The organism is Halovulum marinum, assembly GCF_009697225.1.
GTDB lineage: Bacteria > Pseudomonadota > Alphaproteobacteria > Rhodobacterales > Rhodobacteraceae > Halovulum > Halovulum marinum.
This window is the reverse complement of sequence record NZ_WIND01000010.1, coordinates 57019-113773: the sequence shown is the minus strand read 5'-3', so window position 1 is coordinate 113773 and position 56755 is coordinate 57019. Positions and strand designations below refer to the sequence as shown.

52 protein-coding genes, 1 tRNA gene and 2 pseudogenes (1 of these 55 cut by a window edge) are annotated in these 56755 nt (G+C 69.0%); 37 read left to right on the top strand and 18 right to left on the bottom strand.

What is annotated here, in order from left to right; translation table 11 throughout:
• Positions 1-5: 5 nt before the first annotated feature.
• Positions 6-1052 (bottom strand): hypothetical protein, encoded by a 1047-nt coding sequence (locus GE300_RS13460; protein ID WP_154447086.1) that lies wholly within the window; start codon positions 1050-1052, stop codon positions 6-8.
• 318 nt (positions 1053-1370) lie between these two features.
• Here GE300_RS13460 and GE300_RS13455 point away from each other — a divergent pair, with 318 nt between their 5' ends.
• The 3 genes from GE300_RS13455 to GE300_RS23895 all read left to right on the top strand — a co-directional run bounded on the left by GE300_RS13455 (position 1371) and on the right by GE300_RS23895 (position 4305).
• On the top strand, positions 1371-1772 hold the full coding sequence (locus GE300_RS13455) for a hypothetical protein (RefSeq protein WP_154447085.1): 402 nt from the start codon (positions 1371-1373) through the stop codon (positions 1770-1772).
• Complete coding sequence (locus GE300_RS13450) at positions 1769-2233, top strand: hypothetical protein (protein WP_154447084.1); 465 nt, start codon at positions 1769-1771, stop codon at positions 2231-2233. Before GE300_RS13455 ends, GE300_RS13450 begins: the two co-directional genes overlap by 4 nt.
• Positions 2234-2691: 458 nt before the next feature.
• On the top strand, positions 2692-4305 hold the full coding sequence (locus tag GE300_RS23895; protein ID WP_407647724.1) for a recombinase family protein: 1614 nt from the start codon (positions 2692-2694) through the stop codon (positions 4303-4305).
• On the opposite strand, the gene GE300_RS13430 is transcribed toward GE300_RS23895, so the two are convergent.
• A tRNA-Met gene (locus tag GE300_RS13430) sits at positions 4262-4338 on the bottom strand. The two genes, GE300_RS23895 and GE300_RS13430, sit on opposite strands and share 44 nt — an antisense overlap.
• Positions 4339-4622: 284 nt before the next feature.
• Here GE300_RS13430 and GE300_RS13425 point away from each other — a divergent pair.
• From GE300_RS13425 to GE300_RS13415, 3 genes are all read left to right on the top strand, one after another.
• Positions 4623-5342, top strand: a complete 720-nt coding sequence (locus tag GE300_RS13425; protein ID WP_325063231.1) for an ABC transporter ATP-binding protein — start codon at positions 4623-4625, stop codon at positions 5340-5342.
• Positions 5339-6130, top strand: a complete 792-nt coding sequence (locus GE300_RS13420; protein ID WP_325063230.1) for an ABC transporter permease — start codon at positions 5339-5341, stop codon at positions 6128-6130. The genes GE300_RS13425 and GE300_RS13420 overlap by 4 nt, the downstream gene beginning before the upstream one ends.
• A gap of 252 nt (positions 6131-6382) precedes the next feature.
• Entirely contained in the window at positions 6383-7132 is a 750-nt protein-coding gene (locus tag GE300_RS13415; RefSeq protein WP_325063232.1) for an aspartate/glutamate racemase family protein, read from the top strand.
• On the opposite strand, the gene GE300_RS23890 is transcribed toward GE300_RS13415, so the two are convergent.
• Complete coding sequence (locus tag GE300_RS23890; RefSeq protein WP_407647723.1) at positions 7045-7521, bottom strand: SDR family NAD(P)-dependent oxidoreductase; 477 nt, start codon at positions 7519-7521, stop codon at positions 7045-7047. The genes GE300_RS13415 and GE300_RS23890 overlap by 88 nt on opposite strands.
• Before the next feature lie 37 nt (positions 7522-7558).
• Between GE300_RS23890 and GE300_RS23020 the strand changes: the two are divergent.
• Positions 7559-7729, top strand: a pseudogene (locus tag GE300_RS23020) (transcriptional regulator); the annotation flags it as partial.
• Positions 7730-7783: 54 nt separating this feature from the next.
• Here the strand turns inward: GE300_RS23020 and GE300_RS13405 are convergent.
• On the bottom strand, positions 7784-8398 hold the full coding sequence (locus tag GE300_RS13405) for a response regulator transcription factor (protein WP_154447081.1): 615 nt from the start codon (positions 8396-8398) through the stop codon (positions 7784-7786).
• A 236-nt stretch (positions 8399-8634) separates the two neighbouring features.
• Between GE300_RS13405 and GE300_RS13400 the strand changes: the two genes are divergently transcribed.
• The 3 genes from GE300_RS13400 (at position 8635) to GE300_RS13390 (ending at position 12804) form a co-directional block, all read left to right on the top strand.
• A complete protein-coding gene (locus tag GE300_RS13400) occupies positions 8635-9156 on the top strand; it encodes an oxidoreductase (RefSeq protein WP_154447080.1) in 522 nt (173 codons plus the stop codon).
• A gap of 48 nt (positions 9157-9204) precedes the next feature.
• Complete coding sequence (locus GE300_RS13395; RefSeq protein ID WP_154447079.1) at positions 9205-11766, top strand: PAS domain-containing hybrid sensor histidine kinase/response regulator; 2562 nt, start codon at positions 9205-9207, stop codon at positions 11764-11766.
• A gap of 213 nt (positions 11767-11979) precedes the next feature.
• A complete protein-coding gene (locus GE300_RS13390) occupies positions 11980-12804 on the top strand; it encodes a metallophosphoesterase family protein (RefSeq protein ID WP_154447078.1) in 825 nt (274 codons plus the stop codon).
• Between the two features lie 29 nt (positions 12805-12833).
• Here GE300_RS13390 and GE300_RS13385 read toward each other — a convergent pair whose 3' ends face one another.
• The 6 genes and pseudogenes from GE300_RS13385 to gcvT form a co-directional block, all read right to left on the bottom strand.
• Positions 12834-13739, bottom strand: coding sequence for an EamA family transporter (locus GE300_RS13385; protein ID WP_154447077.1), 906 nt, complete (start codon positions 13737-13739; stop codon positions 12834-12836).
• Between the two features lie 171 nt (positions 13740-13910).
• A pseudogene (locus GE300_RS13380) lies at positions 13911-14799 on the bottom strand (LysR substrate-binding domain-containing protein).
• Positions 14800-14967: 168 nt separating this feature from the next.
• Positions 14968-15909, bottom strand: a complete 942-nt coding sequence (locus tag GE300_RS13375; protein ID WP_154447075.1) for a carbohydrate kinase family protein — start codon at positions 15907-15909, stop codon at positions 14968-14970.
• 795 nt (positions 15910-16704) lie between these two features.
• Complete coding sequence (gene gcvP / locus GE300_RS13370) at positions 16705-19557, bottom strand: aminomethyl-transferring glycine dehydrogenase (protein ID WP_154447074.1); 2853 nt, start codon at positions 19555-19557, stop codon at positions 16705-16707.
• A gap of 8 nt (positions 19558-19565) precedes the next feature.
• Positions 19566-19931: a glycine cleavage system protein GcvH gene (gene gcvH / locus GE300_RS13365; RefSeq protein ID WP_154447073.1), complete on the bottom strand. Its 366-nt coding sequence runs from the start codon at positions 19929-19931 to the stop codon at positions 19566-19568.
• Between the two features lie 16 nt (positions 19932-19947).
• Positions 19948-21039 (bottom strand): glycine cleavage system aminomethyltransferase GcvT, encoded by a 1092-nt coding sequence (gene gcvT, locus GE300_RS13360; protein ID WP_154447072.1) that lies wholly within the window; start codon positions 21037-21039, stop codon positions 19948-19950.
• Here gcvT and GE300_RS13355 point away from each other — a divergent pair.
• The 4 genes from GE300_RS13355 to dctP all read left to right on the top strand — a co-directional run bounded on the left by GE300_RS13355 (position 21007) and on the right by dctP (position 25322).
• Positions 21007-21996, top strand: a complete 990-nt coding sequence (locus GE300_RS13355) for a DeoR/GlpR family DNA-binding transcription regulator (protein ID WP_325063229.1) — start codon at positions 21007-21009, stop codon at positions 21994-21996. The two genes, gcvT and GE300_RS13355, sit on opposite strands and share 33 nt — an antisense overlap.
• A gap of 84 nt (positions 21997-22080) precedes the next feature.
• Positions 22081-22734 carry a TRAP transporter small permease gene (locus tag GE300_RS13350; RefSeq protein WP_233416996.1) on the top strand — a complete coding sequence of 218 codons (654 nt, stop codon included), beginning with the start codon at positions 22081-22083 and terminating at the stop codon, positions 22732-22734.
• A complete protein-coding gene (locus GE300_RS13345) occupies positions 22734-24218 on the top strand; it encodes a TRAP transporter large permease (protein WP_154447070.1) in 1485 nt (494 codons plus the stop codon). The genes GE300_RS13350 and GE300_RS13345 overlap by 1 nt, the downstream gene beginning before the upstream one ends.
• Before the next feature lie 42 nt (positions 24219-24260).
• Positions 24261-25322 (top strand): TRAP transporter substrate-binding protein DctP, encoded by a 1062-nt coding sequence (gene dctP / locus GE300_RS13340; RefSeq protein ID WP_154447069.1) that lies wholly within the window; start codon positions 24261-24263, stop codon positions 25320-25322.
• Between the two features lie 201 nt (positions 25323-25523).
• Here dctP and GE300_RS13335 read toward each other — a convergent pair whose 3' ends face one another.
• On the bottom strand, positions 25524-25997 hold the full coding sequence (locus GE300_RS13335; RefSeq protein ID WP_154447068.1) for a tetratricopeptide repeat protein: 474 nt from the start codon (positions 25995-25997) through the stop codon (positions 25524-25526).
• 12 nt (positions 25998-26009) lie between these two features.
• Here GE300_RS13335 and GE300_RS13330 point away from each other — a divergent pair, with 12 nt between their 5' ends.
• The 19 genes from GE300_RS13330 (at position 26010) to recN (ending at position 46269) form a co-directional block, all read left to right on the top strand.
• Positions 26010-27302, top strand: coding sequence for a cytochrome-c peroxidase (locus GE300_RS13330; protein WP_325063228.1), 1293 nt, complete (start codon positions 26010-26012; stop codon positions 27300-27302).
• Complete coding sequence (locus GE300_RS13325; RefSeq protein WP_154447067.1) at positions 27303-28181, top strand: PfkB family carbohydrate kinase; 879 nt, start codon at positions 27303-27305, stop codon at positions 28179-28181.
• A complete protein-coding gene (locus tag GE300_RS13320; RefSeq protein WP_154447066.1) occupies positions 28181-29206 on the top strand; it encodes a tagatose 1,6-diphosphate aldolase in 1026 nt (341 codons plus the stop codon). The genes GE300_RS13325 and GE300_RS13320 overlap by 1 nt, the downstream gene beginning before the upstream one ends.
• 1 nt (position 29207) lies before the next feature.
• Complete coding sequence (locus GE300_RS13315) at positions 29208-30584, top strand: L-fucose/L-arabinose isomerase family protein (protein WP_154447065.1); 1377 nt, start codon at positions 29208-29210, stop codon at positions 30582-30584.
• Positions 30581-31702 carry a Gfo/Idh/MocA family protein gene (locus tag GE300_RS13310; RefSeq protein WP_154447064.1) on the top strand — a complete coding sequence of 374 codons (1122 nt, stop codon included), beginning with the start codon at positions 30581-30583 and terminating at the stop codon, positions 31700-31702. The genes GE300_RS13315 and GE300_RS13310 overlap by 4 nt, the downstream gene beginning before the upstream one ends.
• Before the next feature lie 22 nt (positions 31703-31724).
• On the top strand, positions 31725-32354 hold the full coding sequence (locus tag GE300_RS13305; RefSeq protein WP_154447063.1) for a class I SAM-dependent methyltransferase: 630 nt from the start codon (positions 31725-31727) through the stop codon (positions 32352-32354).
• A gap of 69 nt (positions 32355-32423) precedes the next feature.
• Positions 32424-33587 (top strand): peptidoglycan glycosyltransferase FtsW, encoded by a 1164-nt coding sequence (locus GE300_RS13300; RefSeq protein WP_154447062.1) that lies wholly within the window; start codon positions 32424-32426, stop codon positions 33585-33587.
• A complete protein-coding gene (locus tag GE300_RS13295) occupies positions 33584-34675 on the top strand; it encodes a UDP-N-acetylglucosamine--N-acetylmuramyl-(pentapeptide) pyrophosphoryl-undecaprenol N-acetylglucosamine transferase (RefSeq protein WP_325063227.1) in 1092 nt (363 codons plus the stop codon). Before GE300_RS13300 ends, GE300_RS13295 begins: the two co-directional genes overlap by 4 nt.
• Before the next feature lie 14 nt (positions 34676-34689).
• Positions 34690-36099, top strand: coding sequence for a UDP-N-acetylmuramate--L-alanine ligase (gene murC, locus GE300_RS13290; RefSeq protein WP_154447061.1), 1410 nt, complete (start codon positions 34690-34692; stop codon positions 36097-36099).
• Positions 36096-36347, top strand: coding sequence for a DUF2484 family protein (locus GE300_RS13285; RefSeq protein ID WP_154447060.1), 252 nt, complete (start codon positions 36096-36098; stop codon positions 36345-36347). The genes murC and GE300_RS13285 overlap by 4 nt, the downstream gene beginning before the upstream one ends.
• The gene (locus GE300_RS13280; protein WP_154447059.1) at positions 36344-36595 is read left to right on the top strand and encodes a DUF2484 family protein; all 252 of its coding nucleotides are present in this window, start codon (positions 36344-36346) and stop codon (positions 36593-36595) included. The genes GE300_RS13285 and GE300_RS13280 overlap by 4 nt, the downstream gene beginning before the upstream one ends.
• Positions 36588-37544: a UDP-N-acetylmuramate dehydrogenase gene (gene murB / locus GE300_RS13275; protein WP_233416995.1), complete on the top strand. Its 957-nt coding sequence runs from the start codon at positions 36588-36590 to the stop codon at positions 37542-37544. The genes GE300_RS13280 and murB overlap by 8 nt, the downstream gene beginning before the upstream one ends.
• Before the next feature lie 57 nt (positions 37545-37601).
• Positions 37602-38516, top strand: coding sequence for a D-alanine--D-alanine ligase (locus GE300_RS13270; RefSeq protein ID WP_154447057.1), 915 nt, complete (start codon positions 37602-37604; stop codon positions 38514-38516).
• Entirely contained in the window at positions 38504-39379 is an 876-nt protein-coding gene (locus tag GE300_RS23695) for a cell division protein FtsQ/DivIB (protein WP_154447056.1), read from the top strand. Before GE300_RS13270 ends, GE300_RS23695 begins: the two co-directional genes overlap by 13 nt.
• Complete coding sequence (ftsA, locus tag GE300_RS13260) at positions 39376-40710, top strand: cell division protein FtsA (protein ID WP_154447055.1); 1335 nt, start codon at positions 39376-39378, stop codon at positions 40708-40710. The genes GE300_RS23695 and ftsA overlap by 4 nt, the downstream gene beginning before the upstream one ends.
• 215 nt (positions 40711-40925) lie before the next feature.
• Positions 40926-42506, top strand: a complete 1581-nt coding sequence (ftsZ, locus tag GE300_RS13255) for a cell division protein FtsZ (protein ID WP_154447054.1) — start codon at positions 40926-40928, stop codon at positions 42504-42506.
• Positions 42507-42737: 231 nt separating this feature from the next.
• Entirely contained in the window at positions 42738-43658 is a 921-nt protein-coding gene (lpxC, locus tag GE300_RS13250) for a UDP-3-O-acyl-N-acetylglucosamine deacetylase (RefSeq protein WP_325063226.1), read from the top strand.
• A 109-nt stretch (positions 43659-43767) separates the two neighbouring features.
• Positions 43768-44589 carry an outer membrane protein assembly factor BamD gene (locus GE300_RS13245; protein WP_325063225.1) on the top strand — a complete coding sequence of 274 codons (822 nt, stop codon included), beginning with the start codon at positions 43768-43770 and terminating at the stop codon, positions 44587-44589.
• Between the two features lie 21 nt (positions 44590-44610).
• Positions 44611-46269 carry a DNA repair protein RecN gene (recN, locus tag GE300_RS13240; RefSeq protein ID WP_154447053.1) on the top strand — a complete coding sequence of 553 codons (1659 nt, stop codon included), beginning with the start codon at positions 44611-44613 and terminating at the stop codon, positions 46267-46269.
• A 70-nt stretch (positions 46270-46339) separates the two neighbouring features.
• On the opposite strand, the gene GE300_RS13235 is transcribed toward recN, so the two are convergent.
• Complete coding sequence (locus GE300_RS13235; RefSeq protein WP_154447052.1) at positions 46340-46879, bottom strand: L,D-transpeptidase; 540 nt, start codon at positions 46877-46879, stop codon at positions 46340-46342.
• 98 nt (positions 46880-46977) lie between these two features.
• Positions 46978-48351 carry an FAD-binding oxidoreductase gene (locus GE300_RS13230; protein ID WP_154447051.1) on the bottom strand — a complete coding sequence of 458 codons (1374 nt, stop codon included), beginning with the start codon at positions 48349-48351 and terminating at the stop codon, positions 46978-46980.
• A gap of 68 nt (positions 48352-48419) precedes the next feature.
• Here GE300_RS13230 and GE300_RS13225 point away from each other — a divergent pair, with 68 nt between their 5' ends.
• Both GE300_RS13225 and GE300_RS13220 read left to right on the top strand, forming a co-directional pair.
• Entirely contained in the window at positions 48420-48923 is a 504-nt protein-coding gene (locus GE300_RS13225; RefSeq protein ID WP_154447050.1) for a thioesterase family protein, read from the top strand.
• A 3-nt stretch (positions 48924-48926) separates the two neighbouring features.
• Positions 48927-50603, top strand: coding sequence for a chloride channel protein (locus GE300_RS13220; RefSeq protein ID WP_154447049.1), 1677 nt, complete (start codon positions 48927-48929; stop codon positions 50601-50603).
• A 27-nt stretch (positions 50604-50630) separates the two neighbouring features.
• On the opposite strand, the gene GE300_RS13215 is transcribed toward GE300_RS13220, so the two are convergent.
• The 3 genes from GE300_RS13215 to cobT form a co-directional block, all read right to left on the bottom strand.
• Positions 50631-50975, bottom strand: coding sequence for a DUF427 domain-containing protein (locus GE300_RS13215; protein ID WP_154447048.1), 345 nt, complete (start codon positions 50973-50975; stop codon positions 50631-50633).
• A 254-nt stretch (positions 50976-51229) separates the two neighbouring features.
• Entirely contained in the window at positions 51230-53032 is a 1803-nt protein-coding gene (locus GE300_RS13210; protein WP_154447047.1) for an aminopeptidase P family protein, read from the bottom strand.
• Entirely contained in the window at positions 53032-54939 is a 1908-nt protein-coding gene (gene cobT, locus GE300_RS13205; RefSeq protein ID WP_154447046.1) for a cobaltochelatase subunit CobT, read from the bottom strand. Before cobT ends, GE300_RS13210 begins: the two co-directional genes overlap by 1 nt.
• Before the next feature lie 132 nt (positions 54940-55071).
• On the opposite strand from cobT, the gene GE300_RS13200 reads away from it, so the two are divergent.
• Together GE300_RS13200 and GE300_RS13195 are read left to right on the top strand one after the other, a co-directional pair.
• Positions 55072-55281 carry a hypothetical protein gene (locus GE300_RS13200; protein WP_154447045.1) on the top strand — a complete coding sequence of 70 codons (210 nt, stop codon included), beginning with the start codon at positions 55072-55074 and terminating at the stop codon, positions 55279-55281.
• 54 nt (positions 55282-55335) lie between these two features.
• Entirely contained in the window at positions 55336-55518 is a 183-nt protein-coding gene (locus GE300_RS13195; RefSeq protein ID WP_154447044.1) for a hypothetical protein, read from the top strand.
• 30 nt (positions 55519-55548) lie between these two features.
• Here the strand turns inward: GE300_RS13195 and GE300_RS13190 are convergent, their stop codons facing one another.
• Both GE300_RS13190 and cobS read right to left on the bottom strand, forming a co-directional pair.
• Positions 55549-55806 carry a hypothetical protein gene (locus GE300_RS13190; protein WP_154447043.1) on the bottom strand — a complete coding sequence of 86 codons (258 nt, stop codon included), beginning with the start codon at positions 55804-55806 and terminating at the stop codon, positions 55549-55551.
• Positions 55807-55811: 5 nt separating this feature from the next.
• Positions 55812-56755, bottom strand: the 3' portion of a protein-coding gene (gene cobS, locus GE300_RS13185) for a cobaltochelatase subunit CobS (RefSeq protein ID WP_154447042.1). Its footprint extends 43 nt past the window's final position; only the last 944 of its 987 coding nucleotides appear in the window; its start codon lies beyond the right edge, outside the window; its stop codon occupies positions 55812-55814.

The following is a 56755-nucleotide window of genomic DNA, read 5'->3' as shown; positions in this document are numbered from 1 at the left end:
TCATATCAGTGGCCCACAAGCTGGGACTGATTGTCTCGCCGAATGACCGTGATGCTTTGAAAATCCTGATCCGTGTGCAGCTTCGCCCGCTCCGGGTCCGCCGCCGCTTTCGGGTCATGGCGGCCTGTGTCTAAGTCGAAGCCCCGGCGCCCGGCCTCGTATTCGAGCACTGTTTGTCCCCTGACGAAATCAGAGTGGATGGCCTGGCCTTCCGCGGTGATCTCCGCCGCATCCCGGGTTGCGAGGTAGCAGCCACGTATGATTTGGTTCGTCATTCCAACCAGACGCTTCTCAATGACCTGGGGGTCGGCCCTCTTCTGGATCGCCCAGGCTCCGGGGAAATCATCCTCGTTATATTCTCGGCCCTCGGCGTCAGCCATCACTTGAGCGAGGACTTCATCGACGGGCCGGCCGGCGCGCTGTTCGGCATCGACCACGATCTTCGCTCTGCGGGCGACCTCCTCCTCGGATCGCCGAAGCCCATAGATCCGCTCCCTGAAAAGGGCGGCCTTCTTCGCGAACTTGAGCAAGCGATCGTAGGCTGGCCTGACGCGGTCCCAAAGACCGCTTTGCTTTTCAGGTGTCATTGCCGCGGGGCCGTCGCAGAGCCGGATCTGGTGGCTTTCGTCTTCGGGTTGATAATCGATCTGATGGGCGATGATAGCCTCAAGGCCCTCCGTCAGCCCCTCGGCATAGGCATCGGCCTCCGACCTAACCTGTCCAGCACGCGCAAGCTCTTCCTGGGCCGCATGCTCCTTCTTGGATGCCTCGCGCTCGACGCGCTCCGCATTCGCCATCTTGAGGTCGACTGCGACCTCGTCGAGGAACAGGTGCGCTTCCCGATTGTCCAGGTTCGCCTCCTGCGCCTTCAGGCGCAATTCCGTGGCCCGGATGGCGTGTGCCCGTGCATTCCGATACTCCCGCGGGGGGATGTGCCGAACGGCATCAGGCAGGGGGAGCTCGGATTCCTTCGCCTCGCGCACCCCCTGGGCGTGCTTTTGCCCGCGCACGAGGCCGATGGCGGAGAAGTGCGCTCCGGCCACGTTCTGCAACAGCTCGTAATCGGCCAGCAGCGGGTGCGCGGACGGTTGGATTAGTCTCTGGCCTCCCCGGCCACGGCGAGGAGCGGGCAGGCCCTCTCCCCGACCTCTCCCATTAGCGACCGCTCGGCCGTCCTGTGACCAATTCGTGTCGCCTGCGACAGAAGCGGAGAACGAGGGCGCGCCGGTTCATTCTCTGCGTCGCGTCTCTTTGGGGCGAGAGCCGCAACGCAGAGGATGAACCGAAAGGCGCGAGAGACGAAAACGACGGTGGATCGAACAACCGCTTGACCCGGCCGACGAGCCGGACACTCCGAAACGGGAGATACCATGTTCGACCACATCACGACCTTCACCGCCCCGCCGTGCGCGCTCGATGACCTGCGGGCCTACCTGAGCGACCACCGCGACGCGCTTCTCGACTCGGCCGCGTTGCTTGGCGACCAGCCTGGCGTCCGACTTGCGCAGTCCGTCCTCGACGGCTTCGACACGCCTGGCACACCAACACGGCGCACGATGCGGGCTCTCGACGATCTGCTCGATCTGTTGATGCTCGAGAACGTGCACGATCCAGATCGGATCGAAGCGGCGCGCTTCGCGATGATCGACCCGGCGAACCCCATCGTCGAGGAGGTCTGCCTGCTCGCCGACGATCTCGACGACATGTTGGAAGCCTACCGGGCAGTGAAAAACGGTGGAGCGGCCACCTTCGTGCATGAGGTGGCAGCATGAGCGGCGCGACCGGTTTCCTTCCCCGCCTCACCGATCTCGTTGCAGGGGCCGAGCTGACGCCCGCTCTTGCGAGCAGTCTGGCGGCGATCGCACTGATGCAGGCGCACATCGCGGCCGAGGCGCTCCACGAGACCATCATTCCCAGCCTCGCACCGGCCAAGCGCGGCCTCGCGACGGACATCGCCCGGCGCCTGGGAACCAAGCGGTTCTTCCGCAATGACCTCGTGCGCGACCTGGAGACGCTGATCGCCTCGCTCGGTGTCGAAATCGACAACGGCACTCATCCGTTCTGGCACGGCGACGACAATCACGTCCGGGGCGGCTATCGCTCAGTCTTCGTCGAGCCTGGCGCAACCGCGCTTGCGGAGGCCAAGGGCGATATCGTGATGCTGCGCGATACCGTGCTGGCTGCGCTGAGCGCCGCACACGCCCTGCACGATGCCGGCTTTCAGTTCGACTGAATGCCACCGGTGGCGCCTCACAGAGGGCGCCGCCACTTGAGGGCTCTGAGAGCCCCGTTCGCGGACGGATCACCGCGAACCGGCGTGTCGACCCCAATCCTCTGCTGCTGCCCTCGACACGCCAATTGACCAAATTGTTTCTACGGCCGGCGGGTCTTCGATCTGTCTTCCAAGCCGCTGAATGACGCCCAGTCTGAAATGACGGTGAAGATCACGCAACCGTGATCTCTGGTCATTAAGTCGGCTGGTCCCGACGGTCCGATGTTCCGCCTGACAAAATCACGACACGAGCCGGAACAGCGCATTGCCAAACAAGTCCATGCATATCCAGGGGAGGGTAAAACCATGACAGCCCCACTCCGCGACGGGTATGCTTCGGCCTTGGACCCCGCGCTGCTGGACCTCGTGAGGGCTCTCGCCCGGGCCGATGCCCGGCGTGACACCGCAGGAGATCAAGAATGCAACGCCGTGCCGCAATCTACGCCCGATACTCGACCGCGCTCCAATCGGACCGCTCCATTGAAGATCAGGTGGAGCTCTGTCGAAGCTACCTGAGACGCGAAGGTTACGGCGAGGTCGCGGTCTTCGAAGATCGTGCCATGACCTCCGAAACCCTCATCGGTCGTGTCGGCCTCGCCCAACTGCTCGAAGCCGCCCGTAACAGAAGCTTCGATGCCGTCTTGGTCGAATGTGTCGATCGCATCAGCCGGGATTCCGGTGATCTGCACCAGGTCTCAAAACTGCTGCGATTCAGCGAAATCGACATCATCTCGGCCAATGAAGGTGTGCAGAACGAGATACAGATCGGCGTTCGCGGCCTTATGGGCACGCTGTTCCTCAAGGATCTCCGTGAAAAGATCCATCGCGGGATGGTCGGAAACATACGCGAGGGCCTGAGTGCCGGTGGCAAGGCCTATGGCTACTCTCCGATCCTTGGGAAACCGGGCGAGCTTCAAGTTGTGGAACATGAGGCTGATGTGATCCGGAGAATTTTCCAGGAATACGCGGAAGGAAATTCGCCCCGGCTGATCGCCCACGATCTGAACGCAGAGGGCATCTTGCCGCCGCGGGGCGTGAAGTGGAACGCCTCCACGCTGAACGGTAGCGCCGATCGGGGCTACGGCATCCTTCGCAATGCAATCTACGCCGGCGTTCTTGTCTGGGACCGGGTGCGGATGGTGCTCGATCCGGCCACCGGCAAGCGCGTCAGCCGTGTGAAACCTCGCGAAGATTGGAAATACGCCGACGTGCCGCACCTGCGGATCGTCGAAGAGGACCTCTGGGACGCTGTTCAGGAGCGGCTCTCGCAGCAGTCTCATGCGAAGTCGGTAGGGAAGTCGACCCGGACGCCTGCACGGCCGTTCTCAGGCCGTCTGAAATGCGGCTGCTGCGGCGGCGGCATGGCGATCCATGACCGGAAGGGTAGTGCGATCCGGATTGCCTGCTCGACGTCTCGCGAGAGCGGGTCGTGCGGCAACTCCGGGAAGTTCCGCCTGGATCAGATTGAGGACGAGATCTTTTCGGCCCTCCACGATCATCTTCTGCATCCCGCGTATATCGAGGAATACATTTCGACCTACGAGCAGGAGCGGAAGTCGCTGGCCGACACGGGAAAGGCGGATCACGGCAAGCTCCAGCGCGCTGTTGCAGAAGCACGCAACCTGTTCGACCGTCGTCTCAAGCTCTACGAGCGCGGCGTCCTGGACGGCGATGATGGCGAGGCGAAGCTTCTCGAAGCGAAGAAAGGTCTTCGCGCAGCGGAGGCCGAGCTTGCGGCGCTGGACGAAGCCGACGAGGCCATGGTTTTCGATCCGGTCGCGCCGGCGCGCTACGCGTCCGCCCTGCGCGACCTGATGACTTCCCTTACCTCCGCCGATGGAAAGCCCGACAACAACGCACGGGATGCAGTTCGGTCCCTCGTGTCGGAAATCATCGTCTTTCCGCTCAAGGACGACGGCGTCCCTGTAGAGGTCAGGGGGCGCTTGAGCGCCCTCATCTCGAACCGTGGCTTCAAAGTGGGGGGTGCGATGGTAGCGGAGGAGGGACTTGAACCCCCGACACGCGGATTATGATTCCGCTGCTCTAACCAGCTGAGCTACTCCGCCACGGCGAAGCGGTGTTTAGGGAAACGGGCCGGGGGCGTCAAGCGGGAATAGGCACGCTGACGTCTTCGGGGGCGGGTTCCCAGCTCAGGCACGGGACCCGGCGTTTCCGCATGCGACCCACGTCATGCAAGTGCGCCCAGCCCAGGTGGATCGGACGGCCAATTGCCGCAACCAGCGGCGATCCTTCGGTCTGGCGACGGGTCCACTTGCCAACGAGCCGGGGACGTATAACCTGATGGTGCCCGGCCCGACCGGAAGACAGAGCGACTGGAAACCGTGATCGCGTGACCGGCCTATGCGTTCAGGATCTATCCTTCAGTTATGGTCCCAGGCAGGCGCTGGACGGCGTGGGCTTCTCGGCCTGCGCAGGCGATTTCTGCGCGCTTCTCGGTCCAAACGGCGCGGGCAAGACCACGCTGTTCGCGCTCATGACGCGGCTGTTCGCCACCCGCTCCGGCCGGATCGAGATCGCCGGTCACGACCTGTCGCGCGACAGACAGGGCGCGCTGGCGGCGCTGGGGGTCGTGTTCCAGCAGCCGACGCTCGACCTTGACCTGTCGGTGCGCCAGAACCTGGCCTACTTTCTGGCGCTCCACGGGGTTTCGGGACGCGTGGCCGGGCGCCGGATCGATGCCGCGCTGGAAAAACTGGGCATGGCCGACCGCGCGGCCGAGAAGGTGCGGGCGCTGAACGGCGGCCACCGGCGCCGCGCCGAGATCGCCCGCGCCCTGAGCCACGGGCCGAATGTGCTGCTGCTGGACGAGCCGACCGTGGGACTTGACGCCGCCAGCCGCGCCTCGATCACGGATGAGGTTCACGCTCTGGCGCGGGATCGGGGGGTCACGGTGCTTTGGGCCACCCACCTGACCGACGAGGTGCGCGACGAGGACCGGTTGATCGTGCTGCATCGCGGCCGCGTGCTGGCGGATACCACCGGAGCCGGTTTCCGGGGACGGCGAAGCCTGTCCGACGCCTTCCTGGACGCGACCGGAGAGCGCCCGTGACTGCCTATCTGGTGGCCCTGCGCGCCATCGTCGCACGCGAAATGCTGCGCTTCGTCCACCAGCGCGGGCGCTTCGTCTCGGCGCTGGTGCGGCCGCTGGTCTGGCTGCTGGTGTTCGCCGCCGGCTTTCGGGCGGCGCTGGGTCTGTCGATCATCCCGCCATACCAGACATACATCACCTACGAGACCTACATCGTCCCCGGCCTGTGCGGGATGATCATGCTCTTCAACGGCATGCAATCCTCGCTGAGCCTGGTCTACGACCGGGAGATGGGTTCGATGCGGCTTCTGCTGACCAGTCCGCTGCCGCGATGGTGGCTTCTGGTGTGCCGGCTGATCGGGGCCACCGCGATCTCGGTCGCGCAGGTCTACGCCTTCCTGGCCATTGCCGCACTGTTCGGAATCCGTGTGCCACCGGTCGGCTACGTCGCCGTGCTGCCTGCGCTCGTCGTCGCCGGGTTGATGCTGTCGGCGCTCGGTCTGGCGTTGTCGAGCCTGATCCGTCAGCTCGAGAATTTCGCGGGGGTGATGAACTTCGTCATCTTCCCGATGTTCTTCCTGTCGTCCGCGCTCTACCCGTTGTGGAAGATGGCGGAGTCGAGCCGCCTTCTTCACGACATCAGTGTGATCAATCCGTTCACGCACGCGGTCGAACTGATCCGCTTCGCGCTTCATGCCAGCTGGAACGGCGCGGCGTTGCTGTGGGTGCTGCTCTCCCTCGTGGCGTTCATGGCGCTGGCCCTTTGGGGATACGATCCCGGGCGCGGCATGATGTGGCGCAAGGGCTAGCCCGGCGCGGCGCGATGCATGGGATCGAGCTAAGGGCCCGGTCCTGAAGGGGCGGGGGGAACTAACTGCCGTGGGCAGAGCGGGTTGACCCGCCGGTCGCGAACAATTCGGTGGACCGGCGGAAGCCGAGGGGGCATTTCTTGCAAGGTGCGACCGGGCGCGGCAAGGCGGGCTGTGACGTCCGTTGCAGCCCGCTGTGGCGCAAAGCTGTCGCCCCCGGAAATGGCACGAGAGGGAAACGAGACGTTGTCTGTGCAGCACGGTGGAAAGGCGGTCTACGGCGCCAGTCTGGGGATCCTGATGCTCGAGGCGCGCTTTCCGCGGATCCACGGCGACATCGGCAATGCCGCCACCTGGCCGTTCCCGGTTCAGTACCGGGTGGTGCGCGGGGCCAGCCCCGACAAGGTGGTTTGTCAGGATCCGATGGAACTCGCCGACCGGTTCGGCGATGCCGCGCGGGATCTGGTCGCAGCGGGCTGCGACGGGTTGACCACCAACTGCGGATTCCTGGCGCTGCTGCAGGACAGGATCGCGCGGGAGGTGCCGGTGCCGGTGGCGACGTCGTCGCTGATGCAGATCCCGATGGTGCAGCGGATGTTGCCGCCGGGGCGGCGCGTCGGCGTTCTGACGATCTCGAAGGCGTCGCTGACGCATCGGCACCTGATCGCGGCGGGGGTCGAGGACCCCGCCGCCGTGCCCGTCGCCGGGACCGACGGCGGCCGCGAATTCTCGCGCGCCATACTGGAAGACCGCGTCGCCATCGACTTCGCCGCCTGTCGGCTGGACATGCTGGACGCGGCACGGGAGCTGGTCGAGACGCATCCCGACGTCGGCGCGATCGTGCTCGAGTGTACCAACATGACGCCGTATGCGGCAGATATCCGCAAGGCGACGGGGCGGACGGTCTATTCGATCTACAGCCTCGTGCGCTGGTTCCAGCACGCGCTCATGCCGGACCGGTTCGAGCTGACGCTTGAGGACCCGCGACACGACGCGGGGTGAACCGGGCGCCGCCTGTCCGGTTCGGGGCCGGTCAGAACAGGCGCCGGAACAGGCTGTGGGGCACAGGCTGTGGGGCACAGTGCCTCCGACGGTGAACCCCCAGGCAGACGGCGGCGGAAAGCCGGTCGAGAATTGCCCCGACCGATGGGCGACGACATGTGCCTCGGCCTCGTCCGACACATGATCTGCGGCATGGGGAAGTCGTTCTTTTCCGTCAGCCGCGTGCGGATGAAACCGGGGTTGGCGCGCTGCACGGTGACGCCGCTGCCCTTCAGGTCCTTCGCCATGTCCTCGGCGAGGTGCATCAGCCCGGCCTTGCTGGCGGCGTAGCCAATCGATCCGGGCAGTCCCGCGAAACCGGCGAGCGAGCCGAAATAGCGGGCGGGCACGGTGACCGCCTGCACCACGGCGCGTCCGCCCTCGGCCGACCGGACCGGCAATTTCGGCGTCGGCGACGTGGAGATCGCCGATTCCGAGCTGGATCCCACCCCCGTCGCCGGTTCGGCCAAGCCGTGCGTCTGCCTGGCCGCCACGGACGCGCCGCTGAGGTTTCATGGCCTGCTGCCACGCCGGCTCCAGCCGTTGTTCCGGATCTGAGATCGCTCGCCCGGAACTGTCCTTCGACGTGCGGGCCGCTTCCGCTGCCGCCGGTCAGAAAATTCCCGCGTTCTTCGCGAGCAGCGCCGCCTGGGTCCGGTTCGCCGCGCCGATCTTGCGATAGAGCGTCTTCACGTGCAGCTTCACCGTCGGCTCGGTGATCTGCAGGTCGCGGGCGATTTCCTTGTTGGACTTGCCCTGGGTCAGGCCTTCGAGCACCTGCAACTCGCGTTTCGAGAGTTTCTCGGCCAGGGCGTGCCGCGGCGCCTCGTCGGGGGCGGTCATGTACTCCAGCGGCGCGTACTGCTCGCCCATCCCCATGAAATGGACGGCGTTGTAGAGCGACTTCGCCGACAGGGTCTTGGGCAGGAATCCGGCCGCACCCGCGGCCAGGGCCTTCTCGGCGATGTCGCGGCTGGCGACGCCGGATATCAGCGCCACGCGCTGGCCGCCGGCATGGCGCATCGCCCGCTCCAGCCCCTCCAGCCCGTTCATGCCGGGCATGTTGAAATCCAGCAGGATCAGATCGAACGGCCCCGCCTCGTCGATCTGCTGCAACGCGGTGCCCAGATCCGGGACGCAGACGGTCTCGATCCCGCCCGCGCTCTCCAGGTAAAGGACGAGCGTGTCGCGCAGCAAGTCGTGGTCGTCGGCGATCAGGATCCTCATGGTCGACACTTCTGCCTGCTGAATGCTGTGCCTGCAACGGACACGGTACCGGGATCACGCGCGGCCGAACAGATTCGAACAGACGGTGCGCACGACGGCAACGTGACACCGGCGGCTCGGTGAGTGATTACTGCAACCTATCCGATTGGATAGCTTGCCTATTCCGCTGTGCAGGTAGCGGTCCGGAGACGCCATGCTAGATAGTGACGGCAAGCGCATCCAGCGACGGGGCAGCCATGACCATACGCCACATCGCGCGACTGGCAGGCGCGGCGACCTTTGCGGCGGTTCTTCCGGCGCACGCTTCCCCGGCGGACGGCCTTCCCGACCCTTCCGGAGAAATCGTCCTGACCGTTACCGGCGACCTCGCCGCGACCAACGGCGATGACGTGGCGCAATTCGACCTCGAGATGCTCCGGTCCATGGACAGTCGCAGCTTCGTGACCGAAACGATCTGGACGGACGGCGCGCAGACTTTCGAGGGCGTCGGACTGGACACGCTGCTCGAGACTCTGGGTGTGGAGGAAGGGACGCTTACGGCAACCGCCATCAACGACTACGCGGTCGTGATCCCGATCGGGGATGCGGTCGCCGATGGACCGATCATCGCCTACAGTCGCAACGGCGACCTGATGTCAGTGCGCGACAAGGGGCCGCTCTGGATCGTGTATCCCTATGACGCCAATCCCGAGTACAGGTCCGAGCGGGTCTACGCGCGCAGTATCTGGCAACTTGACCGGATTACGGTTACCGATTGACCGGTGCCCCGCATGGGGCGGATACACCCGAGGAAAGGCGGCTGACCGGTGGCGGACGCCCAATCACGCACCGTCCGGACCAGATACTGGCTGAGATCGACCGCACTCGGTGCCGCCATCGGCGTGTGCATCCTCGCCATCGGCACGCTTGGGCATGAGGTGTACGAGCAGCTCGAAAATCTGGAGACGGCGAACTCCGACAACGTGAACTGGACCCTGTCCCAGCTGGAGGTGGAATTCCTGCAGTTCGAACTTGCCGCGCATGAAGCCGGGCGCGGCGGCTCGCTGGACGATCTGCGCCGGAAGTTCGACATCTTCTACAGCCGGCTCGTCACTATCGACCAGGGCTCGGCCTATCGCGAGCTGACGCTGCATGAGGACTTCAGCGTGCCGCTGCTGCGGCTGCGCGACTTCCTCGACCGGACCGTGCCGCTGATCGACGGCCCGCCGGAGGAGCTTCAGGCCGCGCTGCCGCGGCTGCGCGCGACGGCGGACGCGGTCCATGACGACGTCCGCAAGCTGGCGCTGAGCGGCCTCGAGCAGTTCGTGGCGCGATCCGACGCGACCCGCGAAAGCATCGCGTCGACGCTTCTGGATCTGGCGCTGCTGACGACGGCGCTGGTGCTGGTGCTGATCCTGCTGCTGATCCTGTTGCTGCGGATGATTCGCATCAGCGACCGGCAGGCGCAGACACAGCGGATCACCGCCTCGCGCTTGCAGACGATCCTCGCGACGTCGCTCGACGCCGTCGTCGTGGTGGACAGCAACGGCATCGTGCGCGAATTCAACGGCGCCGCGGAACGGGTCTTCGGCTATACCCGCGACGAGGCGATGGGCCAGGCGATGTCCGAGTTGCTCATGCCCGAGACGTATCGCCGAGCGCACGAAGCCGGCATGAAGCGCCATCGCCAGACCGGCGCGCGGCGGCTGATCGGGTCGGGCCGGGTCGAACTCGAGGCGCTTCGCAAGTCCGGCGAGATCTTCCCGGTGGAACTGTCGGTCGATGTCGCGGACGATCGTGACGGCGAGATCTACGTCGCCTACATGCGCGACATTACCGACCGCCGGCGAGCCCAGGAAGAGCTTGTCGACGCACGCGACAGGGCGCTGGCGGGCGAGAAGGCCAGGGCCGATTTCCTGGCGGTGATGAGCCACGAGATGCGCACCCCGCTCAACGGTCTGCTCGGGACGCTGAACCTGTTGCGGGACACGGTGCTGACGCAGGCGCAGCGCGCCTACGTCGACATCATGGACAACTCGGGGCGGCTGCTGCTGCACCATGTCAACGACGTGCTGGACATCTCGAAGTTCGAGGCGGGCAAGGTCGAACTGACAAGCAGCGCTTTCGATCTGGACCGGCTGCTGCGAGAGATCGTGGCCATCCAGCAAAGTGTCGCGGCGACGCAGGGCAACATGCTCGGCCATCGCTGGATCGGCGATCCGCCCGGCACCGTGGTCGGCGACCCGGTGCGGCTGCGCCAGGTTCTGCTGAACCTCGTCGGGAACGCCTTGAAGTTCACGCATGGCGGCGAGGTGACGATCGAGGTTGAAGTCGATACCGCCGGAGAGCGCCCGTGCGCCGAGTTCCGGGTGATCGACACCGGGATCGGCATACCGGAAAGGGATCTCGACCGGATCTTCAAGGATTTCGAGACGGTCGATTCCACCTACGGCCGCCAGTTCGGCGGTACCGGGCTGGGGTTGGGCATTGCCCGTCGGCTGACGCTGGCGATGGGCGGCGAGATCGGCGCCGAAAGCATCGAAAATGCGGGCAGCGTGTTCTGGGTCCGGCTGCCGCTGGAGAGGCGCGCGCAGAACGGGCCCGATGGCCCCGAAAGCACGCCACGGCGTCCGGACCGGGTTCTCGACGTGCTGATCGTCGAGGACAACCGCGTCAACCGGGTCGTCCTGCGCGCGATGCTGGAGCGCGACGGACACCGGGTCACCGAAGCGGAGAGCGGCGAGCAGGGCGTGGCGCTTGCCGCCAGGACGCGGTTCGATGCCATCCTGATGGACATCAGCATGCCAGTGATGGACGGTGTCGCCGCAACCCGGGCGATCCGGGACGGAACGGGGGCCTCGAGACGCACGCCGATCCTTGCCGTTACGGCGCACGCGCTTCCCGCCGATATCGAGACGTTTCGCGCCGCCGGCATGTCGGGCCACATCACCAAGCCGATCGACCACGCGGTGCTGGCCGACCTGCTGCAGCGTCCGGCCGGGGTGGCGGCGGATCCGGCGGACGTGCCGCGAACCGCCCCGCCGGTCGGGCAGTTGGTCGATTTCGCCAAGGTCGCGGAACTTACGGAGAGCCTGGGCGCCGAACAGGTACACAGCTTGCTCGGCCGGTTCGGGACCGAAGCCGAGGCCGCGATCGCGGCGCTCAGGGCATGTGATGACGAGATGCCGGACGATACGGCGCTGGCACTGCTGCACCGTCTGGCCGGGTCGGCGGGAACATTGGGCTTTGCAGGGCTGCATGCGCAGCTCTCGCAGTTCCAGACCGATGCTCGAGAAGGTCAGCGCCGGAGCCTTGCCGGAACCGCGGACGTGCTGGAGCGGTTGTGGTCGGAGAGCCGCAAGGAGCTGGAGGATCTGGTGCCCTGCTGAACCGCGAAATTCCCGGTGTGTGAACGATCGTTCAGTTCAGGGCGAGATCGCCGGCGTGGACCGCGCCGGCCCATCGGGAACGCTCGCGCCGCCAGGTCGGCACGATACGTCACCTGCCGTCATGCTTGGCGAACCGGCCCGCGGCGCCTAGCCTGTTCGAGATCCCCTGCGCCGCGGGCTGCGGTGCCGTGCAGTGACCGCGAAAGGCCCTAGGTGTCGTCCTTCGAAATTTTCCAGATCAGCGATCCGCATCTGTCACCGGCGCGTCCGCAATTCGTGCCGAACTTCGAGATTGCGCGCGATCTGATCGACGGCTTCCGACCGGATCTGGTCGTCTGCACCGGCGATCTGACGGTCGAAGCGCCGGATCGCCCGGCCGAGCTGGAATTCGCGCGCCAGGCTCTGGACAGCCTTCGGTCCCCCCGGAAAGTGATACCGGGCAACCATGATGTCGGCGACAATCCCGATGCGGGTCATGCGCCGGAACGCCCGGTCTGTGCGGAATGGCTTGCGGCGTACGAGCGGGTGTTCGGCGACGGCCGCTGGGTGATGCGAGAAGCGGCGTGGACCCTGATCGGGCTGAACGCACAGCTGTTCAACTCGGGCCTGCCGCAGGAGGCGGCGCAGCTGGACTGGCTGGCTGACAGGCTGGACGGCGCGGCCGGTCCGGTGGCGATCTTCTGTCACAAGCCGCTTTTCTGCGAGGTGCCGGACGAGACACCGGCGCTGCGCCCGTTCTTCGTGCCCACCGCGACCCGCCCGGCGCTGGTCGGGCTGCTGCGGCGGGCCGACGTGCGGCTGTTTGCCAGCGGTCATGTTCACCAGGGGCGCGACCGGACGCAGGCGGGCGTCCGCCACGTCTGGGCGCCGCCGGTCTCGTTCGTCCTGCCCGACGCGATGCAGCCACGCTACGGCACCAAGGCCTGCGGCCTGGTCCGTTACCGTTTCACCCCCGACGCGCTCGCCGTGGAAATGCTGTACCCCGAGCAGTTGATGTCGCCGGCCGAGGATATCGTCGCGCAGGCCTACGCCGCCTAGACGGCGCGGCCGGTCCTTGCGCGCCGGTCTCATGTGCCGGCAGGTGCGGCGCCGCCGGTGCCCGGTGCGCGGGTCCGGAGCGCGGCCGGCGCATGCGCCGCCCGCTGTCCCGCCCAGACCGAGAGCAGGATCGCCGTCGCACCAGCGCCCTGTACCAGCGTCAGCGCTTCGCCCAGCAGGATCCAGCCCGGCAGCACCGCCGTGACCGGGCTCATCATGCCAGGCATCGACACCGCCGACGGCTCGATCCGGCCGATGCCGCGGAACCAAAGCCCGTAGGTCGCCGCGGCGCCGACCAGCCCCAGCCACAGCAGCCCGACCAGATTGGCCCCGGACTGTGGCGGCAGCGGCGGTTCAAGCAGCAGCGCCATCGGCAGCAGCAGCAGCCCGCCCGCAATCAGTCGCCAGGCGGTAAAGGTCAGCGGCGGCACGGACGGGCGCCATTTGCGGCTGAGCACCGTGCCCAGCGCCATGGACGCCGCGCCACCGATGCCGGCAGCCAGCCCCAGCGGGTCCAGCGCCGCCTCCGGGCCCAGCACCAGCGCCGCGACGCCGGCCATGCCGGCAAGCGCGGCCAGCACCGCCCCTGCGCGCACCGGCGCGCCCAGCAGCCCGCGCGCCAGCAGGATTACCAGCAGCGCCTGGAGCGATCCGAGGGTAGCCGCCACGCCGCCCGGCAATCTGTAGGCGGCAACGAACAGCAGGCACCAGAAAACCGGGAAGTTCAGCGCGCCGAGCAGGAACACGCGGCCCAGCCAGTCGCGCGGCGGCAGATGTCGCGTCAGCGCCAGCAGCAGCAGCCCGGCGGGCAGTGCGCGCAGCGCGGCCACGGTGACCGGGTAGCGGGGGGGCAGGAACTCGGTGGTGACGTAGTATGTGCTGCCCCAGACGGCGGGTGCCAGCGCTGTCAGCAGCAGATCGGTGGAACGGGACATCGGAGTTATGTTTCCTCAGATGCGCCCGGCCATTGCGCGGCCGGGCTGAGATCAGACGGCGGAACGGGTCGGCACAGGACTATGCCGCGCGGCGTTGCCGGTGTCCGGCAACACGGTCGCATCGGCCGCAGACCGGGCCGTGCGGGGCGTGTGCGGGGATCGCGGCGGCATTCACGCCGCCCAGCGCTCCGACGGCGCGGGCGCTGCCGCCAGCCGCGCCGCGATCTGCGCGACGTGTCGACCCTGGTAGCGGGCGCCGGAAAGCTCGGTCTCGGTCGGCTGCCGGGAGCCGTCGCCGCCCGGCAGGACCGGCACCAGCCGGCCCGCGCGTTCCTCGGGGCCCGAGATGAAATCCGGCAGCGCCCCGATCCCTTGCCCGGCGATCAGCAAGTCGCGCAGCACCAGGCTGCTGCCGACTGTCAGGCGCGGGGCGATCGGGATGTCGATCTCGCCCTCCGGGCCGATCAGCGGCCAGCCGGCGGCGCGGTCGATCAGCAGGTAGCTGACCGCCGCGTGATCCCTCAGCGCATCGGGAGATGCAGGCGTGCCGTGCGCCGCGAGGTATCCGGGCGCCGCGAACAGTCGCCGCTCCACCCGCGCGAGGCGGCGGGCGATCAGCCCCGAATCCGGCAACCCGGCGAGGATACGGATCGAGATGTCGTAACCGCCCCCGATCATGTCCACAAACGTGATCGTCCAGCGACAGCTCGATCTCGACGCGCGGGTACCGGTCCAGGAACCCGGGCAGGGCGGGACCCAGCACGATCTGCCCGAAGCTGTGCGGCGCGTTCACCCGCAACCGCCCCTGCACGCTGCCGGCGGCCAGCCGCACGCGCTCTTCGGCGGCATCGATCTCGGCCAGGATCCGGCGGGCCTCGTCGTAGTACTGCCGGCCGTGTTCGGTCAGGGCCATGCTGCGGGTGGTGCGCGACAGCAGGCTGCAGCCGAGGCTGGAGTCCAGCAGCTTGACCTCGCGGCTCAGCAGCGCCGGCGACACGCCCAGATCCTCGGCCGCGCGCACGAAGCTGCCGCGCTCGACGATGCGGCAGTACGCCTTCATGACCGACAGCCTGTCCAGCGAAGCCTCCCCGGATTGCGGTTCGACCCTAGCCGGTGCCCGGCGGCGGGGAAATGGTCTGTGGCCGGAGCGTCGCCGCTGCGGACGCGCGGCTGTCGCAGCAATGCAGGCCCGGGCATGGCGGACCGGGCCTGCACCGAAGCCGCGGGCTCAGCCCGCCTGCAGTTGGGCCAGAGTCGGAGGATTGCAGCCCGAGCGTTCGCAGTTGATCGCCGCCGCGCGCGCCGCGACCTTCAGGAATTCCGCCGCCTCGGCTGCGGACAGTCCCGTCAGCCCGCCGCGCGACAGCTTTCCGCGGCGGCGCGTTTCGGCCATCAGCGTGCCCATGAACGTGTCGCCGGCGCCGACCGTGTCCTTCAACTCGCGGACCGGGTGAACCGGCACAGTGACCTCGCCGTCGGCAGTGATCGCGAATGCGCCCTGGGCGCCCAGCGTCAGCACCACCAGCCCCGCCGACGAGCGCGCGGCGATCCTGCGCGCAGCCGCGCGCGGATCCTCTCCGGGCGCCAGCCAGGCGATGTCCTCGTCCGACAGCTTCACCAGGTCCGCGCCTGCCAGCAGGTGATCCAGCCGCTCCAGATAACGATCCCGGTCATGTATGAACGCCGCCCGGATATTGGGATCGAGCGCGGTGAAGATCCCGCGGCCGGCCAGATCGTCGTACAGCGCCGTCCACGCCCTTGCGTCCGGCCCGTCGGTGATCGCCAGCGAGCCGATGAAGAAGGCCTCGGCCGCATCCGGAACCAGCGCGGCCAGGCCCTCGTGCGTCACGTCCCGCTCGGCCGTGCCTTCGCGGTAGAACTGGTAGCGCGCCTGGCCGTCGGTCAGCGACACCACCGCCAGCGACGTCGGGCGCGGAGAGCCGGGGTGCAGCGCGGTCATGTTCGGCACCTTCACCAGGTCCGCCAGCAACTGCCGACCCAGCGGATCGGACGAGAACGGCGTGAGGTAGCCGACCGGCACCTCCTGCAACGCCGTCGCCTTGGCGACATTGAAGGGCGCGCCGCCGGGCACCGCGCGATAGGCCGGGTGTCCGCCGTCTGGTGGGTCCTGGATGAAGTCGATCAGGTTTTCTCCGCCCACAAGGATCATGCTTCTGGTGTCTCCGTTCTCGGATGGTCAGGGCCGGACCGGAACAATGGCACAGATCTGCGGTGCTTGGTAAGGGGCCGGTCCCGGCGCACAGATTTCCGCAGGCGTGGTAATCCTCACAGTCGCAGCGACGGCGGGCGGTCATTGTCGTTTCGTCCCGCCGCGCGGGAGAACGAGTCGACACGCCGAGCAACGAATGCAGAATACAGAATATCCGAAGTCGCATATGAACAATTTGTGGTTGTCGTATGCAGAATTTCCTACCCGTCATGGGAATCACCGGCGGCAATTGTCACTCAAAGGGGTCAATGACACTTGAATAAATCGACGAATTTCGGCAGAATTTTGCCACGATTTCCATGTGTAGGCTCCTGCGGTCGGCCCGGATAGACGGCTTCTGTTCGTGTCCGCCGCAGAGCGGGTAGCGAGTGTTCAGATGGTCCTTGGGGGTACGGGGCGATCGGGTGGTTGCGGGCAGGCGCAGGGGCGTCTACCGGAACCTTTCCCGCGCCGGTTGGAGCGGCGCCATTGCGTGCCGGTGATGCGGACACCGGCGGACCGGCATCTGGCGGTGTCGGTCTGCAGCAAGGGGCGCGGCTCGCCATACGGGTGATCCTGGTCCGGCGGGTACCGGAGATGGCCGGAACGCTTCGCCACGCTGCGACGTTCTAGGATACGGAAGCGCAGTTGGGGGGCGCTTCCGGCCGGCGCCTCCTTTGCAGATGGGAGCCGCGTCGGGAACACCGGGCTCGTACAGCTGTGCGGGCCCGGTGTCTTTTCGTGCGGCTGCCCTTTCTATTCGGCCGCTTCCTGATAGGTCTCCATCGGCGGGCAGGTGCAGACCAGATTCCGATCGCCGAAGGCGTTGTCGACCCGATTCACGGGCGGCCAGTACTTGTCGACGCGGAACGCGCCGGGCGGGAAGCAGGCCTGCTCGCGGCTATAGGGCCGCTCCCACGGGCCGACCAGGTCCTCGACCGTGTGCGGTGCGCGCTTGAGCGGGTTGTTCTCGGCGTCCATCTCGCCGCGCTCGATCGCCTGCGCCTCGCCGGCGATCGACAGCATCGCGTCGATGAACCGGTCAAGCTCGGCCTTCGGCTCGCTTTCGGTCGGCTCGACCATCAGCGTGCCGGGGACCGGAAAGCTCATCGTCGGGGCGTGAAAGCCGCTGTCGATCAGCCGCTTGGCGACGTCCTCGACGCTGACGCCGGCAGACTTTTCCATCGGTCGCGTGTCGAGGATGCACTCGTGCGCCACCCGGCCCGAGGGCGAGGTGTAGAGCACCTCGTACGACCCCGCCAGCCGCTTGGCGATGTAGTTGGCGCTCAGGATCGCCACCTTGGTCGCCTGCGTCAGGCCGGCGCCGCCCATCAGCAGGATATACGCCCAGGAGATCGGCAGGATCGACGGCGAGCCGTAGGGCGCGGCCGAGACCGGGCCGATCTGCCCGCCGGTGTGCGGATGGCCGGGCAGGAATGGCGCCAGGTGTTCGCGCACGCCGATCGGTCCCATGCCCGGACCGCCGCCGCCGTGCGGGATGCAGAAGGTCTTGTGCAGGTTCAGGTGGCTGACGTCGCCGCCGATCTTGCCGGGTTGAACGATCCCGACCATGGCGTTCATGTTCGCGCCGTCGATATAGACCTGCCCGCCGTGCCGGTGGGTGATCTCGCAGACCTCGCGCACGGTTTCCTCGAACACGCCATGGGTCGACGGATAGGTGATCATGCACCCGGCCAGATCGCCCGAGTACTGTTCGGCCTTGGCGCGGAAATCCGCGACGTCGATGTCGCCGTTGTCGGCGGATTTCACCGGCACGACCTTCCAGCCGACCATCTGCGCCGAGGCCGGGTTGGTGCCGTGCGCCGAGGTCGGGATCAGGCAGACGTTGCGGTGGCCCTGGCCGCGCGAGGCGTGGTAGGCGCGGATCGTCAGCAGGCCCGCGTACTCGCCCTGCGCGCCCGAGTTCGGCTGCATCGACAGCGCGTCATAGCCGGTGATCTCGCACAGGCGCCGCGACAGATCGTCGATCAGCTCCTTGTAGCCCTGAACCTGATCGTCCGGCGCGAACGGGTGGATCTCCGAGAATTCGGGCCAGGTCACCGGGATCATCTCGACCGTGGCGTTCAGCTTCATCGTGCACGAACCCAGCGGGATCATCGCCCGGTCCAGCGCCAGGTCGCGGTCGGCCAGACGCCGCATGTAGCGGGTCATCTCGGCCTCGGCCCGGTTCATGTGGAAGATCGGGTGCTCCATGTAGGGTGTGTCGCGCAGGCAGCTTTCGGGCAGGCGATACGGCCGGTCGTTGTCGCGATAGGCGATGTCGCCGCCGAAGGCGCGCCAGACCGCCTCGACGGTCTCGCCATAGGTGTTCTCGCCGCAGCTCATGCCCAGCTTCGTGGCGCCGACCCTGCGCAGGTTCACCCCGTTCGCGGCGGCGGCCTTGAGGATCACGCCCTGAAGCGCGCCGACCTCGACGGTGATCGTGTCGAAGAACTGGGCCGGCTCGACGGTGAAACCCAGCTTTTCCAGCCCGGTCGCCAGGCGGACGGTCTTTCGGTGCACGCTCTGGGCGATGGCCTTCAGCCCGTCGGGGCCGTGGAACACGGCATACATCGACGCCATCACCGCCAGCAGCGCCTGCGCGGTGCAGACGTTCGAGGTCGCCTTCTCGCGGCGGATGTGCTGCTCGCGGGTCTGCAGGCTCAGCCGGTACGCCTTGTTGCCGCGCGCATCGACCGAGACGCCGATCAGCCGGCCGGGCATCGAGCGTTTCAGCGCGTCCCTGCAGGACAGGTAGGCGGCGTGCGGCCCGCCATAGCCGATCGGCACGCCGAAGCGCTGGGTCGAGCCGACGGCGATGTCGGCGCCCATCTCTCCGGGGCTTTTCAGCAGGCACAGCGCCAGCGGGTCGGCGGCCAGCACGGCCAGCGCCCTGGCCTCGTGCAGCTGCGCGATCAGGTCCGAGAAGTCGTGAACGTGCCCGTAGGTGCCGGGGTACTGGAAGATCGCGCCGAAGACCCGGTCGGCGACGAGTTCCGAGAACGGATCGCCCACGACCACCTCGATCCCCAGCGGCTCGGCGCGGGTCCGGATCACGCCGATGGTCTGCGGGTGGCAATGATGGTCGACGAAGAAGCGTTTTTCCTTCGACTTCGAGGCGCGCTCGGTCATGGTCATCGCCTCGGCCGCGGCGGTCGCCTCGTCCAGCAGCGAGGCGTTGGCGATCTCCAGCCCCGTCAGATCCGCGATCATCGTCTGGAAGTTCAGCAGCGCCTCCAGCCGACCCTGGCTGATTTCCGGCTGATACGGCGTGTAGGCCGTGTACCAGGCGGGGTTCTCCATGATGTTGCGCAGGATGACGGGCGGCGTGACGGTGCCGTGGTAGCCCTGGCCGATCAGCGAGGCGCACACGCGGTTGCGCTTCGCCACCTCGCGCATCTTCTTCAGCATGTCGCGTTCCGACAGCGCCGGTCCCAGGTCCAGCGCCTGCGGCTGGCGGATGCCCTGCGGCACGGTCTGGTCGATCAGCGTGTCGAGGTCGGGCACCCCGAGGGTCGCCAGCATCTCCTCCATCTCGGCCGGGGTCGGACCGATGTGGCGGCGGTTGGCGAAATCATAGGGATCGTAGTCTGTCAGCGCGAATGTCATGCGGTCTCTCAGGAAATGAGCTTCTTGTAGGTGATCTCGTCCATCAGCTCTTCCAGCTGGGACTCGTCGGTCAGGCGGATCTTGTAGAACCAGGCGTCGCTTTCGGGGCTTTCGTTCACCTCGGCCGGGCTGTCGGCCAGGCTGTCGTTGGACTCGAGGATTTCGCAGCTGACGGGGGCAAAGATCTCGGACGCCGCCTTGACGCTTTCCACCACGCCGATCTCGTCGCCCTTCTCGAAGCTCTCGCCGACTTCCTTCAACTCGACGAACACCACCTCGCCCAGTTGCTCGGCGGCATGCTCGGTAATCCCGATGGTGGCCACGTCGCCATCCACGTCCAGCCACTCGTGATCCTCGGTGTAGTAGGTGGTCATCTCGCGCAATTCCTTCTCAGCGTTTGTAGTTGTGCGAAACGAAGGGCAGGGTGGTGACGCGCGCCGGGTGCGCCTTGCCCCGGATCATCAGCGCGACGTCCGTGCCTTCGGCCGCGTGCTCCGATTCGACATAGCCCATCGAGACCGGTGCCTGCACTGTGGGGCCGAATCCGCCGCTCGTCACCTGTCCGATGTCGCGACCGTCCGCGGTGGCGATGACGGTGCCGGCCCGCGCCGGGGCGCGGCCCTCGGGGCGCAGGCCCACAAGCCTGCGCGCGGGTCCGTCCGCGAGCTCCCGAAGGATGCGCTCGGCGCCCGGGAATCCGCCCTCCTCGCGGCGGCGTTTCTGGATCGCCCAGCCCAGCCCCGCCTCGACCGGCGAGGTGGTCGTGTCGATGTCGTTCCCGTACAGGCACAGCCCGGCCTCCATCCGCAGGCTGTCGCGCGCGCCCAGGCCGGCAGCCTCGACGTCCGCGTGCCCGAGCAGGCGGCGGGCCAGCGCTTCGGCGGCTTCGGCGGGCAGCGATATCTCGAAGCCGTCCTCGCCGGTATAGCCCAGGCGCGAGACGCGGACCGGCGTGCCGCCGATCTCGGCGGTCGCCGTCTCCATGAAGGCAAGATCCGCCGCTGCCGGCACGATCGGCGCCAGGACCGACTCGGCCTTCGGGCCCTGCAGCGCGATCATCGCCAGATCGGTGCGCTCGACCAGATCGACGCCGTCCGGCAGGTGCGCGCGCATGTGGCCAAGGTCGTGCTCTCGCCGGGCGGCGTTCAGCACCAGGTAGAAGTGGTCGGCGGCGTTCGACACGATCAGGTCGTCCAGGATGCCGCCGTCCGCGTCGGTGAAAAAGGTATAGCGCGCCTTGCCCGGCTTCAGCGTGGCGATGCTGGCGGGCACCAGCGCCTCCAGCGCCGCGACCGCGCCGTCGCCGCGCAGCTCCGCCTGGCACATGTGGCTGACGTCGAACAGCGCCGCGCGTTCGCGTGCGGCGGCATGCTCGCCCATCACCCCCAGCGGATAGCTGACTGGCATGTCCCAGCCGGCGAAGGCGACCATTCTGGCCCCCAGTTCCTGGTGCAGCGCGTGCAGCGCAGTGCGGTCAGTCATCCCGGCCCCCTCTCGATTCCCGCGCGGCACATGGCGCAAGTTTCCGATAGGAAACATCACAAAGAGCCGGCGCACGCAAGGGGCGGGGCGCGGCACGCCAAGTTTCGTTTTGACAAGAAACCGAAACTGCCGGACACTCGGCTGAAAGACGGCGAGGAGGGCGCGGGCGTGACCGACCGCAGGGAAACCATACTGGCGATGGTCCGGCAGCAGGGGCGCGTCCGAGCCGAGGACATGGCCCGCGTGCTGAACACCTCGGTGCAGACGATCCGCAAGGATCTGCGGGCGCTGGAGGCCGAGGGCCAGATCACCCGCTTTCACGGCGGCGCGGTGCCGCGCGCCGGACGCGACTACATCGACTACGAGGTGCGCCGCGCCATCGCCGCGCCGCAAAAGCGCGCTATCGGCCGCGCCGCGATCGAGCGCATTCCCCGCGGCGCGACGGTATTCGTGAACGCCGGCACCACCACCGAGGCGGCGGTCCGCGCCATCCAGCCCGGGTCCGGCCTGACGGTGATCGCGGACAACGTGAATCTCGCGAACATCATCAGGAAGATAGACGGTGTGACGACGATGATCGCGGGCGGCAAGGTGCGGGCGGCCGACGGCGCGGTGGTCGGGGCGACCGCCGTCGCGTTCCTTGATCAGTTCCGCGCGGACTACGCGCTGATCGGCGCCGCCGCCATCGGTCGTGAGGGCGCGTTGCTCGATTTCGACCTCGACGAGGCGATGGTGGTGCGGGCGATGATCCGCAACGCCGGCCGAGTCGCCGTGCTGGCCGATTCGGGCAAGTTCGGCGCCACCGCCGCAGTGCGGATCGGCGACATGCGCGATGCCTGGGCGTTGGTTACCGACCGCTGCCCCGGCGGCGTGCGGCGGTTGTGCCAGTCCGCCGGCGTCGAGGTCGTCGAAACCGCCGCCGCGACCCTGCCGCGTGCGGTCGATCGCAGCGCTTGACAGATCGGTTCGTTTTGCGCAGCATCCGAAAGTGGCCGGCACATAAGACGAAATACTAATGCCGGCCCAGTGGGAGGGAACAGCTTGATCCTGCTTCATGCGCCGCTGCGCATCCTCTCGGCTTTCAACGCCGCGGTGCTGGCCGTGGGGCGGCAGCTTGCCTGGGTCTGCCTCGGGATCATGGTCGTCGTGATCCTCGCGCAGATCTTCTTCCGCTACGTGATCGGCGACGCCCTGGCCTGGTCCGAGGAACTGGCCCGCTTCTTCATGTTGTGGATGACCGGACTGATCGCGCCCTCGGCCTATCGCTGGGGCGGATTCGTGGCGATCGACATGCTGCCGCAGGCGCTTCCGGCGCGGGCGGCGGCGATCCTGAACCTGGCCCTGCTGGCGGTGGCGCTGACCGTTCTGGTCGTCGCGGTCCGGCTGGGCTGGGCCGATGTCACCGGCTTCGGCGGGCGGTTCGCCACCGCCTCGCTGTGGGTGCCGGCGCATCTCGAGTTCGGCTGGGTCGAGGGGCCCTGGCTGCTGTTCGAGCGCACGCTCGTCGTCGACTTCATCCCCGAGCCGACGAAGATCGCCAAGAAGTACATGATGGCGTCGCTGCTGGTCAGCATGGTGCTGATGACGCTGGTCAACGTCGAGCTGATCCTGCGGTCGCTGATCCGGCTGCTCGACCCGGCCACCGGGGTGGTCGCGGTGCCGGAGCCGGCGGTCGCCTCGGCCGGAGCCGATTGATGCTGCTGTGGTTCCTGCCCGTATTCCTGGTGTTCCTGATGATCGGAATGCCGGTGTTCTTCGGCCTGCTCGCCGCGCCGGGCATCCTGCTCTATCTCGACGGGCAGGAGCGCAACCTCGCCACGCTCTACCGCAACGTCTACACCGGCATGGACAGCTTTCCGCTGATGGCGCTGCCGTTCTTCATGCTGGCGGGCGAGCTGATGAACCGCGGCGGGATCACCCTGCGCCTGGTCGAGTTCAGCCAGGCGATCATGGGGCATCTGCGCGGCGGGCTGGCGCATGTGAACATCCTCAGCTCGATGCTTTTCGCGGGGCTTTCGGGCTCGGCCGTCGCCGACACCTCGGCGCTGGGCTCGACCCTGATCCCGGCGATGGAGAAGAACGGCTATTCCCGCCGGTTCGCCGCCGCGATCACCGCCGCCTCCAGCGTGATCGGCCCGATCATCCCGCCTTCGGGGATCATGATCATCTACGCCTACGTCATGGGCGAGTCGGTCGCGGCGCTGTTCCTGGCCGGCATCGTGCCCGGCGTGCTGGTGGGCGTGGGGCTGATGCTGGTGGTGCGGCTGATGGCCGACCGCTACGATCTGCCCAAGGCCGAGCGGATCGTGCGCAAGGGACAGACCGTCAGCCCGGCCGAGAACCTGATCGCCCGCGTGCTGGCGCGGTTCAACCTGCTCGGCATCCTCTGGGGGGCGCATCTGCTGGCCGCCGCGGCGATGGGCATCGGCGAGACGCCGACGATCCCGGTGCTGGTGGTGCTGGCCGCGGTGACCGAGGGCATCTTCCGCTACATGCGCCCGCGCATGTCCGAGGAGGTTCGCGTGGTCTGGAAGCGCGCCGTGGTGCCGCTGCAGACGCCGATCATCATCCTGGGCGGGATCCTGGTCGGCGTCTTCACCCCGACCGAGGCGTCGGTCGTCGCCGTCGCCTACGCAATTCTGATCTCGTTCTTCATCCTGCGCTCGATGCGCCTGTCCGACCTGCCGTCGATCTTCATGCGATCCGCGCTGGGCTCGTCGACCGTCCTGCTGCTGGTGGGCGCGGCGGTGGCCTTCAAGACCGTCGTCGCGCTGTCGCACGCACCCGAGGCGCTGGCGGATTTCATCCTGTCACTGTCGGACAACCCGCTGACGCTGCTGTTCCTGATCAACCTGCTGCTGTTCGTGGTCGGCATGTTCCTGGATGCGGGGCCGGCGATCATCATTCTCGGCCCGATCCTGGGGCCGATCTTCACCGACATCGGCGTGCACCCGGTGCATTTCGCCATCATCATGAGCGTCAACCTGACCGTCGGTCTGGCGACCCCGCCGATGGGGCTGGTGCTGTTCGTCGCCTCCAGTGTTTCGGGGGAACGGGTGGAGGCGATCTCGAAGGCGATCCTGCCGTTCCTGGCAGTCGAGGTGCTGGTGATCTTCCTGATCACCTATTTCCCCGCCTTCTCGCTGACCGTTCCCCGTCTGACGGGGTTCATCCAATAGAGCCGACAGAAGCCGAATTCGTAATCTGACAGGAGGAAGAAGATGCAACTGACGAAACTGGCCGGGTCGCTCCTGGTCGCCACGCTGCTGGCCGGCGGCGTCGCCCAGGCGCAGGAATACACCATTCGCGCCACCGCGAACTCGAACGAGAACGACGAGGACGCCGACGGCCTGAACGTCTTCAAGCAGCATGTCGAGGCGGCCTCGAACGGCGCCATCGCCGTCGAGACCTTCATCGGCACCCAGCTCTGCTCGACCGGGCAGGAGTGCATGCAGGGCGTCGCTGACGGCTCGATCGACGTCTACATCTCGACCTCCGGCGGCACCGCCGGCATCTTCCCGTTCGTGCAGGTGCTGGACCTGCCCTACCTGATGGCCGACGACCGGGTGGCCGAAGCGGTTCTGGCCAACGGCTCGCCGCTGGTGACGGCCATGCAGCAGATGGTGCGCGACGCCTCGGGTGACGCGATCCGGCTGATGACCATCGGCAACACCGGCGGCTGGCGCAACTTCGCCAACACCGAGCGGCGGGTGCAGATGCCGGAGGATCTGGCGGGACTGAAGATCCGCACCGTGGTCGCCGACCTGCCGCAGGAGCTGGTCAAGGCGCTGGGCGCCAGCCCGACCCCGATTCCCTGGCCCGAGCTGTTCACCAGTTTCCAGACCGGCGTCGTCGAGGGGTCCAAGAACGGCATCACCGACATCATGGGCATGAAGTTCCCCGACGCGGGTCTGCAGTACCTGACGCTGGACGGGCACGCCTACATGGGCGCGCTGTGGTTCATGAACAACGAGAAGTTCATGTCCATGCCCGAGGAACTGCGCAAGGTGGTGGTGGACGGCTTCTACCAGCTGCAGCAGGCGACCTTCGCCTCGCCCAAGCGCAAGTCGATCCAGGCCTACGAGGACTTCGTCGCCGGCGGCGGCGATCTCTATGTGCCGACCCCCGAGGAAAAGGCCGCCTTCGCCGAGGCCGCCGCGCCGGTCTACGACTGGTTCAAGGCCAATGTCGACGGCGGCGAGGAGATCTTCGCCGCAATGACCGAGGCCGTCAGCCAGGCCGAATCGCAGATCGACGCGGTCTACGAAGGCGAGTTGAACTGACTGTCGGCGCCGCGCCACGGGGCGCGGCGCCTGTGCCCGCGGCGGCGCGTCGCCGCCGCAAAGCGCCCGGACAGCCGGGCACGCCAGACTTGACGCAGACCGAACCAGCGCCGCCTTCCAGGGGCCGAACCGATGATTTCGACAGCAGACCGCCGCAGACCGCAGCCGCGCCCGCACCGGACGCCAGCATCGGCAGGCTGGCTATTCGAACGGGTACAGCCAGGGTCGGTAATCGGCGATCAGCACCTGCGCCCTGGCGATCTGCTCCGGCGTCATCTTCTTGACCACCTCCTCGATGCTGATCGCCGCGTCGGGATCGCCGCCGATGGCGCTGAGCGCGTACCACAGGTATGCGCGCACCAGATCCGGCGCGGGCAGGCCGCGGCCGATCTCGTAGTACCAGCCGACGCCGGACTGCGCGCCCGGATGCCCCTTCATCGCCGAGCGCAGATACCACTCGAACGCCCGCGCGTCGTCGCGCGCGACGCCCAGACCCATCGCGTACATCACCCCGATCAGCTCCTCGGCGTCGGCATTGCCGGATCGCGCCGCCGGCCACAGTTCCCGGTACGCCTCCGCGAAGCGCCCGGCCTCCATCAGATCGCGCGCCTGCTCGATCTCGGCCAGCGCCGGGGCGGCCATGAGGGTCAGCGCAAGGGCAAGGGTTCGCGGCATCTTCGTCCTCCGTTGGCCGGACTGTGCCTTGCCGCCGCGCTGGCCTCAAGCGCCGCCGCGCAGCAGGCGCTGGGCCCCGAAGACTTCCTGTCCTTCAACGAACGCGCGGCCGAGGTCGGACGGCTGCTGTTCTACGACCCGATCCTGTCGGGCAACCGCGACATCTCGTGCGGGACCTGCCATCGCCACGACAGCGGCACCGGCGACGGCCTCAGCCTGGGGCTGGGGCAGGGCGCGACCGGTCTGGGACCGAAGCGCACCGCCGCGCCGGGCACGGTGCTGAAGCGCGTGCCGCGCAACGCACCGCCACTGTGGAACCTCGGCGCCCGGCAGATCCGCACCCTGTTTCACGACGGACGGCTGGAGCCGTCGGACCTTTACGACAACGATTTCAATTCTCCGGCCGAGGAGTATCTGCCGCGCGGGCTGAACGGCATCCTCGCCGCGCAGGCGCTGATCCCGCTGACGGCGCGCTTCGAGATGGCCGGCGATCCCGAGGAGAACCCCGTGGTCCGCGCGATGCTGCGGCGCCCCTCGGAGGGCTGGGCGATGATCGCGCGGCGGGTGCGAACGATTCCGGAATATGCGCGGATGCTGCAGGCGGCCTATCCGCAGATCGAGGCGCCCGAGGAAATCGGCATCGCCGATATCGCCAACGCGCTGGGCGACTTCATCAATTCCGAATGGCGCAGCTTCGACAGCCCCTATGACCGGTACCTGGCGGGCGAAGCGGCGCTGACCCCGGCGCAGCAGCGCGGCATGGACCTGTTCTTCGACGAGGCGGGCTGCTCGGGCTGTCACGCCGGCCCGCTTCTCACCGACCAGGACTTCCATGCGCTGGCGCTGCCGCATATCGGCCCCGGCCGCACCCGCCGGTTCGATCCGGTTGCCCGCGACGTCGGCCGCATGGCCGAGACCGACCGGCTGGAGGACGCCTACCGGTTCCGCACGCCCGCGCTGCGCAACGTCGCGCTGACCGCGCCCTACGGGCACAACGGCGCCTATCCGACCCTCAATGGTATCGTGCGGCATCACCTGGACCCGCTGGGAATGCTGGACGCCTGGACGCCGGACATGGCGACGCTGCCTCAGGTCGCGAACCTCGTGCCGGGCGACTTCCTCGGGTTCCAGGACGCCCGCGAGGCCGCCCGGCTGCGCGCGCGGCTCGACATCACCCCGCGCACGCTCGCCGATGCGCAGGTGGCGGACATTGTCGCCTTCCTGCACGCGCTGACCGGCGGGGACAGCGTCAAGGGCAGGCTGGGCCGCCCCGAGAGTGTGCCCAGCGGGTTGAAGGTGGACTGAATGACCGATGTGCTCGTCTGCGGCTCGACCGCGATCGACTTCCTGTTCACGGTGGACGCCTTCCCGGACCGCCCCGAGAAATACCGCGCCGCCGATGCCGCGATCGTCGGCGGCGGCTGCGCGGGCAATGCGGCGGTCGCCATCGCCCGGCTGGGCGGCCGGGCCCGGCTTGCCGCGCGCTGCGGGCAGGACATGATCGGGCGGATGACCTGCGACGACCTCGAAGACTGGGGCGTCGACACCTCGCTGGTGGTGCGCACGCCTGGCGGACGCTCGGCCTATTCCTCGATCCTGGTGGACCCGGCGGGCGAGCGCCAGATCGTCGCCTTCCGCGGCGAGAAACTGGCCGAGCGGCTGGACAGGGACCTTGGCAAACCCTCTGCCGTGCTGGCCGACACCCGCTGGCCCGAGGCGGCGATGCAGGTCTTTGCACACGCCCGCACGCTGGGCATTCCGGCGGTGCTGGACGGCGAGGCGCCGGTGTCCGGAACCCTTGCCGCCGCCGCGACCCATGTCGCCTTCTCGGCGCAGGGGCTGGCCGAATTCACCGCCACCCGCGATCTTTCCGAAGGCCTGGCCAGGGCGACCCGCCGCACCGGTGCGTGGGTCTGCGTTACCGATGGCGCCGCCGGTACGCTGATCGCCGGGGCCGGCGGCCCCGAGCGCATCCCCGCGCCGCAGGTCGCCGCCGTCGACACCCTCGGCGCGGGCGACGTCTGGCACGGCGCCTTCGCCCTGGCCCTGGCCGAGGGCCGGTCCGAACGCGCGGCGGTGGTCTTCGCCAACGCCACCGCCAGCCTGAAATGCACCCGGCCCGGCGGCCGCCAGGGCGCACCGACGCGGGCCGAGGTGGACGAGTTCATGCAAGGAGCAGACTGATGCAGCTGACACCCGGAAAACTCTGGGGTTTCCGACGCCTGGCCGACGCGGCCGGCCGCTTCAAGATGACCGCGGTGGATCAGCGCCCGCCGATCAAGGGGCCGATCGCCAGACACCACAACACCGACGAGGCCCCGTGGCGGGAGGTCGCCCGCTTCAAGACCCTGCTGATCGAGGCGCTGCAGGCGGAAAGCTCGGCGCTGCTGCTGGACCCGCACTACGCGATCCCGATGGGGCTGGACCGCCTGTCGCCCGACAAGGGGCTGATCGTGACGCTGGAGGACAGCCTGTTCCAGGAGTCTGACGGCGGCCGCCTGTCGGCGCAGATCGACGACTGGTCCGTGGGCAAGATCAAGCGCATGGGCGGCGACGCGGTGAAGGTGCTGGCGTGGTACCGCCCCGACGCTTCGCCCGAGGTCTGCCGCGCCCAGCAGGACTTCACCCGCCGTATCGGCGACGCGTGCGCGCAGCATGACATCCCGTTCCTGTTCGAGCTGCTGGTCTATCCGCTGAAGGGCGATGCCGACCAGACGAAGGACTACGTCGAGATGCAGGCCAAGCGGTCCGACCACGTGCTCGCCTCGGTCGAGGAATTCGCCAGGCCCGAGTACGGCGTCGACATCTTCAAGCTGGAAAGCCCGGTGAATGCCCGGGCGGCGGACGGCTCGGCGCAGGTGCAGGCGCTGTTCGACGAGATGGGCCGGCTGGCGGGGCGCCCGTGGGTGATGCTGTCGGCGGGCGCGGGCAAGCCCGAGTTCAAGCGCATCCTGGAACATGCCTATGCGGCGGGGGCTTCCGGCTACCTTGCGGGCCGGGCGATCTGGCTGGACGCGTTCCAGGCCTATCCCGACTGGGCGGCGATCGAGGCCGGGCTGCGCGACGGCGGCATACCTTACATGCAGGAACTGAACGCCCTGACCGAAGCGCACGCCATGCCCTGGGCCGAGCACCCGGCCTTCGGCGGCACCGGCGCGCGATTCGCCCCCGCCGACGCCAGCTTCCGCCACACCTATGCCGAGGCCTGAGATGTCGCGGATCGGACTTCTGCCGCTGGGCCGGCCCACCTTCGACGTGGATTTCGCGAGCGAGAAGCTCGCAGCGATGCTGGCCGCGCTGGATGCCACCGGGCATGACCTGGTCGGCCCGCGCGAGCTGCTTTTCGACATGCAGGCCGGGCGCATGGCGCTGGCGGACCTCACGCGGCAGGGCATCGACCGGGTGCTGGTGTTGCAGGTGACCTTTACCGACGCCGCGATGGTGGTCGAGGCGGCGAACGGTTTCGACGGGCCGCTGGCGATCTGGGCGGTGCCCGAGCCGCGTCTCGGCGGGCGGCTGCGTCTCAACGCATTCTGCGGGCTGAACCTGGCCAGCCACGCGCTGGGGCTGGCAGGGCGCAGCTTCGACTGGCTCTACGCCGAACCGGAAGGTGCGAACGTCACCGCACTGCTGGCAGGGGAGCGGCCCTCGGGCAAGCTGGCACCGCAAGCGGCGACCGGGACAGGGCCAGAGGGTGAGCGCATCGCCAAGGCGCTTTCGGGCAAGCGGATCGGCCGGATCGGCGCGCACCCGGACGGGTTCGATACCTGCGCCTATGACGCGGACACGCTGAAGGCCCTGACGGGCGTCAGCGTCGATGCGCTGGAAATCCAGTCGCTGTTCGATGACGCCCGGGCACTGCCCGACGACGCCGCTGCCGGTCTGCGCGCGCAGACGGCGCAGGCGCTGCCGGATCTGGACGCGGTGGACCCGGCGGAACTCGACCGCTCGCTGCGGCTGCGGGTTGCGCTGGACCACCTGCGGGCCAGGGGCAGCTATGACGCCTTCGCGATCCGCTGCTGGCCCGAGACCTTCACCGAATACGGCGGCGCGGTCTGCGGCCCGGTCGCGCAACTGGGCGAAGCCCGCGTGCCCTGTGCCTGCGAGGCCGACGTCTACGGCGCGCTGACCCAGATGCTGCTGCAGGAGGCTGCGGGCGCGCCCGTGTTCCTGGTCGACCTCGTCGACATGGACGAAGGCGATAACACCGGCGTCGTCTGGCATTGCGGACAGGCACCGCTGTCGATGGCCGACCCGGACGAGACCCCGCACGCGACGATCCACACCAACCGCAAGATGCCGCTGCTCTACGAGTTTCCGCTGAAGCCGGGCCGTGTCACCTTCGCCCGTGTCTCCCAGGCGCACGGGCAGCCGCGGCTGGTGATCTCGGGCGGCGAGGCGCTCAAGCGCCCCAAGGCCTTCACCGGCACCTCGGGGGTGATCCGCTTCGACCGGCCCGCCGCCGACGTGCTCGACGACGTGATCGCCTCCGGCCTCGAACACCACATGGCCCTGGCCTATGGCGACCACCGGCCTGCGCTGCGGCAGGCGGCCGCCGCGCTGGGCCTTCCGGTTCTGGAGATATGACCGACATGCAGAAACGCTACGGCATCATCGGCGCCGGCATGATGGGGCGCGAGCACATGCGCAACATCGCCCTGCTGGACGGCGCCCGCGTCACCGCCATTGCCGAGCCCGACACCGAGCAGACCGGGCTGTCGATGGACCTGCTGGGCGCGGGCGCGCGCGCCTACCCGACCCACCGCGAGATGCTGGCGGCCGAGGCGCTGGACGCGGTCGTGGTCGCCGCGCCGAACCATTTGCACCTGCCGATCCTGCGCGATCTGCTGCGCACCGAACTGCCGGTGCTGTGCGAGAAGCCGCTGGGCGTCAGCGACGCGGAATGCGCCGAGATCGAGACGCTGCAGGCGCGCCGCGCGGCGCCGCTGTGGGTGGCAATGGAATACCGCTACATGCCCGCAGTCGCCCGCCTGCTGGCCGAGGTTCGCGCCGGCACCGCCGGCCGGGTGCGCATGCTGACCATCCGCGAGCATCGCTTCCCGTTCCTGACCAAGGTCGGCAACTGGAACCGCTTCAGGGCGCAGTCCGGCGGCACGCTGGTCGAGAAGTGCTGCCATTTCTTCGACCTGATGCGCCTGATCCTCGATGCCGAGCCGGTGCGGGTCTTCGCCTCCGGCGGGATGGACGTGAACTTTCTGGACGAGGAGTACGCCGGCCGGCGCGCGGACGTGCTGGACAACGCCTATGTGGTCGTCGATTTCGATGGCGGGCAGCGGGCGATGCTGGACCTGTGCATGTTCGCCGAGGGCGCCGAGTGGCAGGAGGAGATCTCGGCCACCGGAGACCGGGCGCGGCTGGACGCGCGGGTTCCGGGCCCCGCGCGCTTCGCCCCCGGCGGGGTCGAGCGCCATGGCGAGTTCGTGCTGTCGGACCGCGCCACCCGGCGCGTTACCCGCGAGGTTCTCGAGACCGACCCGCGCATTCTGCGCGCCGGCGATCACCACGGCTCGACCTTCTTCCAGCACCAGGCGTTCCTTGCGATGGTGAACGGCGGGTCGGGTCCGGCGGTCAGCGTCGAGGATGGCCGGATTGCCGTCGCCGTCGGTGCGGCCGCCGAGGAAAGCGCGCGCTCCGGTCAGCCGGTCGAGCTTTCGCGGCAGTCGAAACAGGCGCTGCGGGCATGACCGCGCGCGGCGCCCGGCACCGATGACCTTGCCGGATCCCGGCGCGCTTCGCGGTGTCTACTGCCGCCAGGCGGCGCGCTGGGACCGGGAACGCCCGAAGCGGTTGCGGATCGAACGACCGTGGATCGACCGGCTGGTCGCGGGCCTGAGTCCCGGCGCGGCGGTGCTCGACCTCGGCTGCGGCTCCGGCGCACCGATTGCGGCGGAGCTGGCCCGGCGGGGCTTCGCGCTGACCGGCGTCGATTTCGCCGCTCCGATGCTGAGGATCGCCCGCCGGAACGTGCCCGGCGCGCGGCTGATCCTGGCCGACATGCGCACGATCGATCTCGGGCGCAGGTTCGATGCCGTCCTCGCCTGGGACAGCTGTTTCCATCTGCCGCGCCGCGATCAGGCCGCGATGTTTCCGGTTTTCGCGCGCCATATGGCGCCCGGCGCGCGCCTGCTGCTGACCACCGGCCCGGCCGCGGGCGAGGTCGGCGGGCTGGTGGGCGGCGAGCCGGTCTATCACGCCTCGCTCGACCCTGCGCACTACCGGCGGCTGATGGCCGCAAGCGGCCTGATGCCGCTGCAGTTTCGGCGCAACGACCCGCAAACGGATTTCCGCACCGTCTGGCTGGCCGAAATGCTGGCCTCGGCGGTGCAAAGCGGCTAGAGTTGCGCCCATAAAGAATGGGCCGCGCGGCAGAACCGCTGGCCAGAGGCAGCAGATGGGCAGGTCGTCATGACCGAGATGGTGTACGGCGCGGTTGCCGCGAAACCGGGTGAACCGCTTTTGCCGCGCTGGTGGCGCACGATCGACCGCTGGTCGCTCGGCGCCGTCGCGGGGCTTTTCCTGGTCGGCTTGATGCTGGGGCTGGCGGCATCGCCGCCGCTGGCGGCACGCAACGGGCTGGACCCGTTCTACTACGTCTTCCGCCAGGGTCTGTTCGGTACGCTGGCGCTGGGCGTGATGGTGCTCGTCTCGATGATGTCGCCGACCGAGATCCGCCGCAAGGCGGTGCTTGGGTTCCTCGCCGCCACCGTCGCGTTGGCGCTGCTGCCGGTGCTTGGGACCGATTTCGGCAAGGGCGCGACGCGCTGGTACTCCCTGGGCTTCGCCAGCGTGCAGCCGTCGGAGTTCCTGAAACCCACCTTCGTCGCGTTCGCCGCCTGGATGATGGCCGGAAGCTACGATCAATCGGGCCCGCCGGGCCGGACACTGTCGTTCATCGTCGCCGTGCTGCTGACACTGATGCTGGCGCTGCAGCCGGATTTCGGCCAGGCCAGCCTGATCCTGGCCACCTGGGCGCTGATGTACTTCGTCGCCGGCGCCTCCATCCTGCTGCTGCTGGTCGTGGCGTTCGGGGTGCTGGGCGCCGGGCTGTTCGCCTATGCGAATTCCGAACACGTCGCCGGCCGCATCGACGGCTTCCTGTCCCCCGACATCGATCCGCGCACGCAGATCGGTTTTGCCACCAACGCGATCCAGGAGGGCGGGATCTTCGGCGTCGGCGTGGGCGAGGGCACCGTGAAGTGGTCGTTGCCCGATGCGCACACCGATTTCATCATCGCCGTCGCCGCCGAGGAATACGGGCTGCTGATCTGCCTGCTGATCATTGCGCTGTTCTCGATCGTGGTGATCCGCTCGCTGATCCGCCTGCTGCGCGAGCGCGACCCGTTCGTGCGCCTCGCCGGCACCGGTCTGGCGGTGGTGTTCGGCATGCAGGCGCTGATCAACCTCGGAGTGGCGGTGCGGCTGCTGCCGGCCAAGGGGATGACGCTGCCATTCATCAGCTATGGCGGCTCGTCGCTGGTCGCGGCCGGGATATCGCTTGGCATGCTGCTGGCGCTCACCCGCGAGCGGCCGCAGGATCATTTGTCCGAGATCATCGGGCGGGGCAGGTGACCGCGCCGCTGCTGATCATCGCCGCCGGTGGCACCGGCGGCCACATGTTCCCTGCGCAGGCGCTGGCCGAAGAGATGCTGTCGCGCGGCTGGCGGGTGAAGCTGACCACCGATCCGCGCGGCGCGCGCTACGCCGGCGGTTTCCCGCAGGCGGTGGAGCGCGTGGTGCTGCGCTCGGCCTCGTTCGCCCGCGGCGGCGCGCTTGACCGGCTGCTGACGCCGCTTCAGATCGGCATGGGCGTTCTGGTCGGGCTGTGGTCTATGCTGCGCGACCGCCCGGCCTGCGTCGCGGGCTTTGGCGGCTATCCGGCGATCCCGGCGATGAGCGCCGCCTGGGCGCTGCGCCGCCCGCGGCTGATCCACGAACAGAACGGCGTTCTGGGCCGCGTGAACCAGCTGTTCGCGCGCCGTGTCGACGCTGTCGCCTGCGGCACCTGGCCGACCGAGGTGCCCGAGGGCGTCGAGGGCCGGAACATCGGCAACCCGGTCCGCGCCGCAATCCGCAAATGTGCCGGCGCTCCTTACCATCCGCCCGGCGACGGGCCGCTGGAACTGCTGGTGTTCGGCGGCTCGCAGGGCGCGTCGGTGATGCGCAAGGTGCCCGAGGCGGTCGCACTGCTGCCGGCCGACATGCGCGGCCAGCTGGTCATCTCCCAGCAGGCCCGCGACGAGGACGCCGAAGCGGTGCGCCGCGCCTATACAGACATGGGCCTGCCCGCCGACATCCGTCCGTTCTTCGACGACATGCCTGCCCGGCTGGCGCGCGCGCAGCTGGTGATCTGCCGCTCGGGCGCCTCGTCGGTGGCGGACATCGCCGTCATCGGCCGACCGGCGATCTTCATCCCCTATGCGGCGGCCGCGCGCGACGAGCAGACCGCCAACGCGCGCGGATTGACGCAGGCCGGGGCGGCGGTCACGCTGCAGGAATCCGAGTTGACAGCCGAGACCCTCGCAAGGCATATCGCCGCGATCCTCGGCGATGCCGAACGCGCCTCGGCCGCCGCGCGCGCCGCGCAGGCGCTGGGCAAGCCGCAGGCGGCGACCGCGCTGGCCGACCTGGTCGAGCAGCTGTCCGCCCGGACCCGATAACGGAGAAGACGCCCATGAACGCGCAGACCCGCATGCCCCAGGACATCGGCCCGATCCATTTCGTGGGCATCGGCGGCATCGGCATGTCCGGCATCGCCGAGGTGCTGCTGAACCACGGCTACACGGTGCAGGGCTCGGATCTGAAGGAAACGCCGATCACCCGCCGGCTGGCCGAGAAGGGCGCGACGATCTTCATCGGGCAGAAGGCCGCGAACCTGAAGGGCGCCGAGGTGATCGTGATCTCGTCGGCGATCAAGCCGGGCAACCCGGAACTGGACACCGCGCGCAGCCTGAAGCTGCCGGTGGTGCGCCGGGCCGAGATGCTGGCCGAGCTGATGCGGCTGAAGAACAACATCGCCGTCGCCGGCACTCACGGCAAGACCACCACCACCTCGATGGTCGCCGCGCTGCTGGACGGCGGCGGCGTGGACCCGACGGTGATCAACGGCGGCATCATCCACGCCTACGGATCGAACGCGCGCATGGGCGCGGGCGAATGGATGGTGGTCGAGGCCGACGAGAGCGACGGCACCTTCAACCGCCTGCCGGCGACCATCGCGATCGTCACCAACATCGACCCCGAGCACATGGACCACTACGGCGATTTCGACACGCTGCGCGCCGCATTCCACACCTTCGTGTCGAACATTCCGTTCTACGGCGCCGCGGTCTGCTGCATCGACCACCCCGAGGTGCAGGCGCTGGTCGGCCGGATCCACGACCGCCGGGTGCTGACCTACGGCTTCAACCCGCAGGCCGACGTGCGGGCGGTGGGGCTGGGGTACGCCGACGGCAAGGCGCTGTTCGACGTGGTGCTGGCGACCGAGGGCGACGTGATCGACGGGCTGACGCTGCCGATGCCGGGGGCGCACAACGTGTCGAACGCGCTGGCGGCGATCACCGTCGCGCGGCATCTGGGCATCTCGCACGACGAGATCCGCAGGGCGCTGCAGACCTTCGGCGGCGTGAACCGGCGCTTCACCCGTGTGGGGCAGGCGAACGGCGTGACGATCATCGACGACTACGGTCACCACCCGGTCGAGATCGCCGCCGTGCTGAAGGCCGCGCGCGAGGCGACCGAGGGCCGCGTCATCGCCGTGCACCAGCCGCACCGCTATTCCCGCCTGCACGATCTGTTCGAGGATTTCTGCACCTGCTTCAACGATGCCGATGCGGTGGTGATCTCGGACGTCTACGCCGCCGGCGAGGACCCGATCGCGGGCGCCGACCGGGACGCGCTGGTCGCCGGTCTGCGCACCCACGGGCACCGCCGCGCCATCGCGCTGGAGAACGAGGCGATGCTGGCCGAACTGCTGAAGGCCGAGACCCGCCCCGGCGACATGGTGGTCTGCCTGGGCGCCGGCAGCATCAGCGGCTGGGCGCACGCGCTGCCCGAGGCGATGACCTCGGTCGCCGCCGAATGAGCTGGAGCGCGGCCCTGGGCTTTGCCTGGATCATCGCCGTGTCGGCGGTCGCGCTGATCCCCTATCCGCGGCACCGGCCCTACGCGATCGCGCTGCTGGTGCTGTTTCCGGCGCTGCTGGTGCTGGTCGCGCTGGAGCACGGCCCGCTCTGGGCGCTGGCGTTCCTTGCCGCTGCGCTGTCGATCTATCGCTACCCGGCGCGCTACCTGCTGCGCCAGGCAGTGCACCGGCTGCGGGGGCCAAGATGACCGGGCTGGCGGCGCTGATCTGGATCTTCCTGTGCTCGGCAGCGGGGGCGACGCCAAACCGCTGGCACCGGACCATCGCCTACATGCTGATGCTGGCGGTGCTGCCGATCCTGTGGCTGCTGTGGCACGACGCCGGCCCGCTCTGGGCGGCGGGTTTCTTCCTGCTGGCGCTGTTCCAGCTTCGCCTGCTGCTGATCCACTGGGCCAAGCGGCTGTACCGGCATGTACGGGATCGCGCCGATGCCTGAGCTGATCGACCGGCTGCCGCAGGTGCGCGGGCGGCTGACGCCGAACCGGCCGCTGGCCGAGCTGTCGTGGCTGCGTGTCGGCGGCCCCGCCGAGGTGCTGTTCCAGCCCGCCGATCTGGACGATCTGTCGGCCTTTCTTGCCGCGCTGCCCGCCGACGTGCCGGTGTTCCCGGTCGGGGTCTGCTCCAACCTGATCATCCGCGATGGCGGCATCAGCGGCGTGGTGATCCGGCTGGGGCGCGGCTTCAACGGCATCGCGGTCGATGGCGACACCGTGCGCGTCGGCGCCGCCGCGCTGGATGCGCAGGTCGCCAGGCGCGCGGCCGAGGCGGGCGTGGACCTGGCCTTCCTGCGCACGATCCCGGGCAGCATCGGCGGCGCGGTGCGGATGAACGCCGGCTGCTACGGCCGCTATACCGCCGACGTGGTGGCCGAGGTCACCGCCGTCACCCGCGCCGGCGAAGTGCTGACGCTGACCCCGGACCAGCTTGGCTTCGCCTACCGCTCGACGCGGCTTCCCGCCGATACGCTGATCGTCGAGGCGGTCCTGCGCGCGCCGCAGCGTCCGTGCGCCGAGATCGAGGCGACGATGCAGGAGGCGCTCGACAGGCGCGAGGCCAGCCAGCCGGTGCGCGACCGCTCCTGCGGGTCGACCTTCCGCAACCCGGCGGGCTTTTCCTCGACCGGCCGCGACGACGACGTGCACGATCTGAAGGCGTGGAAGCTGATCGACGACGCCGGCCTGCGCGGCGCGCGGCTGGGCGGGGCGCGCATCTCGCCCAAGCACTCCAATTTCCTGATTAACGAGGGTGGCGCTTCTGCCACAGACCTGGAAGAGTTGGGCGAGCGCGTCCGGGAAACTGTTCTCAAGAATTCGGGCATAGAATTAGAGTGGGAAATCATGCGGGTGGGAGAACCCCTTAAAGCTGGGGCCCCGTCCGGAAGATAACAATAACAATCCCCGAGACGGCCGTCAGAGCCGATCCGGGGCATATCGAGGCGGGTCATGTCGAGCAGGACACTTCCCCGCGTCGCGGTCCTGATGGGCGGCCCCTCGGCCGAGAGGGAGGTCTCGCTCGTCTCAGGTGCCGCGTGCGCGGCCGCGTTGCGGGACGAGGGCTACACGGTCGTCGAGATCGATGCCGGTCCGGACCTGTGCGCCCGCCTGACCGCCGAAAAGCCCGACGTCGTGTTCAACGCGCTCCATGGCCGCTGGGGCGAGGACGGCTGCGTGCAGGGCATGCTCGAATGGATGCGCATTCCCTATACCCACTCGGGCGTCCTGGCCTCGGCGCTGGCGATGGACAAGATCCGCGCCAAGGAGGCGTTCGCCGCCGCCGGCCTGCCGGTGGCCGAAAGCCGCCTGGTCAGCGCCGACGAGGCCCGCCGCGGTCACCCGATCGCGCCGCCCTATGTCGTGAAACCCTACAACGAGGGCTCCTCGGTCGGCGTCTACATCGTGCGCGAGAAGGCCAACGCCCCCGCGCAGCTGAGTGATGGCATGCCCGAGACGGTCATGGTCGAACGCTTCGTGCCCGGTCGCGAGCTGACGGTCTCGGTGATGGACGGCCGCCCGCTGACCGTCACCGACATCGTCACCGACGGCTGGTACGACTATGACGCCAAGTACAAGGCCGGCGGATCGCGTCACATCGTGCCCGCCGCGATTCCCGCCGACATCTTCGACGCCTGCATGGCCCATGCCGCAGTTGCCCACCGTGCGCTGGGCTGCCGCGGCGTGTCGCGCAGCGATTTCCGCTGGGACGAGGCCAGGGGGGCGGACGGGCTCGTGCTGCTCGAAACGAACACACAGCCAGGGATGACCCCCACATCCCTGGTGCCGGAACAGGCCGCCCACGAAGGTATCTCTTTCGGACAGCTTGTTTCCTGGATGGTGGGAGACGCCTCGTGCTCCCGGTGAAGGCGACCCGCGACCCCGCGCCGAGCCGGCTGAAGTACCGGCTGGAGCGTCTCTGGCTTCGGCCCGCCATCCGAATTTCCGTCCGCATCGGCCTGCCGCTTGCCGCTCTGGCCTTGATCGGCGTCGCGGCCGCCACCGATCCGGGTGTCCGGCAGGCGGTCGCCGACCGGGCGCAGGCGGGCCGCGACGCGATCGCCGCGCACCCGGCGCTGCGCGTCGACCGGATCGCGGTGAATGCGGTCAGCGCCGAATTGTCGGCGGCGCTGGCGCCGGTGCTGGACATCCCGCTGCCGGTCAGCTCGATGGACCTTGACCTCGACGATCTGTACGACCGCATCGCCGCGCTCGAGGCCGTCGCTGCGGCCAGCGTGCGGATCGAAAGCGGCGGAACGCTGAAGATCCAGGTCGAGGAACGAACGCCGGCCGTGCTCTGGCGGCATGACGACGGCTCGATGGAGCTGCTGGATGCGTCGGGCCGCCGCGTCGGCGGCGCGACCGGGCGCGCCGACTGGCCGGAACTGCCGCTGATCGCGGGGCAGGGTGCCGATCGCGTGACCGGCGAGGCGCTGGCGCTGCTGCGGCTGGCGCTACCGCTGTCCGACAAGGTGCGCGGCCTGGTCCGCGTCGGCGAGCGGCGCTGGAACCTGGAACTGACCACCGACGTGGTGGTGATGCTGCCGGAGACCGGCGCGCAGGCGGCCCTGGCGCGCGCGCTGGCGCTGAACGACGCGGACGACCTGTTCGCGCGCGATATCAGCCATGTCGACATGCGCGACGGCCGCCGACCGATCCTGCGGCTGAAAACACCCGCAGTCGACATGATGCGGAATCTTCGCAACCCCGAGGGAGAACGCGACGCATGAGTCACGTGTTCGAAGCGCAGCGCGCCATGCGCGGGCGCCGCGAGGCCGCCCTGCGGCGCGGCGTGGTGGCGGTGCTGGATGTCGGCACCAGCAAGATCGCCTGCCTGATCCTGCGCTTCGCGCCCGACGGCGACGAGGGCGACCGCCGCCCGACGCGGCACGGCCTGACCCACGGCGCCTTCCGCGTGATCGGCGCCGCGACCACCCGCTCGCGCGGGGTGCGCGCCGGCGCGATCACCGCGATGGACGAGACCGAACGCGCCATCCGCACCGCGGTGCAGGCGGCGCAGAAGATGGCCGGCGTGCGCGTCGATCATGTCATTGCCAGTTTCGGCGGCGGCAGCCCGCGATCCTATGGCCTGTCGGGCGAGGTCCGGGTCGAGAACGGCGAGGTCTCGGAGCTGGACGTGGGGCACGCGCTGGCCGCGTGCGACGTGCCGGACTACGGCCATGGCCGCGAGGCGCTGCACGCGCTGCCGGTGAACTTCACGCTCGACAGCCGGACCGGGCTGCGCGATCCGCGCGGCCAGATCGGCGCGCGTCTGGCCGTCGACATGCACCTGCTGACGGTGGATGCGGCGACGGTCCACAACCTGCTGCAGTGCTTCCGCCGCTGCGACCTCGAGCTGGCCGGGCTGACCATCGCGCCCTATGCCGCCGGCATCTCGGCGCTGGTCGAGGACGAACAGGAACTGGGTGCCGCCTGCATCGACATCGGCGGCGGGACCACCGGCATCTCGATCTTCGCCAAGCGGCACATGATCTATGCGGATGCGGTGCCGATGGGCGGGCATCACCTGACGTCGGACATCTGCCAGGGCCTGCACATGCCGATGCCCGCGGCGGAACGGATCAAGACGCTGAACGGGGGCGTTCTCGCCACCGGGGCCGACGACCGCGACCTGATCGAGATCCCCTCGGCGTTCGAGGGCTCCGAGCGGGACCGGCAACAGATTTCCCGCTCCGAGCTGATCGGCGTGATGCGCCCGCGGATGGAAGAGATCCTCGAGGAGGTCCGCGACCGGCTGGATGCCTCGGGTTTCGAGTACCTGCAGGGCCAGCGCGTGGTGCTGACCGGCGGCTCGGCGCAGGTGCCGGGGCTGGAGGAACTGGCCGCGCGGATCCTCGGGCGGCAGGTGCGCGTCGGCAAGCCGCTGCGCGTGCAGGGCCTGCCGCAGGCCGCGACCGGTCCGTCCTTCGCCGCCGCCGTCGGGCTGGCGCTGCACGCCTCGGCGCCGCAGGACGAATGTTGGGATTTCGAGATGCCGTCGGACCGGGTCGGCGCGCGCCGGGTGCGGCGCGCGATCCGCTGGTTCCGCGAGAACTGGTAGCACGTTCCGCGCCGCACGACCGGCGCCTTCCCGACCTGTCCGCAGGCCGTGCGCCGGTATTTCGCGTCTGCGAATCACCAGATGCGGCTTGTTCCGACTGATTCCATACAAAATCCGTGACGTCATGCGGATCATGGTTTACGTTACAGAATCAGCAGGACTACAGCGAACCGCAGCATGAAAAGCGGTCGGCAAATATACAGGCGGATACATCCATGGCTTTGACTCTCAGCATGCCCGAGCAGCATGATCTGCGTCCCCGCATCACCGTGTTCGGCGTGGGCGGGGCCGGCGGCAACGCCGTCAACAACATGATCGAGAAGAACCTGGAAGGCGCCGAATTCGTGGTGGCGAATACCGACGCCCAGGCGCTTGCGCAGAACAACGCCCAGCAGAAGCTGCAGCTGGGGGTCCAGGTCACCCAGGGCCTCGGCGCCGGCGCCCGGCCCGAGGTCGGCTCGGCCGCCGCCGAGGAATCGATCGAGACCATCGTCGACCAGCTGTCCGGCGCGCACATGTGCTTCATCACCGCCGGCATGGGCGGCGGCACCGGCACCGGCGCGGCGCCGATCATCGCCCGCGCCGCGCGCGAGATGGGCATCCTGACGGTCGGCGTGGTCACCAAGCCGTTCCAGTTCGAGGGCGCCAAGCGCATGCGCCAGGCCGAGGCCGGCGTCGAGGAACTGCAGCGCGTCGTCGATACGCTGATCGTGATCCCGAACCAGAACCTGTTCCGCCTCGCCAACGAGAAGACGACCTTCACCGAGGCCTTCTCGATGGCCGACGACGTGCTCTACCAGGGCGTCAAGGGCGTCACCGACCTGATGGTCCGTCCCGGCATCATCAACCTGGACTTCGCCGATATAAGGTCGGTCATGGACGAGATGGGCAAGGCGATGATGGGCACCGGCGAGGCCGATGGCGAGGACCGCGCGGTACAGGCGGCCGAGAAGGCCATAGCGAACCCGCTGCTGGACGAGATCAGCCTCAAGGGCGCCCGCGGCGTGCTGATCAACGTCACCGGCGGCACCGACCTGACCCTGTTCGAGCTGGACGAGGCGGCGAACCGCATCCGCTCCGAGGTCGATCCCGACGCGAACATCATCGTCGGCTCGACCCTGGATCCGGACATGGACGGCCGGATGCGGGTCTCGGTCGTCGCCACCGGCATCGATGTGGTCGAGGGTGCGCGCGCCACACCGGCGCAGACCACGGTCGCGCGCCCGTCGCGGGCCGCGGCCCCGGCACCGGCGCTCGCGCCGGCCGAAGAAACCTCCGCCGGGCCCAGCTTCATCGACGCGCAGACCGTGCGCGAGGAGCAGCCCGAGCCTGCCCCGGCGCCGCAGTCGGTCCAGCAGGAAGCGCCCGTCGCGCACCAGATGGCCGAACCGCCTGCGCCGCAGCCGGCCCCGACGCAGCCCGAGATCCGGCAGCCCGTCCCCGAGGAGATGCACGCCGCGGCAGAGCGGCGGCCCGGCGATCCGTCGCCCGAGACGCTGGCGCGGCTTCAGGCCGCCGTGACGCACAACCCGCACGGGCGCGCCCCGGAGCCCCGCCTGCAGGCCGAGCGTCGCGAACCTGCGGCGCCCCGGCACCAGCCGGCGGCCCCGGCACAGGAAGAGCAGGGCCGGTTCGCGATCAACAATCTGATCCACCGGATGACCGGCCGAGACGAGCGCGGCGCGGCGGTGCGCCATGCCCCGCAGCAGCCCGCCGCCGAGCGTCCGCGCGCCGCGGTCGAACCCGAGCGGGACCCGAACGAGATCCCGGCATTCCTGCGCCGGCAGGCCAACTGAAGCCGCCAACCCAGTAGGCGGAAAATTGCCGATGATCCAGCGGGCGTCCCCACGGGGCGCCCGTTTTGCATTGAAAACCGTTGCCTTCCGCAAGCTGTAGGAAATCGTCACATGAATTGAGTTGTTCGGACCTGACGCTGCGCCTACCCAGTCCCATGTAACGTTGTGGTAAAGCCCGGTGCCATCGGAAATACAGGCGCGATCGTGGTGTTGCGGGCGAAAGGAGAGGCCGTGCAGACGACTTTGAAACGAGAAGTCCAGCTGGTGGGAATCGGTCTCCATACCGGCCGTCCCGCGCGGATCACGCTGCGGCCGGCCGACGCGGCGACCGGGGTACGTTTCCGTCGCATCGACGTCACCGACCGCGACCCGGTGGTCGCGGCCCGCTATGTGAACGTCACCGACACCACGCTCAACACCCGGCTGACCAACGCCGCCGGCGTTTCCGTCTCGACCGTCGAGCACCTGATGGCCGCGATCGCGGGGTGCGGCTTGCACAACGTGCTGGTGGACATCGACGGTCCCGAAATTCCGATCATGGACGGCAGCGCCCGTCGCTTCGTGCGCGAGATCGTCGGCGCCGGGCTGATCAGCGCCCGCGCGCCGCTGCGCGTCTGGCGCGTCCTGCGCGAAGTCGTCCTCGAGGAGGGCGACGTCCGCGCCGCGCTGCGGCCGCACGACGGGCTGGACATCGCGTTCGAGATCGATTTCCCCGATCCCGCGATCGGCCGGCAGAGTTTCGCGCTGGACATGGCGAACGGCGCGTTCGTGCGCGAACTGAGCGACTGCCGCACCTTCTGTCGCCGCGCCGAGGTGGACTACATGCAGTCCCGGGGCCTGGCATTGGGCGGGACGCTGGACAACGCCGTGGTGATCGACGGCGCAGACGTGCTGAACCCCGAGGGCTTCCGGCGCGCGGACGAGTGTGTGCGCCACAAGATGCTGGACGCGCTGGGCGATCTGGCGCTGGCCGGGGCGCCGATCCAGGGCGCCTATACCGGCGTCAAGGCCGGCCACGGGGCGACCAATCGGCTGCTGCGCAAACTGTTCGCCACGCCCGGCGCGGTCGAACTGGTGACCTGCGATCCGGCGGTCGCGCAGCGCCTGCCGGGCTTCGGCATCCGTGCCGCCGATCTGGCCGCTGCGGTCTGAACACGGCGCGGCGTATTTGCGCTGGCCGGACTTTCCGTTCCTGCCGCAGGTGTGCTAGGTCAGATCCGGCACCGGTGCGTGCACCGGCAACTGGAACAGAGGCGCGAACGTGCACAAGTCCGCAGTCGTTTTCACCCTTCTGATCGCCTTGTCCGCCTGCGCGGGCGGCGACGGCAACCTGCCGCCGGTGGAAAGCCGCTCGGCGCAGGATCTCTACCTTGCCGCCGAGAAGGAACTGCAGACCGGCCGCCCGGTGAACGCGGGCCGCCTGTTCGACGAGGTCGAGCGGCTGTACCCTTATTCGGAGTGGGCCAAGCGGGCGATGATCATGTCCGCGTTCTCGTACTACGACGCCAAGCGTTTCGGCGAGGCGCGCGCCGCGGCCGAGCGTTATCTGGACTTCTATCCGGCGGACGAGGACGCGGCCTATGCGCAGTATCTGGTCGCGCTCAGCTATTACGACCAGATCGCCGACGTGAGCCGTGACCAGACGCTGACCTTCGACGCGTTGCAGGCCCTGCGCGAGACGATCGAGCGCTACCCCGACAGCGATTTCACGAAGTCGGCCCAGCTGAAATTCGACCTTGCCCTCGACCATCTCGCCGGCAAGGAGATGGACATCGGCCGCTACTACCTGAAGAAGAAGCACTACACCGCCGCGATCAACCGTTTCCGCGTCGTGGTGCAGGATTTCCCCACCACACGCCACACCGCCGAGGCTTTGCACCGGCTGGTCGAGGCGTACCTGTCGCTGGGCCTGACCGAGGAGGCGCAGACCGCCGGTGCGATCCTTGGCTACAACCACCGGGGCACCCAGTGGTATCAGGACAGTTACGCGTTGCTGACCGGGCAGGGGCTGACGCTGGATCCGGCCGGCGACAGCTGGCTGTCGCGCATTCATCGGCAGGTGATCCAGGGAAAATGGCTGTAGGGCAAATGGGGCGCCGCTGACATGCTGCGCGAGCTGTCGATCCGCGACATGTTGCTGATCGAGGCGCTGGACCTGACGTTCCAGCCCGGCCTGAACGTTCTGACCGGCGAAACCGGAGCCGGCAAGTCGATCCTGCTCGACTCGCTGGGCTTCGTGCTGGGCTGGCGCGGCCGGGCGGAGCTGGTCCGCCACGGCGCCGCGCAGGGCGAGGTGGCTGCGGTGTTCGACCTGGCGCCCGACCATCCCGCCAACGCGGTGCTGGACGAGGCCGGCATCGCACCGGACGACCAGCTGATCCTGCGCAGGATCAACTCGGCCGATGGGCGCAAGCGCGGCTTCGTCAACGACCGCCGCGTGTCCGGCGATGTGCTGCGGGCGCTGTCCGCCACTCTGGTCGAACTGCACGGCCAGCAGGACGACCGCGGCCTCCTGGACCCGCGCGAGCACCGCGCGCTGCTTGATGCGTTCGGCGAGCTGGACGCCCGGCGCACCGCGGTGCGGGCGGCCTGGCGGGCGCTGTCGGCCGCGCGCGCCGAGCGCGAGGCCGCCGAGGCCGCGCTGGCCGAAGCCGCCCGCGACGCCGAGTTCCTGCGCCACGCGGTCGCGGAACTGACCGATCTGGCGCCCGAGCCCGGCGAGGATGCGGCGCTCGATACCGCCCGTCGGCAGATGCAGACCGCCAGCCGGATCCGCGACGATGTCGCCCGCGCGGTCGAGATCATGGGCGCCGACGGCGCCGAGTCGCGGCTGGCCGAGGCGATCCGCTGGCTGGAATCCGTCGCCGACCGGGCCGGCGGCGCGCTGGAAGAGCCGATCGCCGCGCTGGGCCGCGCCCTGACCGAGCTGGGCGAGGCGCAGGCCGCCACCGAAAGCTTCCAGGAGCGGCTGGAGTTCGACCCCTACGAGCTGGAGCGCACAGAGGAGCGGCTGTTCGCGATCCGCGGGCTGGCCCGCAAGCACGACGTGCAGCCCGACGACCTGCCGGCGCTGGCCGAGGACCTGTCGGCGCGCCTCGCGGCGATCGATGGCGGCGAGGAGCACATCGGCCAGCTGCGCAAGGCCGAGGCCGCGGCACAGGCCGCCTATGACGCCGCGGCCGGTGCGCTGAGCGCCGCGCGCGCCGGGGCCGCGACGCGGCTGGACGCGCAGATGGCCGCGGAACTGGCGCCGCTGAAGATGGAGCGCGCGGTGTTCGAGACCCGCGTCACCCCGGCCGAGCCGGGCCCCGAGGGGCGGGACGCGGTGACCTTCACCGTCGCAACCAACCCCGGCGCCCCGGCGGGGCCGCTGGGCAAGATCGCCTCGGGCGGCGAGCTGTCACGCTTCCTGCTGGCGCTGAAGGTCTGCCTGTCCCGCCGCGTCGACGGGCTGACGATGATCTTCGACGAGATCGACCGCGGCGTCGGCGGCGCGACCGCCGATGCGGTCGGCCGGCGTCTGGCGCGGGTGGCCGATGGCGCGCAGGTGCTGGTCGTCACCCACTCGCCGCAGGTCGCGGCGCTGGGCGGGCATCACTTCCAGGTGTCGAAGGCCGTGACCGGCGAGACCACCCGCACCGACGTGCGGCCGCTCGACAGCGCCGCGCGGGTCGACGAGATTGCGCGGATGCTGTCCGGAGACCGTATCTCGGAGGAGGCGCGCTCGGCGGCGCGGGCGCTGCTGGGCGGCATCGCCGCCTGAACCCGGCCGCCGGAACGCAAGGCGCCGGCCCGAGGGCCGGCGCGTGTCGACTGCGGCGTCCGGGCGGCGCTCAGATCAGCACGACCTGCGTGCCGATCTGCGCCTGATCGTAGAGCCACTCGATCTGCGGGTTGAACAGCCCGATGCAGCCGTTCGACGAGCGGCGGCCGATCTTGCGCACGTCGTTGGTGCCGTGGATCCGGTAGTATTGCCAGCTGAGGTTCAGCGCCCTGGTGCCCAGCGGGTTCTCGGGACCCGGCGCGACGTAGGGCGGCAGGTCCGGGGTCCGCTTCAGCATGTCCGGCGTCGGGCGCCATTCCGGGGCCGGGCGCTTCAGCGTGACCTCGGTGCGGCCGCGGCGGGTCAGCTCGTCGGTCAGCGGAACGGACGTCGGGAAGATCTTGGGTTCGGGATTGTCCTCGGCCCAGTAGTACAGCACCCGCGCGTTGGTGTCGCAGAGGATGCACCCTTTTACGCGGTTGTCGAAATGGTCTTCCCAGCGATAGGTGGCCAGCCCCGACACCCGGCGGCTGAGCGTGGTGCCGGCGATGGCCGGAGCGGCCAGGCTCGCCGCCGCACCGGCAAGAAAGGTCCTGCGTAGAAGTGGCATGAAACTGCTCCTGTGATTTGCCTCGACGCTTGTTGTCTTCGGTTCCGCGCGTCGTGGCAAGACACAGGTGCTTGACCGCTAGCAGGATTCCGCCGGCATTAGCCGATCTGCACCACCTTGCCGGGGTTGAGGATGTTCTGCGGGTCCAGCGTGCGCTTGATCTGCGCCATCACGTCCCAGGCCTCGCCATGCTCGGCGGCCATGTACCGGATCTTGCCCCGGCCGACGCCGTGTTCGCCGGTGATCGTGCCGCCCATGCGCAGCGCGCGGTCGTTCATCCGCTTGGCCAGGTCCAGCGCGGTGCGCATGTCGTCCTCGTTGCCCGGCTCGGTCAGCAGGCTGGTGTGGAAGTTGCCGTCGCCGACATGGCCGACCACGGCGCCGGTGATCCGGCTGGCGTCGATGTCGGCCCGGGTCTCGGCCACCGCGTCCGCCAGCCGCGAGATCGGCACGCAGATGTCGGTGACCACCGGCTTGAAGCCGGGTTGCAGCGCCAGCATCGCGTAGTGCACCCCGTGCCGCATCTTCCACAGCCGCGTGCGCTCCTCGGGGCGCACCGACCACTGGAAGTCCGCGCCGCCGTTCTCGTGCGCCAGTCCGGCCACCGTCTCGGCCTGCTCGGCCACTGCGCTTTCCGAGCCGTGGAACTCCAGGAACAGGTGCGGCGCCTCGGGCAGACCGGCGTCGGCATGCAGGTTGAAGCCGCGCGCGGTCATCGCGTCGACGAACTCCATCCGCGCGATCGGCACGCTCATCTGGATCGTCTGGATCACCGTGTCGACCGCGCCGCGGATGTCGTCGAAACGGCAGATCGCGGCCGAGACCGCCTCGGGCTGGCCCTGCAGGCGCAGCGTCAGCTCGGTGATGATCCCCAGCGTGCCTTCCGAGCCGATCATCAGCCGGGTCAGATCGTAGCCCGAGGACGACTTGCGCGCGCGGCTGCCGGTGCGGATGATCCGGCCGTCGGCCAGCACCACCTCCAGCGCCAGTACGTTCTCGCGCATGGTGCCGTAGCGCACTGCCGTGGTCCCCGACGCGCGGGTCGCCGCCATGCCCCCGAGCGAGGCGTTGGCGCCGGGATCGACCGGGAAGAACAGGCCGGTGGCGCGCAGTTCGGTGTTCAGCGCCTCGCGGGTCACGCCCGGCTGCACCACCGCGTCCATGTCCTCGGCATGCACCGCCAGAACCTTGTCCATGCGGCTCAGGTCCAGGGTGATCCCGCCGTCGAAGGGCAGGGCGTTGCCCTCGAGCGAGGTGCCGGTGCCCCAGGGCACGATCGGGCAGCCGTGCGCCGCGCATGTCCTGACGATCCGGGCGACCTCCTCGGTGGTTTCGGGGAACGCGACACCATCGGGCAGCGTCTCGGGGAAATGCGCCTCGTTCTGCCCGTGCACCTGCAACATTGCACCGCTGGTGGCAAAACGCTCGCCCAGCGCCTTGCGCAGCTCGGTCACCGCAGCTTCAATGGACATGATCGTTCCTCCCCGGGCCTCAGTCGCGCACAACCTAATCGGTGGCAGAAGAAAGGAAAAGCCGGACCATGCAGGGCGGACACGACGGTCCCTACGCGGCGCCGCTGAGGATCGAGGGCGGCACCGTCGCGTCGGGCTGGCTCGACTACAACGGCCACATGAACGTGGCGTGGTACGGCCACGCCTTCGACCGGGCGGTGGAGCGGATCCTCGCGCGCGAGCTTGGCCTGGGCGAGGGCCGCGCCCGCGCCGAGCGGCAGGGCCTCTACGCGCTGCAGGCCTCGTTCCACTATCTGGCCGAGCTGCGCTTGGGCGAGCGGTTCGATTTCGCCGGGCTGCTGATCGATTGCGACGCGAAACGCTTGCATCTGATGCTCGAGATGCGCAAACCCGACGCAACCGTCGCGGCAACCTGCGAGCAGATCCTGATGAATGTCGACCTGAGCACCCGGCGCCCGGCCCCCTGGCCCGACGCGGCGCTGGCGCGGCTGGCGCGGATGCGCCGGGCGCACGCCGATGTGCCGCGGCCGGCGCAATTCGCCCGGCCGCTCGGGCTGCGGCGGGGGGGCTGAGCCATGTCCGAGGTCGGCGATCTGCTGAAACGGCAGTTCCACCGCGGCGTCCGGCGCAGTTCGCTGGCGCTGACGGCGGTTCGGCTGCACGGCCTGGGGGCGGTGCAGTTCTGGGTCGTGGCGCTGCTGATCGGCGTCGCCGCCGGCTTCGGCGCGGTCGGCTTCCGGCTGGGCATCGAGACGCTGCAGGAACGGATCTACGGCGCCACCGATGTCGAACTGGCCAGCCACCTGGCGACGCTGCACTGGGGCTGGCTGGTGGCGATCCCGATCTTCGGCGGGCTGGTCGTCGGCATCATCCTCAACGCGTTGACGCCGGACGGGCGGGCGCACACGGTGGCGCATGTGATCGAGGGCGCCGCGCTGCGCGACGGCCGGGTCGACACCCGTTACGGCGTCGCCTCGGCGCTGGCGGCGCTGGTGACGCTGTCCACCGGCGGCTCCACCGGGCGCGAGGGGCCGGTTGTGCATTTCGGCGCCACCATCGCCACCTGGGTCTCCAAGGTGATCCGCGCCGACGGGCTGACCGGGCGCGACCTGATGGGCTGCGCGGTGGCGGCGGCGGTCTCGGCCTCGTTCAACGCGCCGATCGCCGGCGCGCTGTTCGCGCTCGAGGTGGTGCTGCGGCATTTCGCGGTCCATGCCTTCGCGCCGATCGTCATCGCTTCGGTCGCAGGCGCGGTGGTGGCGCGGCTGTTCGTCGGCGACGTGACCGAGTTCATGCTGCCGGTGCATGTGCTGAATTTCTACCAGGAGCTGCCGGCGTTCATGATCCTGGGGCTGATCTGCGGTCTGGTCGGCGCGCTGATGATCTGGTCGCTGGTGGTGGCCGAGGATCTGGGCGACGCGGTGTCGCACCAGCTGCGCGTGCCCGGCTGGGCGCGTCCGGCGATCGCCGGGGCGCTGCTGGGCGGCATCGCGGTGTTCTTCCCGCACATCATCGGCGTCGGTTACGAGACCACCTCGCGCGCGCTGACCGGCGGGCTGGACCTGCGCCAGGTGCTGCTGTTCGCCGCCGTCAAGGTGGTGGCGGTGTCGATCACCGTGGCCGGGCGCATGGGCGGCGGCGTGTTCTCGCCCTCGCTGATGCTGGGCGCGCTGACCGGCCTCGGCTTCGGCTATGTCGCCACCTCGATCTTCCCGGCGATCTCGGGGACGGTGTCGCTCTACGCGCTGGCCGGCACCGGGGCGGTCGCGGCCTCGGTGCTGGGCGCGCCGATCTCAACCACGCTGATCATCTTCGAGATGACCGGCGACTGGCAGGCTGGGCTGGCGGTGATGGTGGCGGTGTCGCTGTCTTCGGCGCTGTCGACGCGCCTGGTGGCGCACAGCTATTTCCTGACCGTGATCGAGCGCCACGGCCGCCGCCTCGCCGCCGGTCCGCAGGATTACCTGCCGGCGACGATCCGGCTGGGCCGGCTGATGACGCCGCTGGGCGAGGGCGGCCCCGGATCGATGACGCAGATCCAGGACCTGCTGGAGCAGGGCGTGTGGCTGACCCCCGAGGACACGCTGGAAAGCGCCCTGCCGATGCTGGAGCGCAGCCGCGCCGGCTATCTGCCGATCGGCCGGCCGCAGGAGGACGGCACCCCCGACCTGCTGGGGGTGGTCAGCCACATCGACGCGCTGAAGGCCTACAACCGGGCGCTCTGCGCGATCGCCCGCGAAGAGCACTCCTGACCCGCGCCGGGGGCGGGCTTGTGCGCGTCAGAGCTGCTCGACGGTGATCCCGTCACGAACATGGAAGGCAACATGGCCGGCGATCGGCGCGGTGTCGCCGGCCGGCGCCTCGTAGGACCACGCGGCGTCGGGGATCGCGCCGCTTTTCGCAATGATCGAATAGAAGGTGGCCGCGCCGCGCTGCGGGCAGTCGGCGGCGCTGTCGGTCTTGTCCAGAAAAGCCATCTCGACGTCCTCGCGCGGGAAGTAGATGATCGGCGGGCTGTCGTCCTCGATCAACTCCAGCGCATTGAGGCTTTCCCCGATGACGGCGCCACCGGCCCGTATGACCCAATGCCCCGTCGCCGGCCGAATCGTGATGGTCTTGGTCATCATGAGCAGTCCTCTCAAAACAAGTTGTACCGCGCCCGTGTGACGGGATCGTCACGGAGAGTTGGCGTGACGGGATCGTCACGGAGTGTAGGCGTGACGGGATCGTCACGGAGAGTTGGCGTGACGGGATCGTCACGGAGTGTAGGCGTGACGGGGTCGTCACGGATGATCGCCGTGACCGGATCGTCACAGATTAACGCCGCCACCGCCGTGCCGGAGGCATCGCCCGCGTCGGCCGTGAATACCCACTCCGGTCAGAGCGCGCGCGTCGCGTCCGACAGCCAGTCGCGTGTCTTGTCCGATACCAGCGGGGCCAGCCGATCCCGTACGGTGCGGTGATAGGAGTCGAGCCAGTCCCGCTCCTCTCCGCTCAGAAGTTGGCCGTCAATCAGCCGAAGGTCAATGGGTACGTAGGTCAGCGTCTCGAATCCCAGCATCGGGCGCTCGCCGCCGTCGGGCACGCGCGGCTCGGTGACCGCCAGCAGGTTCTCGATCCTTATGCCGAAGGCGCCCTCGCGGTAGTAGCCGGGCTCGTTCGACAGGATCATGCCGGGCTTCAGCGGCTCGGTGCTGCGCCGCGACAGCCCGGCCGGTCCCTCGTGCACGCCCAGATAGGCGCCGACGCCGTGGCCGGTGCCGTGGTCGTAGTCCATTCCCGCGCGCCACAGCGCGATGCGGGCCAGCGCGTCCAGATCGCGCCCCGCCAGCCCCTCGGGCCAGCGTGCGCGGGACATCGCGATCATGCCCTTCAGCACCAGGGTGAAGGCGCGGCGCGCATCGGGATCGACCGCGCCGGTGGCGACGGTGCGGGTGATGTCGGTGGTCCCGTCGGCGTACTGGCCGCCGGAATCGACCAGTAGGACATCCCCCGGCGCGATTGGGCGGTTGGTCCCGTCGGTGACGCGGTAGTGCACGATGGCGCCGTGCGGCCCGGCGCCGCAGATCGTGTCGAAGCTGAGGTCGCGCAGCGCGTTGGTGGCGCGGCGGCGTGCTTCCAGTTCCTGCACGACATCGATCTCGGTCAGCGTGCCGCCGGCGACCGCGCCGTCCAGCCAGCACAGGAACTCGACCATCGCCGCGCCGTCGCGCAGATGCGCGGCGCGGCTTCCGGCCAGCTCGGCGCCGGTCTTGCAGGCCTTGGGCAGCACGCAGGGATCGCGCATCCAGCGCACCTCGGTTCCCGCCGCCGCCAGCCGGTCCGACACCCAGGCCGGGGCCGAGGCCCGGTCGACCCCCACCGGGCCGGGCAGCGCATCGAGCGCGGCGCCGAACTCCTCCGGCGCGGCGATCTCGACCTCGGCGCCGAGGTGGCGGCGCACCGTCTCGTCCAGCTTGGCCGGATCCGCGAACAGCGACACGCGGCCATCGGCGTGCAGGATCGCGAAGCCGTGCATCACCGGGATGCGCGCCACGTCGCTGCCGCGGATGTTCAGCAGCCAGGCGATCGAATCCGGCAGGGTCAGCACCGCCGCCTTCACGCCTTCGGTGCGCAGCGTCCCGGCAACCTCGCTGCGTTTGTCGCCGTGGCCGCGTCCGGAGAATTCCAGCGGCTGCACCTCGGCCCGCCCCGCCGGCGGCGGCGGCTGGTCGTCCCAGATCGCGTCGACAAGGTTGTCGACCGGGCGCAGCGCGATCCGCGCAGGATCCAGTACCTCGGCCCAGTCGGCGATGTCCCTGGCAGTGTGCAGCCACGGATCGTAAGCCACCGTCTGGCCCTGGCGCAGGTGCCCGCGGGCCCAGTCGGCGGGCTTGTCCGCGGGAACCGATTTCAGCGTCAGCACGCCGGTGTCGACCTGGGCCGCGGCCTGCAGCGTATAGCGCCCGTCCACGAACAGCGCGGCGGCGTCGGCCAGCACCACCGCCAGCCCCGCCGAGCCGGTGAAGCCGGTCAGCCAGCCCAGCCGCGCGTCGCGCGCGGCGACGAACTCGCCCTGGTGGGCGTCGGCGCGGGGCACCAGAAATCCGTCGACACCGGCTTTCTTCATGGCGCCGCGCAGCGCGGCGATCCGGGGTGGTCCCAGCGCCGGATCCGAAGGGATCGCGAAGTCCTGGAACATCAGGCGGCCCTGCCGGGCCGCTTGCCGCCGTCGCGCTCGAACAGCGCGGCCAGCTGTTCGGTCATCGCGCCGGCCAGCTGCTCGACATCGGTGATCGTCACCGCGCGCTGGTAGTAGCGGGTCACGTCGTGGCCGATGCCGATGGCGATCAGCTCGACCGCGCGGCGTTTCTCGATCATCGCGATCACGTCGCGCAGGTGCTTTTCGAGGAAGTTCGCCGGGTTCACGGACAGCGTGGAATCGTCCACCGGCGCGCCGTCCGAGATCACCATCATGATCCGCCGCGCCTCGGGCCGGCCCAGCATCCGGCGGTGCGCCCATTCCAGCGCCTCGCCGTCGATGTTCTCCTTCAGCAGGCCTTCCTTCATCATCAGGCCCAGGTTCGGCCGCGCCCGCCGCCAGGGGGCGTCGGCGCGCTTGTAGACGATGTGGCGCAGGTCGTTCAGCCGGCCGGGCAGGGGCGGGCGGCCCTGCGCCAGCCAGTGCTCGCGGCTTTGTCCGCCCTTCCAGGCGCGGGTGGTGAAGCCCAGGATCTCGCACTTCACCTGGCAGCGCTCCAGCGTGCGGGCCAGCACGTCGGCGCAGATCGCGGCAATGCTGATCGGCCGCCCGCGCATCGAGCCCGAGTTGTCCAGCAGCAGCGTCACCACCGTGTCGCGGAACTCGGTGTCGGCTTCCTGCTTGAAGCTGAGCGGCGTGGTCGGGTTGGCCACCACCCGCGCCAGGCGGCCGGCATCGAGGATCCCCTCCTCGAGGTCGAACTCCCAGCTGCGGTTCTGCTGCGCCTGCAGCCGCCGCTGCAGCCGGTTCGCCAGCCGGCTGACGGCGCCCTTCAGCGGCTCCAGCTGCTGGTCGAGATAGGCTCGCAGCCGTTCCAGCTCGGCCGGGTCGGCCAGATCTTCGGCGGCGATCTCCTCGTCGTACTGGGTGATGTAGACCCTGTAGTAGGGGTCGGCCTCGGACACCGGCGGCTGCAGCTGATCCTGCGGCGGCTCGCCGTCGTCGGCGTCCATGTCCTCGACGTCCTCGCCCGCGTCCAGATCGTCGGTGCTGACATGCGCGGTCTGGGTGTCGACCTGGTCGGTGTCCTGCTCCTGCTCGCGGGCGTCGGCGTCGTCGGGCTTGTCCTCGTCCTCGCCGCCCTGGTCGGGCTCCTGCTGGGCGGTCTGCTCGTCCTGGCCCTCGTCGCCGTCCTCGCTCTCGTCCTCCAGGTCCGGGTCCTCGCCCAGCTGGTCGCCGTAGCCGAGATCGCGGATCACCTGCCGCGACAGGCGCGAGAACGCGCGCTGGTCGTCCAGCACATCGCCCAGGTTCGCCAGGGTCGCGCCGGCCTGGTTGTCGAGCCGCTCGCGCCACAGCTCCAGCACCGTCTCGGCGCCCTTCGGCAGCGGCCGCCCGGTGGCCAGCTGGCGCACCAGGAAGCCCGCCGCCTCGGCCAGCGGCGCGTCCTCGGCCGCCTTCGCCTGGGAATAGCCCTTGCGCCGGCACTCGTCGGCGATCTTGGCGTCGATGTTGCCGGCGGTGCCGGGCATGGCGCGCGCGCCCACCGCCTCGCAGCGGGCGGTCTCCATCGCCTCGTACAGTGCCGCGGCGTCGGCCCCCTGCGGGGCATAGCGGCTGTGGGTGGCGTCGTTGTGGAACCGGCGGCGCAGCGCGAAGGCGTCGGCGGTGCCGCGGGCCAGCATCACCTCGTCCCGGCTCATCCGGCGGGTCACCTGCGGCAGGCGCGCGGTGTCGGCGGTCAGCCCCGGCGGGTCGACCGAATAGCTGACGGACAGCTCGGGGTCGTTGGCCAAGGCCTTGGTGGCTTCGGCCAGCGCCTTCTTGAACGGATCCGCGGGGTTGTCCTGGGCCTTGCCGTAGGGCGCCGAGTTGTGACCGCGGGAGGGTTTGCTGCTGGATGCCATGGCTTCGTAAATTGGGCATGCGGCCGGCTTTGGCAAGGGACAATTCCCGCGGCCTCCGCACCGTGCGCCCGGTGACATTTTTATGACGATTTCCGCGTACAGTATGTAGTTTCCAGGCAAAGGGAAAGGCACATGACGCTCAAGGCATTTCTGGCCGCGCTACTGCTGGCGACCGCGACGCCGGCGGTCCCCGCCGCGGCGGAATTCGACCGCACCTGCGCCTATTTCAGCAACGTCGCCTACAACGACCGGTTCACCCGAGAATACCTGACCTTCCGGATCCGGCTGGCCGACGACTGCGCCGACGCGCTGGCGGTCCTGGACGGCGCGCGGCCCGGCTAGGTCCGCCACGCGCTGTCGGCCAGCTACCTGCAAAGGCTGGAAGACTACCGCCGGGTGATGATCGGCATGGCGCTGGAGCGGTTCCGCGCCAGCCGTGCCGGGGCCCGCACCGTGCACCGTCCGGTGACCCGCAGCGGGGCGTTCCTGATCGCCCGGGTGATGGGGGTGACAGACACCCACACCCGCTGGCGCGCCTGGCGCCAGGCGATGGCCGAGGGGCGGGTGCTGATCCGGTGATCGTGCCGGCCCGGGGCCCGGCGGCGCGGCCTATGCGTCGCCGCCCAAGCCGATGAAGCGATAGTTGCCGCGGTCGACCCGTGTCAGGAACCGCGGCACGTTGCGGCTGGCCTGCGGACTGTTCACCGCATAGTCCGAGACCAGCATGGAGCCGTCGGGCCGGTCCGGAAACCGCCGCTGATACTCCGCGCGGAACTCTGTGGCCGAAAACACGCCCGGAAATTCGCGTGCGATAACATAGTGCTCCCAGTCGACCTGCCCGAAGTCGCGGCTCGAACGCCGGCCCATCGCGCTCAGCCCAGGCTGACGCTGGCGGCGCTTTCCGGCAGCTCCTCGTCGAAGCAGCGCTGGTAGAACTCGGCCACGGTCTCGCGCTCCAGTTCGTCGCACTTGTTCAGGAACGTCAGGCGGAAGGCGAAGCCGACGTCGCCGAAGATCTGCGTATTCTCGGCCCAGGCGATCACCGTGCGCGGGCTCATCACCGTCGACAGATCGCCGTTCATGAACGCGGTGCGGCTGAGATCCGCGACGGTGACCATGCGGCTGATCACCTTGCGGCCCTCGTCGGTGGCGAAGGCCGGGTTCTTCGAGATCACGATCTCGGATTCGGTGTCGTGGGCCAGGTAGTTCAGCGTCGCCACCAGCGACCAGCGGTCCATCTGGCCCTGGTTGATCTGCTGGGTGCCGTGATAGAGGCCCGTGGTGTCGCCCAGTCCGACCGTGTTCGCGGTGGAGAACAGCCGGAAATAGGGGTGCGGGTGGATCACCTTGTTCTGGTCCAGCAGGGTCAGCTTGCCGTCGACCTCGAGCACGCGCTGGATCACGAACATCACGTCCGGGCGGCCGGCGTCGTACTCGTCGAACACGATCGCCACCGGGTTGCGCAGCGCCCAGGGCAGGATGCCTTCCTGGAACTCGGTCACCTGCATGCCGTCGCGCAGCTTGATCGCGTCCTTGCCGATCAGGTCGATGCGGCTGATGTGGCTGTCAAGGTTGACGCGCACGCAGGGCCAGTTCAGCCGGGCCGCGACCTGCTCTATGTGCGTCGACTTGCCGGTGCCGTGATAGCCCTGGATCATGACGCGGCGGTTGTGGGCGAAGCCGGCCAGGATCGCCAGCGTGGTGTCGCGGTCGAACACATAGGCGCTGTCGACGTCCGGCACCCGCTCGGACCGCTCGGAAAAGCCCTTGATGGTCATCGGCATGTCGATGCCGAAGGTCTCGCGCACGCTCACGT

Coding starts and splice junctions, on each gene's coding strand:
- GE300_RS13320 (WP_154447066.1), top strand. CDS start 28,181: ATGCAGCTGACACCCGGAAAACTCTGGGGTTTCCGACGCCTGGCCGAC.
- GE300_RS13345 (WP_154447070.1), top strand. CDS start 22,734: ATGCTGCTGTGGTTCCTGCCCGTATTCCTGGTGTTCCTGATGATCGGA.
- gcvP (WP_154447074.1), bottom strand. CDS start 19,557: ATGACATTCGCGCTGACAGACTACGATCCCTATGATTTCGCCAACCGC.
- GE300_RS13235 (WP_154447052.1), bottom strand. CDS start 46,879: ATGCCACTTCTACGCAGGACCTTTCTTGCCGGTGCGGCGGCGAGCCTG.
- GE300_RS23895 (WP_407647724.1), top strand. CDS start 2,692: ATGCAACGCCGTGCCGCAATCTACGCCCGATACTCGACCGCGCTCCAA.
- GE300_RS13400 (WP_154447080.1), top strand. CDS start 8,635: ATGACCATACGCCACATCGCGCGACTGGCAGGCGCGGCGACCTTTGCG.
- gcvT (WP_154447072.1), bottom strand. CDS start 21,039: ATGACTGACCGCACTGCGCTGCACGCGCTGCACCAGGAACTGGGGGCC.
- ftsA (WP_154447055.1), top strand. CDS start 39,376: ATGAGTCACGTGTTCGAAGCGCAGCGCGCCATGCGCGGGCGCCGCGAG.
- GE300_RS13280 (WP_154447059.1), top strand. CDS start 36,344: ATGACCGGGCTGGCGGCGCTGATCTGGATCTTCCTGTGCTCGGCAGCG.
- GE300_RS13335 (WP_154447068.1), bottom strand. CDS start 25,997: ATGCCGCGAACCCTTGCCCTTGCGCTGACCCTCATGGCCGCCCCGGCG.
- murC (WP_154447061.1), top strand. CDS start 34,690: ATGAACGCGCAGACCCGCATGCCCCAGGACATCGGCCCGATCCATTTC.
- GE300_RS13315 (WP_154447065.1), top strand. CDS start 29,208: ATGTCGCGGATCGGACTTCTGCCGCTGGGCCGGCCCACCTTCGACGTG.
- GE300_RS13220 (WP_154447049.1), top strand. CDS start 48,927: ATGTCCGAGGTCGGCGATCTGCTGAAACGGCAGTTCCACCGCGGCGTC.
- GE300_RS13310 (WP_154447064.1), top strand. CDS start 30,581: ATGACCGACATGCAGAAACGCTACGGCATCATCGGCGCCGGCATGATG.
- dctP (WP_154447069.1), top strand. CDS start 24,261: ATGCAACTGACGAAACTGGCCGGGTCGCTCCTGGTCGCCACGCTGCTG.
- GE300_RS13230 (WP_154447051.1), bottom strand. CDS start 48,351: ATGTCCATTGAAGCTGCGGTGACCGAGCTGCGCAAGGCGCTGGGCGAG.
- GE300_RS13455 (WP_154447085.1), top strand. CDS start 1,371: ATGTTCGACCACATCACGACCTTCACCGCCCCGCCGTGCGCGCTCGAT.
- GE300_RS13300 (WP_154447062.1), top strand. CDS start 32,424: ATGACCGAGATGGTGTACGGCGCGGTTGCCGCGAAACCGGGTGAACCG.
- GE300_RS13225 (WP_154447050.1), top strand. CDS start 48,420: ATGCAGGGCGGACACGACGGTCCCTACGCGGCGCCGCTGAGGATCGAG.
- GE300_RS13190 (WP_154447043.1), bottom strand. CDS start 55,806: ATGGGCCGGCGTTCGAGCCGCGACTTCGGGCAGGTCGACTGGGAGCAC.
- GE300_RS13385 (WP_154447077.1), bottom strand. CDS start 13,739: ATGTCCCGTTCCACCGATCTGCTGCTGACAGCGCTGGCACCCGCCGTC.
- GE300_RS13270 (WP_154447057.1), top strand. CDS start 37,602: ATGTCGAGCAGGACACTTCCCCGCGTCGCGGTCCTGATGGGCGGCCCC.
- ftsZ (WP_154447054.1), top strand. CDS start 40,926: ATGGCTTTGACTCTCAGCATGCCCGAGCAGCATGATCTGCGTCCCCGC.
- GE300_RS13200 (WP_154447045.1), top strand. CDS start 55,072: ATGACGCTCAAGGCATTTCTGGCCGCGCTACTGCTGGCGACCGCGACG.
- GE300_RS13325 (WP_154447067.1), top strand. CDS start 27,303: ATGACCGATGTGCTCGTCTGCGGCTCGACCGCGATCGACTTCCTGTTC.
- GE300_RS13305 (WP_154447063.1), top strand. CDS start 31,725: ATGACCTTGCCGGATCCCGGCGCGCTTCGCGGTGTCTACTGCCGCCAG.
- recN (WP_154447053.1), top strand. CDS start 44,611: ATGCTGCGCGAGCTGTCGATCCGCGACATGTTGCTGATCGAGGCGCTG.
- murB (WP_233416995.1), top strand. CDS start 36,588: ATGCCTGAGCTGATCGACCGGCTGCCGCAGGTGCGCGGGCGGCTGACG.
- GE300_RS13285 (WP_154447060.1), top strand. CDS start 36,096: ATGAGCTGGAGCGCGGCCCTGGGCTTTGCCTGGATCATCGCCGTGTCG.
- GE300_RS13450 (WP_154447084.1), top strand. CDS start 1,769: ATGAGCGGCGCGACCGGTTTCCTTCCCCGCCTCACCGATCTCGTTGCA.
- GE300_RS13375 (WP_154447075.1), bottom strand. CDS start 15,909: ATGATCCTTGTGGGCGGAGAAAACCTGATCGACTTCATCCAGGACCCA.
- cobT (WP_154447046.1), bottom strand. CDS start 54,939: ATGGCATCCAGCAGCAAACCCTCCCGCGGTCACAACTCGGCGCCCTAC.
- GE300_RS13405 (WP_154447081.1), bottom strand. CDS start 8,398: ATGAGGATCCTGATCGCCGACGACCACGACTTGCTGCGCGACACGCTC.
- GE300_RS13215 (WP_154447048.1), bottom strand. CDS start 50,975: ATGACCAAGACCATCACGATTCGGCCGGCGACGGGGCATTGGGTCATA.
- gcvH (WP_154447073.1), bottom strand. CDS start 19,931: ATGACCACCTACTACACCGAGGATCACGAGTGGCTGGACGTGGATGGC.
- GE300_RS13210 (WP_154447047.1), bottom strand. CDS start 53,032: ATGTTCCAGGACTTCGCGATCCCTTCGGATCCGGCGCTGGGACCACCC.